Raw genomic sequence first — 43,577 nt, forward strand, 5'->3', positions numbered from 1 at the left:
TCGATACGCCCCAGGACAAACTCGTCTGGGATGTCGGCCACCAATGCTATCCGCACAAGATCCTGACCGGACGGCGGGATCGCATCCGCACTCTGCGCCAGGGCGGCGGCCTTAGCGGCTTCACCAAGCGGAGCGAGAGCGAATACGATCCCTTCGGCGCGGCGCATAGCTCGACCTCGATCAGCGCGGCTCTGGGCTTCGCGATGGCGAACAAGATGCAGGACAAGCCCGGTCGGGGCATCGCGGTGATCGGCGATGGCGCGATGAGCGCGGGCATGGCCTACGAAGCGATGAACAATGCCGAACAGGCGGGCAATCGCCTGGTCGTGATCCTCAACGATAACGACATGTCGATCGCGCCGCCCGTGGGCGGCCTCTCCGCCTATCTGGCGCGCATGGTGTCGAGCAGCGAATATCTCGGCCTGCGTACGATGGCCTCGAAGATCGCCAAAAAGCTCGGCCGCCGCGTCTGGGGCGGGCTCGAAAAGGCCGAGGAATATGCGCGCGGCATGGCAACGGGCGGCACTCTGTTCGAGGAGCTGGGCTTCTATTATGTCGGCCCGATCGACGGGCATAATCTCGAACACCTCATCCCGGTGCTCGAAAACGTGCGCGACAGCGAACAGGGCCCGGTCCTGATCCATGTCGTGACGACCAAGGGCAAAGGCTACGCGCCTGCCGAAAACAGCGCCGACAAATATCACGGCGTGCCCAAATTCGATGTCGTTACGGGCGAAAAGGCGAAATCCAAGGCCGGGCCGCCCGCCTATCAGAACGTATTCGGCGATACGCTGGCCAAGCTCGCCGAAAGCGACGATCGAATCTGCGCCATTACGGCTGCCATGCCTTCGGGAACGGGCGTCGACCGCTTCGCGCAGGCGCATCCGGACCGCGCCTTCGATGTCGGCATTGCCGAACAGCATGGCGTCACCTTCGCCGCAGGGCTCGCCGCGCAGGGCATGCGCCCCTTCGCCGCGATCTATTCGACCTTTCTCCAGCGCGCCTACGACCAGGTGGTGCATGACGTGGCGATCCAGAACCTGCCCGTGCGCTTCGCGATCGACCGCGCAGGGCTGGTCGGCGCGGACGGCAGCACCCATGCCGGATCGTTCGACGTGACCTATCTGGCAACCCTGCCCAACTTCGTGGTGATGGCCGCAGCGGACGAAGCGGAATTAGTCCACATGACCTATACCGCCGCCGAATACGACGAAGGCCCGATCGCCTTCCGCTATCCGCGCGGCAATGGCGTGGGCGTGGAACTGCCGGAAACGCCGCAGAAGCTGAAAATCGGCAAGGGACGGATGATCCGCGAAGGCTCCAAGGTCGCGATCCTGTCTCTCGGCGCGCGCCTCGAAGAAGCGAAGAAAGCCGCCGACCAGCTGGAGGCCAAGGGGCTGTCGACGACAGTCGCCGACCTGCGCTTCGCCAAACCGCTCGACACCGCGCTGATCGAGCGCCTGATGCGCACGCATGAGGTCGTGGTCACGGTCGAGGAAGGCGCCGTCGGCGGTCTGGGCGCGCACGTCCTCACCTTTGCCAGCGACACCGGGCTGACGGACAATGGCCTCAAAGTGCGCACCATGCGTCTGCCGGACATGTTCCAGGACCAGGACGATCCGATGAAGCAGTATGACGAAGCGGGGCTGAATGCGCCGCAGATCGTCGACACGGTGCTGGCCGCCTTGCGGCATAATTCGGCAGGTGTGGAAGAGGCGCGGGCTTGAATCCTTTTGAGGCGAATATTGATTGGCAAGCTCTCGCAATCCTGCTGTCAGGGCTCGCAGCTGTATCAGGCGCCGTATGGATAGCGGACCGGCAAAATCGGCTTCGCCATGATGAAGTTCGAATCGCACTTTTCGACCGCAGACGAGAAACCCTGCGCCTTTTCGATACTTTATCAGGAGAATGGTGGCGGGGCGCTAGACTGCCGGAAGAGAAAGAGGCCGCCCTGCGCGAGTTGGTTCGTGATATAGAATTGCTCTACGGCGAGGTGGTCCAGCAGCAGGCTAAGAGACTTTTCGAAGATACCGTTTTTCAAAACATGTTTGCACAACATGCTAGGCTCTATGGCGATGAGAAAGATGATAAATGGCTTGAAGCAATTGAACGTGGACAAGATCGGCTTGAGGCGATCGCCAATCGATTGCCTGCGCTCCGCGAGTTGCTCGTGAACGCGACACAGGTGGGCAGAACGTTTGACGTGGCAGATATTCAAGCGGATAAATTTAATTGGAAACGCTGGCGGGGGCGGCGATCGGCAACCAAGAAAACCAAGCAAAAAGCAGAGAGTGAAGCGAAATGAATCAATCTCTGCTGACCGTGGAAACAACCAATCACTTCATCACCTTAACTCTCAACCGTCCCGACAGCATGAACCCGCTCGGGGCATCGGGCGATGGCGATGCCTTCGCCGCCACCTGCGACGCGATCAACGGCGATATCGACGTGCGCTGCGTGATCCTCACCGGAGCGGGCAGAGCCTTCAGCGCGGGCGGCGATATCAAGGCGATGAAGGACAAGACCGGCAATTTCGGCGGCACTGCGCCCGAAATCGCGGACGGCTATCGCAACAACATCCACAAGATCCTGCGCGCGCTCTACGGATTGCGCGTGCCGCTGATTGCCGCAGTCAATGGGCCGGCCATCGGGCTGGGATGCGATCTTGCCTGCCTCGCGGACATGCGCATCGCCAGCGATAGGGCGAAATTCGGCGTCACTTTCCTCAAGCTGGGCATCATTCCCGGCGATGGCGGCACCTGGATCCTGCCGCGCATCATCGGCGAGGCGCGGGCGGCGGAGCTGTTCTATACCGGCGATGTGATCGATGCCGATACGGCGCTGGACTGGGGCCTCGTCAGCCGGGTGGTCGAAGCCGATACGCTGATCGACGAAGCGCGTGCGCTGGCCGCGAAAATCGCCGCGATGCCGCCGCACGCCTTGCGACAGGCGAAGAATCTGATGCGACAGGGGCGCGGAACCAGCTACGATACGGCGCTGGAAATGGCCGCGAATGCGCAGGCGCTGATGCACACCACTGCCGACCATGCGGAAGGGGTGGACGCGCTGCTCGAAAAGCGGAGTCCTCGCTTTACCGGCGCCTAGTTCAGCCGATCCAGCGCCAGATACCGGCAGGGATGCCGCCGGCCCCGATATGGACCCAGGTGACGCCGAGCCACCCGGCGATGCCGACCAACCACAGAAGCGGGCTCACTCCGGCAAGGCGAGTCCAGCGCGGCCAATAGCTGGTCCGCTGCTCCCACCCCGCCCAATCCGCGCCCATCAGCGCCTCCTTCTTGCGATCCTGCAGGCGCGCACCGATCAGGGCCAGGCTCAGGATGGCGAGCGCCACGATCACCGTGCGCCAGCTCCACCACAGGACGATGTGCGATATCGCCCACAGGGCGAAACCCCACATCATGGGATGACGGGTGACTGCGAATACGCCTGCGGGATTGCGCGCCGCCGCCTTACGTGCGCCGGGCGCGGGCAGGGCTGGATTGCCTTTTAGCGAGCCGAGAAAGAGCACGAGCGCCGGCAGAGTGAGAACCGTGGCGACGATCCAGCCCACTGTACCGCTGCCGCCCAAATCGGCGCTTGGCGCCTGTTTGAAAGCCAGATACATCCAGGCCATGCATCCCGCCGCGACGAGGCTGTAAACGCCGCGAAACGCGCCTTCGCCCATCATGGCGACCAGCGGCGCGCGCAGGGGGTGCGACAGGGCGAAATGCGTGCCCACCAGCGCGATCGAGGCGGCGGCGAGCGAGGTCAGCGGGTCCATGGTGTTGTCTCCCCAAGGTTTCCGCGACCCGTGATCCGATCTAGTCGCCCGGTATGTCGATCAGCTGGACCTTGAACAACAGCGTCGCGCCGCCGGGGATCGGCCCCTTGCCGGTCGGACCGTAGCCGAGATCGGCGGGCACGGCGATTTCGATCGTGTCGCCCACGCCCATCAGCGGGATCGTCCTCTGCCAGGCGGGGATCAGGCGGCCGAGCGGAAAGGTGGCGGGCTCACCCCGTGCAAAGGAGCTGTCGAACACTTCGCCATCGGTGAAAGTGCCTTCGTAATGCACCGTCACTGTGTCGGCCACGCTGGGATGCGCGCCGCTGCCGTCGCCTTCCGTGCGGCGCCAGCGCAGGCCGCCGTCGAGGAAGCGCCAGCCATCCGCCGCGTCCAGCCCGGCCAGATAGGCCTGCTGGCCGTTCATCCAGGCGATGTCCTGCGACCTGTCCGGCCCCGCATCGGGCGCGGTCTGGGCGAGGGCGGCATAGCCCCCCACCGCCACGAAGGCCGCGGCGAGCGTCAGGATCGTCGATCGCATCTCGCTCACCAGTCGTAACCCTTGGGCAGGTCGCTGGTGTCGAGATCGCGATAGCGATCCTTGAGGCGGCTCTGGTGGTTTTCGAGCGGCTGTTCGACCCCATCGATGAAGACCCGCGTGGGCATCGATCCGACTTCCAGAGGATCGCCGTCCCACATCACCACGTCGCCCATGCCGCCGGGCGTCAGCATCCCGGCACGGCCCGACAATCCGCTGATCTGCGCCGGGACCGATGTGATGGTGGCAAAGGCTTGGCCCCAGCTCAGCCCGTCCGCACCCGGCACGCGCGACAAGGCGACTAGATTGCCCGCATACTGGTTGAGATTGCGGGGGTTCTCCATGGCGGCGGCGTTGATCGCCACGCGCACGCCCGCTTTGACCATGCGGCCGATATTGGACTGGGTGGAGGCCAGCTCCTCGAAATTGGTCGGCAGATCGTCGAGCCCGTCGGCGATTACCGGGACATTGGCCGCCGCGATCTCGCGGGCGACCAGCCAGCCTTCGCTCGCGCCGACCAGCACCATGTCGAGGCGCGGGAAGTCGCGCTTCAGCGCCAGCGTGGCGAGAATGTCCGACGCGCGCTCCACCATGACGTAGAGCTGCTGTTCGCCCCGCACCACCGGCACCAAAGCAGCGGCATCGAAGCGGGTCAGGAGCGAATCGTCGCCGCGCTCGGTCTGGTTGTCGGCGAGGCGCGGATCGATCGGCAGATCGTCACCCGTGCTCTGTTCCGCCGGGCGCGAGGCGACGCCGGGGATCTGCCCGTCTTCGCCGAACTGGTTCGCCTCGCGCAGGGCGTTGCGGAACAGGGCATGCGTGCTCGCCCGGCTGCCGCCTGCAAGCCGCGCGCCGCTTTCGCCCAGCGTCACGACCTGGAAGGCGCGCGCCCGCGTGATCGGGTTCATGTCCGCGCCCAGATCGATGATCGATCCCTGCCCGCCGAAGATCGAGCTCGACGGCATTGTCACGCTCGCCGCGCGAGTCACGCCCGCAGCGCGATGGACCAGGATGTGCTGCGAATTGGGATTGATCGCGGGGGCCACGTCGAGCGCGGCGCTGAAAGGCGAATTGCCCGCGCTGGTATCGTTCGATTCGCTGACCGCGCCGACATCCCACAGGCCGAGCGAGGTCACGCTGGCGACGAGGCCGGGCGTCACCCAGCTCCCCGCGCCGTCGATCGTCTGGACGCCAGCGGGCACGGCCACGCCGGAGCCTGCCGCGACCACCCGTCCGCCGCGCACGACGACGGTGGCGTTTTCGACCGGATCGCTGCCGTCGCCGGTCGCGACAGTGGCATTGGTGATGGCGAAATCCTGCGCGGCGAGAGGGCCGGCGAGAGCGGCGGCAGCGCCTGCGAGAGCGGCGGCAGCGCCTGCGAGAAGGAGCGAGAACCTGTTCATTTCACGTCTCCTTCACCCGGCTGGCCAAGCTCGAAATCGCTCACCGGCCTACGCTTCCTGTCCATCGCGTCGAACAGCAGAGCGCCATCAACCCAGACCTTTTCGGGCCGCGAATAGACCGACAGCGGATCGCCGTTCCACAGCACGACATCGGCCATCTTGCCCGCCTCCAGGCTGCCGGTCATCTCCTCGATGCCCATCGCCTTGGCGGCGTTGTAGGTGAACCAGCCGACCACTTCGGCATCGGGAATGTCGATCCCGGCGCGCCGCCCGGCGGCCTGTGCCTTGGCGGCTTCCTGGTTCAGGCGCTGGATTCCGTTCGCATCGTCGGAGTGGATCACGACGCACGCGCCCGCCTGGCGCAGGAAGGCGGCGTTTTCTAAAATGCCGTCATAGGCTTCCATCTTGAAGCCGTACCAATCGGCCCAGATCGCGCTGCACACATCGTTTTCGCGCAGCAGATCGCCGATCTTATAGGCTTCCACCGCGTGGTGGAAGGCGGTGACCTTGTAGCCCATCTCCTTGGCCATATCCATGACCAGCGCCATTTCGTCGGCGCGGTAGCAGTGGTTGTGGATCAGGATGTCGCCGTCGAGAACGCCCTTCAGCGTCTCCTTGCCCAGATCGCGCTTCTTGCCGTCGTAAGCCTGCGCATCGAGCCACATCTGGCGATTGACTGCGAAATTGCCCATCCGGGTCGAAGGCATCCGGCCGCGGCCGCCATAGACGCGCTTGGGATTTTCGCCGCAGGCCATCTTCATCCCGTAGGGCGCGCCGGGAAATTTCATCCCCTGCACCGTGCGCGAGGACACGTTCTTGAGCGTGACCGAGCGCCCGCCGGTGAGGTTGGCGGAACCGGGCAGGATCTGGAGCGCCGTCACGCCGCCATTGGCGAGCGCGCGGGTGAAGCCGGGATCTTGCGGCCACACCGAATGCTCGGCCCAGACTTCGGGCGTCATCGGGCTGGTCGCCTCGTTCCCGTCGGAATGGGCGTCCACGCTGGGCGTGGGGTAGTCGCCGAGATGCGAGTGGATGTCGATCACGCCGGGGGTGACGAACTTGCCGGTGCCGTCGATCCGGTCGTAGCCTGTCGTCGCGAGCGAGGCATCGCCCACGGCGACGACCTTGCCATCGCGGAAAAGCACGGTGCCGTTGTCGATCCGCTGGCCGCGCCCGTCATAGATCGTCGCGCCGACCAGCGCGGTCGGGCGGCCGGGATAGGGCTTGTAGGTCGAAGCGTAGGGCGCTTCGCCGCTCGCAGTGGTGGGCGCGCGGGTCGATGCCGTCTCGCCATCGGTTCCGGTCGTGCTGCACCCGGCAAGCGCGGCGGCGGCGATCAGCCCCAGCGCGGTGAGCGGCGTCTTCAGATATCTGGCCATGAAACCCCATTCCCCTGAGCCCCTTTTCGGGGTCTGAATCAACAGGGCCGGAGCATCGCGCCCCGGCCCCATATTGGTCAAGTCCGTTCGTCCGATATGCGACGAATGGCGGCAGATCGGATCAGCGGTTCTGCTCGTGAACGCCCGGTGCCTGCGGATTGGTCGACGGGTGCATGCCCGCCTCCTGCGGCTCCAGACCGGCACCCGCCTGGCCTTCGAGATCGTCGCCGACATCGTCGTCGCGGATCGTGTCGAGGTGCAGCAGCTTTTTGACGAACGGGCTGAGGACCATGACGCCGACACCGATGCCGACTGCCCACCAGCCGACGGTCCCGTAGACGTCGAGCACCAATTGCTTGCCCGCCTCTTCGCCGACGCCTTCCGCGCCGGTCGCCGAAGCGATCAGGCCAGCGGCGAAGTTACCCGTCGCGGACGCGAAGAACCACGTGCCCATAACAAGCGACGCGATGTGCGCCGGGCTCAATCGGTTCATCGCCGACAGACCGACTGGGCTGAGGCACAATTCGCCGGTCGTGTGCAGCAGGTAGATGAGGAAGATGAAGATCACGGGCGTCGGCACGTTCACGCCGACACTGTTCGCGCCCCAAACCAGGACCAGGAAGCCGAGACCGACCTGGACGACGGCGAGGCCGAACTTCATGGGCGTGCTGGGCTCCGCCCCCTTCGCGGCGAGCTTCTGCCACAGAATGGCGAACAGCGGGGCCAGCAACACGATGTAGATCGCGTTGACCGACTGGAAGATGGAAGCGCTGACGCCTTGGGTATCGACATGGCGGTCGGTGAACAGGTTGAGGCTGGAGCCCGCCTGTTCGAACAGCGCCCAGAACACGATCGAGGTCAGGATCAGGAACATCGCCGCGAAAATGCGGTCGCGTTCGTGGAAGGTCTTCACCAGCGATTGCTGGATGAGGACGCCGATCAGAACCACAAGCGAAGCGCCAGCGGCGTAGGGCGCGGCAGCGCCACCCTGCGATGCTGCGATCAACGAAACGATCAGACCGACCGCACTCGAGATATAGACGAAGAACGGCACCGTCGGCGCCTGCTTCCACGAGCCATAGGCCATCTGGAAGGTCACGATGGCGAGAACGTAAGCCACCAGCGCGCCGCCGAAGCCGCCGAGAAGGACGCCGACGAGTTCCTGATACTGGATGGCCAGCCAGCAGAGTGCGACCATTCCCAGGCCCGCCGCGTAGATCAGATATTCCTTGCCGCCAGCGATACGTTCCGGGTGCTGCGGTTCACCCTTGCCGAGCAGCAGGGGTTTGCCGATGACGAAGAAGACGAGGCCGATCAACATGCCGAAACCGGCAAGGCCGAAGCCGTATTCCCATCCGACCGTCTGACCGAGATAGCCGCAGATGATTGATGCGGTCGCCGCGCCGACGTTAATGCCCATGTAGAAGATCGTATAAGCCGGGTCGCGGCGAATATCGGTGCGCGAATAGAGCTGGCCGACGAGCACCGAGATATTCGCCTTCAAGAAGCCCGAGCCGACGATGATCAGTGCCAGAGCCAGCCAGAAGACGTTGAGCATCGGGTTGTCCTGGCCCAACGTTCCATCACCTTCAAAGGCCATGAAGAAGTGGCCGAAAGTCAGCAGCACGGCGCCGAACAGCACGGCCTTGCGCTGGCCGACATAGCGGTCGGCCAGATAGCCGCCGACGACCGGGGCGATGTAGACCAGCGCGGTGTAGGCGCCGTAGATCACCGAAGCTTCGCTGTCGGAGAACAGCCAGTGCTGGACGAGGTAGAAAATCAGCAGGGCGCGCATGCCGTAATAGGAGAAGCGCTCCCACATTTCGGCCATGAACAGCAGGAATAGGCCCTTGGGGTGCCCGATGACCTCTTGCTGCGGGCGGGTGACGAGGACCATCCCGCCGATCAGAAACGATACCAGCGCAATCACTGCGATGCGGAAGGCCCACATCTCGTACGCGGAACCGAATGTGAAAAAGGCACCTTCGACCATGAGTATCCCGTATCCCTAATTTTTTCGGAGCGCACTGCGACGTTGCGCGACCGCTCCTCCCCGAAGAAACGCGCAACCTAACGGGTTCGGCGCGCATGTGAAGCCTTAGTTACAGCGGCAACAGATTTCGTATCGGCCTGAGGCACTCCCTTCGGAGTTAGGGATGCCCACGGCGTACAAAATTGCGTAAAGTACGGGAACCTTGCGCGCCACGCTGTATTATGGCACTGATGCAGCAATCGGTCGCCAGCCATTGGGATCCGCGATGAAAAGCCAGTCAAAACCCGTTTATCTCAAACTGCGCGACCTGATCGCCGCCGCGATCCTCGATGGGCGCTATGCCGAAGGCGCGATGCTTCCATCGGTGCGCGCGCTGGCGGCGGAACAGGGGGCCAATCCCCTGACGGTTGCCAAGGCCTATCAGCAATTTCAGACGGATGGGCTGGTAGAAGTGCAGCGCGGTGTGGGCATGTATGTGGTCGAAGGCGCGACCGAGCGGCTCAAGGCATCCGAGCGGCGCCAGTTCGTCGAAGAGGAATGGCCCGCGATCCGCGAACGGATCGATCGGCTTGGCCTGGACGCCGAGGATCTGCTTTCGCCAGCCTGAGACAGCGCGAGCTCTGCCAACGCGTCATCCTAGGCCGCAGGCGATTGCAAATCGCGTATGCAATGCGTATCAGCGCGGGAAACGCCGAGCGGGTCGCTTGCAAAGATCCGGGCGCGGTGTTGCAATGGGTCGCGAAAATTACGGGCATGGGTGGGGCCATCCTGGCACGCCGGGAGCATTAGATGATACGATCCGAATTGCTGAATACGCTTGCCAAGGACAATCCTGGCCTCAAATCCGAAGAGATCGAACAGGTCGTCGATATATTCTTCGATGAGATCGCTCAACGCTTGGCCGAAGGCGGCCGCGTGGAATTGCGCGGTTTCGGCGCATTCTCGACGCGCGAGCGCGCGGCGCGCACCGGGCGCAACCCGCGTACCGGCGAATCGGTGGACGTTCCGGCCAAGCGCGTGCCCTATTTCCGCCCCGGCAAGGAAATGCGCCGCGCCCTCAACGACGAAGAATAGGCGCGCGCCCATACGCGAGATTGCGGCCATCGCGCCCGCGCGCTAGGCGATGACCCATGGCGGGTGTGGCGGAATGGTAGACGCCGGGGACTTAAAATCCCCTGTCCTTTGGGCGTGCGGGTTCGAGTCCCGCCATCCGCACCATACTGAAATTATTAGGCTTTTTTCCGCTCTCGGGCGTTCGCCAGCGAAGCGATTTTCGGGGCCGTGTGTAACTCTGGTGTAATTGCGTCAGAGAAACTGGCGTCCAGGCTGCTAACCGATTCGTCAACGTGGGCGTCCGCGAGCTGGGTGTAGCGCAACACCATCTGCAAGGTTTTGTGGCCGCTCACGCGCTGGATCGTCGGAAGGTCCACGCCTTTCTTGACGAGTTCGGTAATAAGGGTGTGCCGCAGGATGTGGGGGGTTACCCTGTCCGGGTCCAAGCCTGCCCGTTCGACCGTCCGGGCGAATTGCTTGCTCATGGTCGTGCGATGTTCGGATTTCGCATCCGCCCGGCTGGTGGGGAAGAGCCAACCCTTCGGACGGCCTCGTGCCTGCCATTCGTCCCGGAGCCGCGTGGCGAGGCTCGATAGGATAGGCTGCTCGCGCGTCCCGGCCTTCGCCTGCGGGATATGGATGCGGAGACTGTCGAAACCGACCTGTTCCCATTTGATCCGCAAAATCTCGCTGTGCCGCATTCCGCTACCCATGGCGATGGCCACGAAAAGCCATGTAGCGGGATCTTGGTCGCCGATCGCTGCACGCATCAACGCGGCCCGCTCGGTATCGGTCAGCGTCTCGATCTGCTTCCGCGTCTCGCCGAACTTGTCGATCCGGGGCTTGGTCCTGACCCATTTCCATTCCACCGCGCGATTGAGCATGTGGGAGAGCGTCGATAGCTCGCGGTTGATCGTGGCCTTACTGGCGCCCTCGCCGGTTCGCTGCTCGACAAAGGCCGCAATCTGCTCGTCCTCGATACGATCCAGCCGGGCAGACTTGAAGAACGGGGCGAGCTTGTCGCGCACATGGGCCTGTTTGCGGGGGAGGTTCTTGCCGTGCTTCGGATGGCCCTTGATCCGCTTTAGATAGTCCTCGGCGGCTTCCTTGAACAACCGATGGCGCTTGCGGCGCTCGGGTAGGTCTAGCGTTCCCTCGCGGGCCTTGGTGCGAAAGGCTGCAATGGCGTCCTCGGCCTGCTGGCGGGTGGTGCCTTGGCTCTCGCGGCCAATGACGCGATGGATGCGCTGTCCATCGACCATGATGTTGACCGAATAGCGAACATCGCCGCTCGCCTGCCGCCAAGCTGTGATGCCGTGTTCGGTCAGGCGGTCACCGGGCTTTAGGTTTCGGATGGCTGGACGAGTGAGGGTGTCGAAACGGAGGGCCACTAGAAGAGGTCACTTATCGAGAAGTCGTCACCTCTTGCCACCGCCATTTCCGCGGCTCGCCGTTTGGAGCTTCGATAGAGGGTCCGTCCTTCCTCCTCAGCTTGGAGATAGGGTGCGATAGCTTCGGAATGGGCTTCGTTTGCTGATAACTCTCGTTCGTCAGCACCTTCCAATAGCTCGATCAGAGCGAGTGCGTGTCGCTTCGCTTCGGGCGGCAGCTCCAGACGCTCAAGTTGCTCTCGTTCGCGCCACCGTCCTAGCTCCCGGCGGTCCATGTCGGCGACACCCGCTAATCGCCCCAAAATGCCCCCTAGCTGACCTTCTGGTCGGCGGGGTGTCGCGCTAGAATTTCCGAATAACCTGCCTTTCATATAGGACTGTTCCCAAGGCGATATTCCGAAATCGCGAAGGTGTTCCATAAGCTTCAGGGTTTCCTGGCGGGCTGCGTAAAGCGCATCCCACGTCCGGCTTACGAACTCATCGTCGTAGGGGTCGTCAGTTCTCACAAGATGATTGGGCAACCGTCGAAACATCTCCAACACCGCGCCAGCAGTTTTTCGATCCTTGTGCCAACGCTTGCCGGTCATCTGTTCAATCTCTGCGATCTCAGCAGCGAATTTCGCCAGAAGGCGCTCTGTTTCGGAAGAACGTTGGCCCCCGTCCGCCTCGAAGCTGACGATTAAACGCTTTTCGACCTCTTGGGTGATCGAGCGACCATTCTCATCCGCAGCGGCCTTAAGCGCATCGCGAACACTCGGCGCAGTACGAACCGCGATTGCAGCCTTTTTTGTCTCGCCGTCGTGATGCGCGGGCCGTCCACCCTTGTTCTTGCTCAAATCAAAATCCTTCGGGGGTTTCCGCAATACATACGCGACAGCGCTCTTGGCGGTCAAGGCGCTTAGTGGTATTGCATGGACATTGCAGTATGCCGAAGGAACGAAAGGAGATAATGCAATGCAAGTCGTCGCAACGCCTGACGGGAGGGTGAGCCGTGCCGAAGCTGCTCGCTTTCTCGGCTTCCGGCCAAAGACGCTGGCCGAGTGGCATCGCCTCGGGGTTGGCCCGAAGTCGCACCTCGTTGGAGGTCGCCGGTTCTATTCTCTGGAAGACCTGCGGGCCTACGCTGACGGATCAAAGCTCGTCCGGCCTGAGGCGGCTTGATCCAGCATCATTACACCAAAACGAAAGGCCGCCCCGATGGTGTGGGACGGCCTCAATACTGCGTCTGGAAATGGTCGGTTAGCACCATGGACTTAGCGGAGCGAATGCCTTCGCGCAAGCCTGTGGCGACGATTTCCTTTCGCAGCTCTGCGAGAAGGAAACGACATGGAAGAGACTTTTTCGGCGCTCGCGCGCCCTGTAATCGAGCGTCAGCGCAAGCCTAAGCTGGGCGTCCGCAACACCGCCGTGCGGGTCTTGGTGGACTCGCTTCCCTGCGAAACACCTGACCGTCGCGGAGGGGTTTATGCCTTCGCCGAATGGATCATTGCCGGTGCGCGGACCTTCACGGCGGCGAAGCGCCGGGCCGGTCTGTTCTCTCCCAAGCCACTGTCCAAGACTGAGGCTGCGGAAGCGCTGCGCAAGGCACTCGCCCAGGTGGGAGGCGCCCGTGGTTGACCATCCTCTTCGCATTGCCGCCTTGGCGATCCTGAACAGCGGCGTCCGCCTCACTCGTCGCGCCGGTTCCTTCGCAGGGGAATGCGTGGCCGATCCGCGCCCGTTGACGGAAAAACAGGCCCATTGGTTTTCTCAGTTGGCTGAGCAAGCCGGTGTTGAGTGGGAGGGCTCGGAACATGGTTGATCCCAAGCACTATGGTAGGGGCACCGCTGCCGGGCACAAAGGGCACAGCGCGGCGGCTCGCCAGAATAGCGCGGAAGCCGCATCTGAGGTCACGGAGACACTTGCCCGCCGCCATCGGCAAATGATTGCTGCATGGACGCCCTACGGGGTGGCTGGGGCCATCCCGGAGCAAATCTCCAATGACCTAGGGCTTCCCGTCCATGTGATCCGGCCACGCGCCGGGGAGCTGGTAAAGCGCAAGCTGCTGTTCGAGGTCGGCAAGCGGCAAGGCGGGCTCGGCTGTCGGGTGATGGCCTACAGTGTCACCGCTCCAGCCGACGGTGCCGCGTGATGGATCGCGGCACCGTAACGCTGTCGCAGGACGGGGCGGGTGCTTTTGTAATTCGCCTCGATCCGCCCGATCCGAACTATCCCGAAGAACAGCGCTTCGATGATATTCGGGACGCTCGCGGGATGATGGGCGGTCTTCGCCTCGTCCTCGGTCGGCGAAAGGTCGATCTGTTGAAGGCGGGGGGATGATATGGGCCTCTTCGCCGAATGGCAGCCAGCCTATGCGGAAGCTGGGATAGCCACCTTTCCTGTCGATGGGATCGCCAAGCGCCCCGCTGTCGGAAATTATCTGAAAGCCGGGTGCAGGGCGTCCAAGCAATGGGCGCTCAAATTCCCTGCGGTGGATGCCTTGGGATTCGCGTGCGGTTCCCGGAACGGTGTCACCGTCCTCGATGTGGACGAGGCTCGCGAAAGCCTCTTGGGAGATGCCTTCGCCCGGTTCGGTCGATCTCCTGTCGTCATTCGCACGGCCTCGGGCAAGTTTCATGCGTGGTATCGCCACAATGGCGAGAAGCGCAAAATTCGAGCCGATGGGTTCGATGGACCAATCGACATTTTGGGAGGCGGTTTCGCCGTTGCGCCTCCTTCGCGTAGCAGCGCGGGCCAGTATGAATTTCTCGAAGGCTCGCTTGCCGATCTGGCCAATCTCCCGCCAATGCGATTGCCCGATGCGGTGGCGAATGATGACGTCGAGCAAGCGGCGCAGTCGGACACGATAGGGGAGGGGCAGCGGAACAATTCGCTTTGGATCGCGTGCATGAAGGCTGCGCCTTCCTGCCAATCGCTCGATAGCCTGCAACGCTTCGCTCGATCGCTAAACGAAAGCGGAGAATGGTCGCCTTTGCCAGCCGACGAAGTTGGACGGGTGGCAGGGAGTGCTTGGCAATGTCACATCGAAGGCCGCAATGGCTTCGCGGGAGATACGTTCGTGCAGGTGCCGACGCCGACATTCGATAATCTGGCTGCAAGTGCTGATGCGAGCTACCTTTACTGGCTGCTCAAGCGCAATCACTGGGGTCGCGAATTTTGCATCGCCAACGAATGGCGGAAACACCTGCCGGATGGTGAATGGTCCCGTCCGAAGTTCACCGCCGCGCGCCAATTTCTGGTCGATAACGGTTTCGTCGTGATGATCCGCCCTGCCATCAAGGGCGTCGGTCCTGCGCTGTTTCGGTTCGCCGATCAATTTGGCCCCGATGGTGTTCAGGGGGGAGGCAGGGGGAGAGGGGTGTAGTGTTACTTATTGGTGCTCGATTTCGCGCACCCAAAATGGACATCGCGCCTCTACGCCTGAGCAATCCACAATCGGCCGATCTTGACGAGGTCGAACCGATCCCGCTGCTCCCGATAATACGGGAAAAAACGGGAGCGGCATGGCCGAACCGGTGGAGCGGCCCCGCGTAAATACGCGGTAAATACGCGAGGCGCGCCGTTGCACAGACGAGAAAACCCGCCGCCTCCGGGGAAGCGACGGGTCAATAAAAAAGAGGCCGGATATTCAGCTAGGCGGTGTCGAAGATAACCGGCTGGTGCCAGCGTTCGCAATCGTCCTCGAACTCGATTTGCTTGAAGGCATTGAAGCCGGGAAACAGGGCGTTCGGCCCGCTGCTGCCTCGGTCATCGCTGGCGGTGCAATAGTCGCTATCGGCATCCTCGCCGGGATCTGCAATCGGACAGCCGGGGTAGGGCATTGCCCCTTCGCAGCCGGTTTGATGATCGTCCTCGGCGCCGGTGCCGTCCAGTTCATCGCCATCGGGCTCTAGGTCGGGGTCCCCATCCCATGCATCCAGCCGGTCAATAAGTTGCTCGCATAGGTCTGCCAGTGCATCACGTGACAGGCGGCGAACTGCGCTATCGAGCAAGGCGGCGGACGGGAGGCCCGAAGGCCCCCCGATGATCTGCGCGCCCACGATCAAGCAACCTTCGGAAGGAGGCTAGCGGCGTCGGCGGCGAGCTGCTTCGCGATGGCAGAGCTTTCATGCCATTGGTCACCGCCAAGGAAGGTAAGCTGCGTGGCGAGCTTGTAGGCCAGTGCAGCGGCATTAGGCGCCGGAAACAACATCAAGGCCGTGAAGGCGTCACCCTGCGCTGTCGCCAGCGTTTCCATCGTCGCTTCTTGGAGGTTGCACTCTGCGCTTCCGAATGGATGCGGATTGCCGATCGCATGGTGTGCGTCCACGGCGGATTTCGCCCTCTCGTAATTACGGCAAAGGGTATCCCAATCGGTAGGGGCTACAACGGCGCTGACGGCGTCGGACTTGCTCCGGATCGCGGCCTTGACTTGCTCGCGCCCGCCGGTCGTGTCGAGTTGCCAGAGCAAGGATTTCAAGCCGTCATTGGTCGGGACTGGCGTAAGCAAGGAAACTTCGCCCTCTACATCGGTCCAGCCGCCACCAAGGCGCTCGAACTGCACCAACCACGCCGTGGCGCTGAATGTGCGCGAGGGCTTGCCGTCGAGCTTGCGCAGTCCATTCAGGACGGCTGCAATACTGTCCTCGCACGGAATGCTGTCCGGATCGGCCCACACGATTTCCGCCATCGCGCGAACATCGCTCACATTCTGAGGGCTTTGACGAAGAAGGCGGCGCTCAGCCGTGTAAACCGCGTCCATCGCGATTTGTTCGACTTCGCTGCTGGTGGTTTCGACGGGCAGCGCGTCCAGTGCGGCGCGGGCGTGGCCGTAATCGGCTATCGCGCGGTCAAAGGCGCTTTGCGTGCTGGCGGGGGTGGTGGTAGTGTTGGTCATGTCTTGCCCTTTTTACGGAAGGGTTGGAACAGGTGGCCGGTTGAAGTTGCCGCTTCACCGGTCACCGCCTTGGCGGAATGCCTTGGCTGAGCATTATATAACGGACATGGTTAATCGGATCAAGCGTTATATAACGGCATTGCCATTTCTAGCTTGCGGCGTTAGGTAGCGCTCATGGCAAGAACCAACGCAGAGCGGCAGGCCGCTTATCAGAAACGAAAAAGCAAACGCCTCGCGGAGTGCGTCACTCCCGATGATGTGATTGAGGCTGTGCGCCTGATGTACGAGCAATTTCGGGAGGATACGCCGAACGAGGAGCTTCCACCCTTCGATCAGTGGCTACTGGGCTTGAGAGGTCAGAGAGGCGCAAAACTCTGGCAGGGGATGGGGGGCTTCACCTCAATCAAGGTTGCGGAGGACGTAGACAACTTCGCTCCTCAAGACGCGGCCCTACTTCTGAAGGTGGCGGCGGTCGTTCGAGCGATAAATTTTCCGCCTCAGCCTTCATCAAGTAAGTAGCCGGGCGGCGGCGGGGGCACCGTCTGAACGGGACATTCTGCCTCCTCGGCATACTGCCTCACAAGGTCCCCGATACTGTCGTCCGAATTGGCAAGGCTCGCTTCGTCCGCCAGCATGGACAGCCCTGTAATGCGCTCCTCTTCGCTACTGGCGCAAAGGACCATTTCGACCGCCTCGCCGATATTGGGGCTGACCTCACGCTCGGCGGCGCACCCTGCGATAGCCAAGGAGAAGAGGGCGAGCGCTGCGGTTCTGTGCATCGTCACATTATGCGCTTGATCGTCGGAACGGTCCATAGCGACGGCTGGGCCATCGATGATGATACACCAAGAGAACTCCGAACGCTTGGCGTCGGACTTGGCTAATTCAACGTGTTTGGCGCAAGCGGCATAGTCGAGAGGTCCGCGATGGCCTCTAGCAAACCGAACTCCCACGCTGCCCACACAAGCGCACCGATCAGGATCACGGCGGCGATCTTCCCTGTAGCACCTGCCTTGTAGCCGTCGCGCTTCCTCATGCGAATAGCCAGAGGATCGCCCGCATCGCCATGTAGCCTAGCGGCGCGATCACCAGGAACAGCACAATGGTGAACTCCAAGTCGAGCGGCGTCGGTTTGCGCATTCGGGCAGATAGGCAGATTGAGCGCGTGTAGGACAGCGCTAACATTTGATGCACCGCGTGGACGCCGCGCGATCACGCCAACGCCTTGCACCTGATGTTAACCATCTTCCTCTAGTAACTGCTCTGGGAAGATTGGATCAAGTGGCTAATCCCCCACGTGCGACCCAGAGCCCCGTTCGGAAGCGGAACCCCGGACGGGGCTCATTTTCTTACCGCCATCATTTCAACGGGGAATCGTCGTCTAGCTTCGGCAATGAAGGCGCGTCCATTGTCGTGTCATCAACGGACGCGCCCTCGCCGTACCCCGGGGAGTTTCAGCGGGGTGCCGGACGGGCGCTTTAGCATTTGATTTCACTCCGGCCAGGAGCGTTTGGCGATGTGATCCAGAACGGGGCGCAGATGAAGGCGCAGCCGAATCGGGTCGCACGTCGGCTGCGCCTTCGCCGACACCGCCGGGAGCAACCGGTATGTCGGAGAGACCGGCTTACCTTGAAGGCGGAATGCTGTCACGCAATTACCCACTAATTGGCGGCGATATCTGCTTTACGAATGTCGAGATCAAGCCGTACGTGGCTTCGAATATCCGATGAAGCTTTACAACACATTTTCAGGACAGGTGCATGATTGAAAACCTTCGTGAACTGCTCGGCAATTTGTCCCGAGGTTACCGCGCGAAGACGATAAGCGAGCGGGAACTAGAGCACCGACTTCTCGAGAGAATTTCATACGAGCTCGATCAGAAGGAAATGGATCGTGCCATTTGGCTCAAAGCATTTTCCGAAGCTGAGGCTGACGAGAGCAAAGCTAAAGCCTTATACATCCGCCATCGCCTTCGCAGGTTGCAGGACGAAGTTTCGGTCATCCAACTGAAGGACGCAAGTGAAAGGGCCACCACCTATCGGCAGGTGCAGCTCAAAGAACGTGAAGAAAGGGCGCAGGAGCGGAAGCGCAAGGAGTCAGAAAACAGAGAGCAATTTCTGTCAAACCTTTCAAGCATGCTGATGGTATGCTTCATTCTTTTAGCAACCGCAGCTACATCGTTTTTCATTTTCTATCAGATATTTATGTATTTTGGAGTTCAATCGCCCCTTCCTTGACCTTTCGATTGAAGGGCATCTCATAACGCTGGCTTAGTCGGGCTCATAATCAATTCGCCTTAGGTTTGGGCTAACGTCTGCCCTCCAGCCCCGGCCCCATGTGCTTAGGCCGCTGGCCGCACTTCTCGCACCGCAACCGCATCGCGATGCCGTCCAGGCTGTGAGCGGACCAGCCGCGTTCCTCGACCATATCCAGCAACCGCCTCGGATCGATCAGGCGCACCCTCCCGCATTGGCATTCGACCCGAACGCTGAACTTGTGGCGGATGAAGTCGCGCAGCGATCGGAGGTTCTTGCTTCCCATTGGCGAGAACATGCCGGGAACGAATGATTCGGGCAATCGGCGTCTGACACTTGACCAACGCGCCTTTCTGTGATACCGCCAGCCCCGTGATTGGCAATCGTCGGTCGCAACCCATCGTCGTGATGACAGAGGGGCCAAGATGCAAGACGCGCGTTTTTCTTTCCGGGCCGGTGCCCCCCTTGCGGAGGCGCTGGCCCATCGCGTGCAAAAGGCCGGTTGCTCGGTCTCCGAATATCTGCGCTCCATAGTTCGCGATCATGTGGGTCTGTGCGATCCTGCGCCCTCTTTCGACATTGCCGCCACGCCTGCGAAATCGATCCACGAGCTTGCGTCTCGCGGGGATGCGCGAGGCTTTGCGGAGCTGGCGGGTCTTCACCATCAACGCGGTCTCGCCGGTGTTGAGCCTGCGATAATCGCCTACGCCCGCGCGGTTGATTACGCCCGGCTGGCTGCTGCGGCGCGAGGTGATCGGCAAGACTGGCTCGCATTCCTGTATCTTCTCGAACAACACGCCTCGGCTCTGCGCGAAGCTGGCCTAGGCGACCTTGCCGACATGGCCAGTGGGGAGGCCGTCGCGATTGCCGAGTTCATGGCAGACGATGGCGACGACGAGATTGCCGACATGCTCGCCTCCACTGCCGACAACCTCACTCCCAAAGCTCTCACCGTCGCGCGGGAATTGCGCGATCATGCGAAAGGCGCCCTCACATGCTGATGCAAGCCACCCGCCCGCGTGGGCGTTCGATCGCTGCCGTTCTCGGGCTCCAGTCCGACACTGGCGAATTGCCCGCGCGTCCCAATTGGGAAGTAAACCCCCCGCTCGGTGGTGGGGCGGACGCGGTTCGTCCAGGCGGTGCTATCCTCAAGAGTGTCACGGCTAGCGGTTCGCTCGATCCCACCTCGAACGGTAGCATGGCGCGCTTCCAATTGCCGGACGGATCAATTCAGGGCGAGCGTCTTCCTGACAATGCTGTCATGCTGGGCGACCAGCCGGATTATGGGGCTATCCTGACCGGCCTGCTCGGCCCTCGTCCGAAAATGTCCACCGGGCAGAAGATCGCCGCTATCGTCGGTCCTGCCCTGATGGCGGCTTCCGGCAACCAAGCGATGGCGATGCAGGCGATGGGCAACATCGGTTCGGCTGGCCGGGAGTGGGACGTTCGCAACCGCGATGCGCAGATGACCGCGCTCGAATGGAAGCGCGAGGATGACCGGGAAGCGGCGAAGCGGAATGAACCCAAGTTCCTTTCGGGCAATACCGATCAGGTGCGTTACGATCCTGCCACCGGCACCAGCACGCGGATTTACGACGCACCGGAGGATTTCGAGACCTACGCGGCTTCGAAGGGGCTGGAGCCGGGGTCCGATGCCTACTCCGTGGCAGTCGAGGACTATGTTCTTCGCGGGAACGGCCCGACCGCGTTCAAGTATGATCGCGACCTAGAGACCATTCGCAACGCGGCCCGTATCGCGCTGGAGGCGGAGCGCCAGAGCAACCGGCTCGGGCTGGAAGATGCGAGGCAGCGCAATCGTTCGGCGCTGCGGGGGCAACCTTCCTATCGCGATCTCAATCCAGCTTCGAGGGGCGGGCGTCAAACCACGCGCACCGCAACCGATGGCAACGGGAATAAGGTCCAGTGGAACGGTTCGGCGTGGGTTCCGGCGAAGTGAGCGGGGTCAATCCCTACGCTTCGTTGAAGCTGGCCGCGCAAGGCGATGTGAATGCGCAGCGGGAGCTTGCGCGTTTTGGCCTCCAGCGGTTCGCCACGGAAGGCGATTTGCAGAGCCTCTTGGATGGTCTGTGCTTCGCCCGGCTGGCAGCATCGCAGGGTGGGGACGAGGCACGCGGCGAGCTGCTGCAAATGCTTGCGTTGGCGAGTGACAGCATGAGGCCGGATGAAACCGAGTATCGCGCCAGCCTGAATGGCGAGGCCATCGCGCTCGTCTCGACAATGGCGGACGAAGGCAATCCCGATGCCGACCAGTGGCTTCAAAGCATCGTGAGCAAGTCGGCGCCGGAGAACGTCGCCATCGCACAGACAATCAGCCGCATGATGGCCGAAGCCTGACACCTTGGGGGACAATATGACTGCTATGCCCGTTCGCGAAAACTATCCCGGATCGCTTTCCGTCGCGCCTCCTCCTCGGGGAAGGCCCGGCCTGTTCGGTTCTCGCCGCAGCTTGATGGCCGCAATCGATCCGAACGGCACCCCTGCGCCTGAGGGTGTGCCAGCAATGGCTATGGCTGGGGAACCGGCGGCGATGCCAGAGGGTCAGGCAATGCCAGCGCGCGGGCTCGGCAATCACTGGTCGGTGGCCTCGGACGGCTCGACGCTGGGAGCGAACATCGAACGCGCGCCGCAACGCGCTGTGCAACAGGCTGGGCCCCTCGGCGCTTCGATGCGCCAGCCGTTCGATTACGACGCGGCGATGAAGGCGATGGTCGGCGAGTATAAGAAACCGAAGGATTGGCAGATTGCCTTGGCGATCTTGGGCGATGGCCTTGCGGGTGCCGGTGGTGGTCAGGGCTACGCGGTGCAGAACATCGTGAACCGCCGGAACGCTTTCGAGGACCGTCAGCGGGAAGCGGCGGCACAGATCGCAGGTTGGCAGCATGACGCCTACGAGCGCCAGAACGAAGCCGATCTGCGCGCAGCCAACCCCTACACGATCGGTCGTTCGCGGCTGGCCTACGATCCGATGACGGGGGAGACGACGGAGCTTTATCGCGGTCGTCAAGACGGGGAAATCTACGCCGATAGCCTCGGCTTCGAGCGCGGGTCGGAAGAATGGAACGCGGCGCTTGAGGACTATGTTCTTCGGGGTTCGGGGCCTTCCGCGTTCGAACGCGATCTGGCGATGGACGACGCTCGCACTGCCAATGATCGGGGCCTTGAAGCCTATCGCCAGGACAACCGCGTCTCGCTGGAAAACCTGCGCCAGTCGGGTCGGGCGGCGATGGAGGGCACGCGCCAAGCCAATCGCATGACGTTGCGCCAGACGCCTAGCGCTGGCCGTTCGGGCAGGGCTGCTAGTGGAGGGCGCACCGCGACCGACGCGAAGGGCAATCGGATCGAGTGGAATGGCAGCGCGTGGGTTCCGGCTCGGTGAGCATTCCTCCCCCGCCTCCCGGTTTCAAGCTCGATAGTCCTCCGCCGCCCGAACGAGGGCTGTTCGGAACAAAGAAGCGCAAGCCTACGGCGTCGGTGCCGCCTCCGCCGGAAGGGTTCGTTCTCGACGATCCTGTTGCGACCGATGGGGACACGGTTCGCGATGGCGACACGCGCGTGCGAATGCTCGGCGTCGATGCTCCCGAACTCAGCCAACCGGGTTATCTGCGCGATGGCTCGACGGTGCCGATCGGCAGGCAGGCGCAGGAACAGCTTCAGGACACGCTAGGCCGTGGCCCTGTCTCGCTCGGGCCTGTCGCGGGCCAGTCATGGGGTCGAACCGTGGCACCGCTCGATACCGGCGCGGGCGATGCTGGCCTTTCGGTGTTGCGTAGCGGCTATGGCCTCGCTGCGCCCGACTATCTCAAGGGAGACCCCGAACGCCTGAGCGGTTACGTGACGGCTGAGCGGCTGGCGCGCATGAACCGGCAGGGGATGCACGGCACGTTCGCACAGGACCCTGCGGACTATCGCAAAGATCCCGGTTACGTGGTGCCGCGCGAGACTGTGGCGCAATTCTTCGACACGCCCACTCCGGAAACGGGTCTTCCGCCTGAGAAAGAGCGCGAATATCTCGGCCTGCTGAAAACGGGGACGCTCGAGCAAATCAACGGCTTCCTGTCCGCGAACGGCTACGAGACGACGCGGCCCGAAGACCTAGCCGCATGGGTGGCGGAGCGAGACGCGGGCGGGGATGTGACTCCCTCGATTGGCTACGCGGCTGCACCGCCGATTATGATCGACGGCGGGGGCGAAGCGCTGGGCGCTGGCATTCGCAAATATGCCTCTGGCTTCCTTGCTGGTGGTCTGGATGAACTCGGGGCCGTGGTCGATACGCTGGGCGGGACGCCGGGACGGGAAAGCGTCTTCAACAGCGACCGACGCCTTGCGGATATCTGGGCGAACAATCAGCGCCAGAACGCCGCCACGCTGTCCTATGACCAGACGAATTACCCGGTGGCTTCTACGCTTGGCGAATTGTCGGGCGGGCTCACTTCGGGCTTTGTCCTGCCATGGGGCGCGGGGGCTCGCACTGTTCCGCAAATGGCCAAGGTCGGCGCGGCATGGGGCGGGGCCGGTGGTTTCCTCAGCACTGACGGAACGGTCACGGATCGCCTGAAGGGTGCGGCCATCGGTGCCCCCATCGGTGCGATTGCAGAGCCTGCACTAGGCAAGGCGGTCGAGGCCCTTGCTCCGCTGGTGTCGCGTGGCGTCCGTGCCGTAACGGATCGCGGCGGCAATCTGACTGCTCGCGCGGCGGGCGATGCTTCTGCCGATATTCCCCCGCCCCCGGCTGGCTTCACGCTGGACCGGCCTTCGGGTGCTGGGCGTGCCGGTGATAGTGCCGATGGGTTCACCGCTGCCGATCTGGCAGGCCCGGCGGACGACATTCCCCCGCCGCCCGCTGGCTTCGTTCTCGATCCCCCCTCGTCGCAAGCGATGGCCAGCGATCCGATGCCTTCGCTCTCGATGGCGTCACCTCCGCTCGGTTCGCCGCGCCGCCTGCTCGATCCCACCAGCCGGGCGCAGCTCATGTCCTCGGCGGCCAATATCCAGCCGCGCGATATGCTCCCTATGCCGTCGAACTTTGTCGATGGTGTGGAGGAAGCGGCTGGGATTGCTGCGGGGCGCTACGTCGATGCAAAGCCGGTGAGCGAGACGGGCTCTCTCACGCGAAGCTCTGTCCGCAATTGGCGAGGGGAAGACGTTCCGAAGGTCGGGCCGCTCGATCTGGTGGGTTATGTTCGCTCCCTTGGCGGGCTGCGCGATCAGGGCGGAGAGTTGGCGAGCATGGGAATCACCTCGAACGCCGCGCGCCGTGGGCTCGACTTCGTGGGGCAAGAAACGCGGTTCGGCCCCCTGCTCGATCCTGAAGGCATGACGTTCGACGACGCGGCGCTGTCGGCGTGGGAAGCCGGTTATTTTCCGGGTGAAGATCGCCCCGATGTGGCCACCTTCCTTGAAGCCCTTGGCGAAACCTACAACGGCGGGTCCGGCAGGCTCTTTCGGCCCGATGATTTCGCAGAGCTGGACGCCTTCGACAATCTCCGTGCCGAACGTATCGGGCTGGAGGAACAGCTAAGCGATGGCGGGCGGGTCTTTACCGATCGTTCGCAACCTGCCGACGCGATGCCGTTCCCGCCTGTCCAGGCCTACGAGGAATGGCCAGCCGATGCCGTCCAGCGTGCCGGGAACATCAATCTCGACCGGTTGGAAAGCCCGCAGGATATTCGCCGCGCTCTCGCCGTCACAGAGCGGGAGGTAGGCTTCGACGCCGCCAAGCGGGGCCGGATCACCCAAGCGGAGACCGAACGACTTGCGGCCGATCTCAACATGACGCCGGAACAGCTCCTATCCCGTCGCCAAGGGCAAGCTTTCAATGCGGAAGAGGCGCTTGCCGCGCGCCAGATACTCGCCAAATCCGGCAATGAGTTGGTGAACGCGGCTCGGACGATCCAGCGAATGGACGATCCGGGCGAGGAGGCGCTTGCCGAGTTCCGCCGGAAGTGGATGCGCCACGCTGCGATTCAGGAACAGGTCGCGGGCATGACGGCTGAGGCTGGCCGGGCGCTACAGCAATTCAAGCAATCCGCCAGCGCTCGAGCTCTACGCTCCGATGTTCTGAACGCGCTCGTTCGTGCCGGTGGCGGCAAGAAAGGATTGAAGGACGCCGCCGATACGATCCTAGAGGCGATCGAATTGGGGCCGGGCAAGTTCAACGCCTTTGCCGCCAAGGCCGCTAAGCCGAAATGGCGCCAGAAGATCGGGGAGTTGTATATCAATTTCCTCCTCTCCAATCCGCCAACCCATATCGTCAACATGGTCTCAAACAGCGTAACGGCCATGCTTCAGGTCCCTGAGTATGCGACCGGGGCGGCAATCGGGGCCGTGCGTAGCGCCGTAGGGCGCGACAATGCGAAAGAGCGCATTCTTGCGAGCGAAGTGGGGGCGAGGGCAATCGGCCTGCTACAGGGCACGAAAGAGGGTGTCCGCCTGTTCGCCCGCGCGCTCAAGAGTGGGGATGCCGACGACTTCGTTAGCAAGGTTGAGGGCGACGAGTTCAAGGCCATCGAGGGTTTGAAGGGCGAGATTATCCGCGTGCCTACCCGGCTGCTTACGGCTGAGGATCAGCTATTCAAAGGCATTGCCCGGCGCATGGAATTGAACGCACTGGCCACGCGTCAGGCTTCGCGCGAAGGCTTGCGGGGCGATGCTGCTGCGGAGCGTATTGCAGAGCTTGTGAGCGATCCCCCGGACGCGATGCTTGAGCGCGCCATGGAATATGGCCGCTATCTGACTTTCCAAAACAAGCTGGGCGAAATCGGTTCGTCGGTTTCCCGGATCGCCTCGAACAACATCGCGGCGAAGGTGGTTATTCCGTTTGTGCGAACACCGATCAATCTGATGAAGTTCGCAACAGAGCGCTCTATTGCGGCTCCTTTGCTTGGCGAATGGCGCGCCGATTTCCGGGCCGGTGGCGAGCGTCGGGATATGGCGCTTGCTCGCGTCATGCTCGGTTCGGGCTTGGCTGCGGTGATGTATGAAGCGGCGCTGGATGGCCGAATCACAGGCGGACGGCCACCAGATGCGAACAAGGCCAAACTGCTCTATGCGGACGGCTGGCAACCCTACTCGATCAAGATCGGCGACCGCTATGTGAGCTATTCCCGCCTCGATCCTCTCTCGACCACCATCGGTGTTGCGGCGGATATGGCAACGCTTCCGGAAGGCCTGAGCGAGCGCCAGCAAGACGATAAGGCCACCATGCTGACCGCCTCGATCATGTCCAACCTTGCTAGCAAGACTTGGCTTTCCGGAATGTCCGATTTCGTTCAAGCGCTGAGCGATCCGGGCCGCTATGCCGGAAACTGGATCGAGCGAGTGGCCAGTTCGTTCGCTGTGCCGGCTGGTGTGGCGGGCGTGGCGCGTGCGATCGATCCCGTTGCTCGCAAGCGCGAAAGCGTCGGCGAAGCAATACAGGCGCGCGTGCCGGGCATGACGGATGAACTGATGCCTCGCCGCGATGTGTTCGGCGAAGTGGTGGGGACGGACAGCCTCGGACCGGATTTCCTCTCGCCGTTCTGGCAATCGCAGGCGAGGAACGATCCTGTCGTTGCGGAAATGCTGCGTATCGGGAAGTCGGTCAACGCGCCGGGCAAGCAATACAACGAAGACGGCGAAAAGGTCGATTACACGCCTGAGGAATATGATCGCTATTCCGAAATAGCGGGGCGGCTTACCTACAATAGCCTCCTCGGGCTAATCGCGAGCGACCAATATCAGCGGCTCGACGATGGCGGGAAAAGCAAGGCTGCAAAGAAAGCGATCACGGCGGCGCGCAAGGCGGCGCGGGGCGTGCTGGACGACATGACCTATGCGCTCCCGGCTCGCGGTGCGTCGGGCTCGCTGCCATCGTTCAACCAGCCGTCGCCGTCTCGGAGTGGACCCTCCATCTCGGATGACATTCCTCCCCCTCCGCCCGGTTTCACGGTCGAAGGCGAAAGCGCGGGCGTGAACGTCTTCCGGGATCTTCAACAGGCCATCCCCGGCGTCCGGATTACCTCGGGCTATCGCTCTCCGGAATATCAGGCCGATATGAGGCGGCGTGGCTATCGACCGGCGGCGAACAGTCGGCACCTCGACGGCGGGGCGCTCGATCTAGCCCCACCGCCCGGCAAGTCGATGTCTTGGCTCGGGGCGCGGGTGCGCGAAGCCTATCCAGACGCGAAGGTGCTCAACGAAGGCGATCACATCCACGCGGAATTTCCGGGCTACTACGGCGCCCCGGTCCTCGGCGGTGCGCGTTCGGCTGGTCTCACTAATCCGAATGCTGGCATTCCTCCCCCTCCGCCTGGCTTCATATTGGACTGAGCATGGCGAAGAAACCTGCAACAATAGGCCGGAAACAGGATGGCACGTTCAAGCCCGGCCAATCCGGCAACCCCGCTGGCAGGCCCGTAGGCGCCCGGCACGCTACGACTCTGGCGGTAGAGGCGCTGCTAGAGGGGGAGCATGAGAAGTTGACGCGGACAGCCATCGATAAGGCTCTGGAAGGCGACACTACGGCGCTACGTCTCTGCCTTGATCGGATCGCACCGGCCCGGAAGGACAGCCCGGTCACATTCGCCCTGCCAAAGGTGGAAAGCGCTCAGGATGCGGTGGCGGCTTCGTCGGCGCTTCTCTCGGCGGTGGCATCGGGTGAAGTCACCCCGGACGAGGGTGGGCGCGTGATGGCGCTTCTTTCGGCCCATAAGGTTCTGGCGACCGTTTCCGATCTCGAACTTCGCATCATGGAACTGGAGGCCAAGACATGAGGACATTGATTAAGCGAATTGAAGCGCTGGAGGCCCGGAAGGGTGAGAACATCGCGAGCGATCCCGCAATTCGCCAATGGCTTGGGATCGAATTGACAGAGGCGGAACGGGCCGAACTGGCAGCGCGCCCTCCGGTCAAGCCAATGACGGAACAGGAAGCGAGGGAGTTTGATGCATGGTGGCACAACGACAACCGGGGGCCGTATCCGTGCGCGGCCTGAGTGAACGAGTGGCAGCGCTGGAGGCAAGGCAGCGCGGCGGGTCGTCGTGGCTTACGATTATTCAGCGCGCGGGCCAGACCGAAGAACAGGCGACGGCAGCGTATGAGGCAACGCATGGTCCGATTGGCGAGGCCAGCCGCGTTCTTCGGATTGTGATCCGCAAGCCGGGGTGCGTTCATGCATAGGCTGGTGGCGAGAGTGGAGGCGCTGGAGCGCAGGCAACCCGGTTCCAATCGGCGTCCGGTGCTACTCGTCTCTCCGAGCGATGACGCCCAAGCAAAGCTGGCCGAATGGCAAAGCAGACACGGCCCCTGCGATTCGGAACCCCTGTTCGTGTATCTGGTGGGGGTAAAGCCAAGCAGGGCCTAACGTCCCTATTGTCCCTATTGTCCCCGGTATGCCGAGCCCAAACGAGCACCATGGGATCCGTGAAAATGCGGTCAGAAAGTCCGTGTCCGTCCACCCCTGTTTTCCATGCTGGTTTCATGGATCGCGAGAACGACGGTGCTAAGTTATTGAAATTGTGGTGCTGCTGGGGAGGATTGAACTCCCGGCCTCACCCTTACCAAGGGTGCGCTCTACCACTGAGCTACAGCAGCGTCCGGGCCGCCGGGAAATTTACCCGGTGGCGAGGCGCGCGCTATTGGCAGTTGGCCCGCCAAAGTCAAGCCGCGCTTGCGATTTCGAGGCTTAACCGCAAAAGGTTGCGCAATGACGAAGGGCAAGACCACCGGCGGAGACTCCGCGACCCGCGAAGAGCGGCTCGCCGCGAAACTGCGTGAAAACCTCAGGCGGCGCAAATCGCAGGCGCGCGCGATCGGAGACGATACGCGCGAATCGGACCCTTCGCTTTCCAAAACCGAGGGCGAACGCTAACGAGCGGCGCTCACGCGTTCTTCGCAGATACCCAGGACAAGCTGATGACCAAACTGATCCTCGTGCGCCATGGCCAGAGCGAGTGGAATCTCGCCAATCGCTTCACCGGCTGGTGGGATGTCGGCCTGACCGAAAAAGGCGTCGCCGAAGCGAAGGCTGCGGGCGAGCTGCTGCGCGACAAGGGCGTGCTGCCGACGGTCTCTTTCACCTCGCTCCAGACCCGCGCGATCAAGACGCTGAACCTGGCGCTGGAGGCGTGCGACCGGCTGTGGATCCCGGTGACCAAGGACTGGCACCTTAACGAGCGCCATTATGGCGGCCTCACCGGGCTCGACAAACAGGAAACGCGGGAAAAGCATGGCGACGAGCAGGTGCATATCTGGCGCCGCAGCTTCGACGTGCCGCCGCCCGCGATCGACAAGGGCAGCGAATACGATCTGTCGGGCGATCCGCGCTATGCCGGCATCCCGGTGCCCGCGACCGAGAGCCTGAAGCTCACCATCGAGCGCGTCCTGCCCTATTGGGAAAGCGCGATTTTGCCGCAATTGTCGGCGGGCGAGACGGTGATCATTTCCGCTCACGGCAATTCCCTGCGAGCGCTGGTCAAGCACCTGTCGGGCATCTCGGACGAGGAAATCACCGGCCTGGAAATCCCGACTGGCCAGCCGATCGTCTACGAATTCGGCGACGATCTGCGCCCCTCGGGCGAGCGCTATTATCTCAAGGATGCCTGAAATGAGCGCTGCGGGTAAAATCGCTATCGTGATGGGCAGCCAGTCCGACTGGCCGACCATGCGATGCGCCGCCCAAGTTCTGGACGAGCTTGCGGTCGAAACCGATATCCGCATCGTCTCTGCCCATCGCACGCCCGATCGCATGGTCGAGTTTGCGCGCGCGGCGGAAGGCGAGGGGATCGCGGTGATCATCGCGGGCGCAGGCGGCGCCGCGCATCTGCCGGGCATGATCGCGGCGATGACGCATCTGCCCGTGCTGGGCGTGCCGGTGAAATCCAAGGCGTTGAGCGGGCAGGACAGCCTGCTTTCGATCGTCCAGATGCCGGCCGGGGTGCCAGTCGGCACGCTGGCCATCGGCGAGGCGGGCGCGACCAATGCGGGCCTTCTGGCCGCGGCGATCCTGGCCGGGAGCGATGCCGCGCTGGCCGATCGCCTGAAGGCATGGCGCCAGGCACGCAGCGATGCCGTTGCGGAACGGCCCGAAGGGTAATCCGATGCTCAAACCAGGCAGTACGATCGGCATTCTCGGCGGAGGCCAGCTCGGGCGGATGCTCGCGATCGAGGGCGCGCGGCTGGGCTATCGCTGCGTCGGCTTCGCGCCAGAGGGCGACAATGTCGCATCGCCCGTCTGCGACGATTTCTTCACCAACGACTGGAGCGACAGGCCCGCGCTCGCCGCCTTTGCCGCGCAGTGCGATGCGATCACGCTCGAATTCGAGAACGTGCCGCTCGCCGTGGCGGATGCGCTGCCGAAAGATCGCCTGTTCCCGCCGCGCAAGGCGCTGGAAGTCGCGCAGGATCGATTGATCGAGAAACGCTTCGTCGCTGATCTCGGCGGGCGGCCCGCGCCGCATGCGGCAGTCGACAGCCGCGCCGATCTCGACGCCGCGATGGAATCGATCGGCACGCCCGGCATCCTCAAGACGCGCGGCGAAGGCTACGATGGTAAGGGCCAGTGGCGCCTGAAGGACGAGCGCGATGCCGACGGCGTTGGAAATATCTCGCAACCGGCGATCTACGAAGGCTTCGTGAGCTTCGAGGCGGAATTTTCCGTCATCCTTGTGCGCGGCCAGGATGGCGAGATCCGCTTCTGGGATTCTTCACGCAACATCCATCACGACGGCATTCTCAGCGCGTCCGTCCTGCCCGCTGGCGAGGCGGTGGAAGCACAGGTCGAGGAAGCGCGCGCCCTGTCGCGCCAGGTCGCCGATGCGCTCAAATATGCGGGGGTGCTAACGCTCGAATTCTTCGCCACGAAGGAGGGCCCCGTCTTCAACGAAATGGCGCCGCGCGTGCATAATTCGGGCCACTGGACGATCGAGGGCGCGGCCACCAGCCAGTTCGCCAACCATATGCGCGCCGTGGCGGGCCTGCCGCTGGGCGATACCGCGACGATCGCCCCGCAGATCCGGATGGAAAATCTGATCGGCCCTGAAGCGGACACGGCGCACGATCTGTTGAGCAAGCCGGACGCGCATCTGCATCTCTACGGCAAGGCCAAGGCCCGCGAAGGGCGCAAGATGGGCCATGTGACGCGGATCGTCCGCGCGTGAGCGATCCGCAATTCACGCTGGTCTATGCCCGCGCGGCCAATGGCGCGATCGGAAAGAACGGCACCCTGCCCTGGCACCTGCCCGCCGATCTGAAGCGCTTCAAGGCGCTCACCATGGGTAAGCCGATGGTGATGGGGCGCAAGACCTTCGAAAGCCTGCCGGGCCTGTTGCCGGGGCGCCCCCATATCGTCCTCACCCGGCGCGAGCGGTGGGATTGCGAAGGCGCCGACGTGGTTCGCTCGGTCGACGAGGCGGTCGCCCTGCTTGCAGGCGAACCGGCCTCGGTGATCGGGGGCGCGGCGATCTTCGACGTGTTCCTGCCCATCGCCACGCGCGCCGAACTGACCGAGATCCACGCCGATTTCGACGGCGACGTGTTCATGCGCCCCCTCCCTGCAGGCTGGGGCGTGGTGGCGCGCGAGGATCATGGCGAGGATGGCGATCGCCCGGCCTATTCCTTCGTCAGCTACGAACGCGACGAGGATAGCGCGGCATGAGGTGGCTCGACCATCGCGAGACCGTGCCTGCCCCTTTGCGCGGTGCCATCATCGCGCTCGGCAATTTCGACGGGTTTCATCTCGGCCATCAGGCGGTGGCGAAGGAAGCCATCGATTGGGCGCGGCGCGAAGGGCGCCCCGCCATCATCGCCACTTTCGATCCGCATCCCGTGCGCTTCTTCAAGCCCGACGTGCCCCCTTTCCGCCTCACCACGCTGGAGCAGCGGCAGGAGCTTTACCTCGACGCCGGGGCGACCGCGATGCTGGTGTTCCATTTCGACGGCGCACTGGCAGGCACCAGCGCGGAGGATTTCATCACCGAAATCCTGCTCGACAGGCTGGGCGCGCATGGTGTCGTTTCGGGTGAGGATTTCACCTTCGGCCAGGGTGCCAAGGGCGATGTCGCGCTGCTGCAGGGGTTCGGCGCGGAGCGCGGCCTCGCCAGCCGCACCGTCGGCGCCGTGATCGACGATGGGCGCGCGATCTCGTCCAGCCGGGTGCGCGAAGCCTTGCGCCAGGGCGATCCGCAGGAGGCCGCACGGCTCCTCACCCGCCCCTTCGCCGTGCGCGGCGTGGTCCAGCATGGCGACAAAAGAGGCCGTGAAATCGGCTATCCCACCGCCAACCTCGCGCTCGAGAAGTATCTGCGCCCGCATTACGGGATCTATGCCGTGACGGGCCGCATTCTGGGCACGGGGCAGGAGCTGAAAGGCGCGGCCAATGTCGGCATGCGGCCGCAGTTCGAACCGCCCAAGGAATTGCTCGAACCCTATTTCTTCGATTTTTCCGGAGATCTTTATGGGCAGGAGATCGAAGTGGCCTTCCACCATTTCCTGCGCGGCGAAGCGAAGTTCGACACGCTCGATGCGCTGACCGACCAGATGGCCGCGGATTGCGACGAGGCACGGCGCCTGCTCGGCTAGGCGGTTCGTCGAAACACTTCCCTACACGCCCCGTTTCGGTTAGCGGCGCAGGCCTATGTCCGACGCCGATCCCCAGCAATCAGAACAGCGCGATTATCGCGACACCGTCTTCCTGCCGAAGACCGACTTTCCCATGAAAGCGGGCCTTCCCCAGAAGGAGCCGGGCATTCTGGCCCGCTGGCAGGACGAGAACCTCTACGAAAAGCTGCGCGATACCCGCCGGGGCGCGGACAAGTTCATTCTCCATGACGGCCCGCCCTACGCCAATGGCGATATGCATATCGGCCATGCGCTGAACCGCATCCTCAAGGACATGGTGGTGCGCACGCAGGGCATGATGGGCAAGGACGCGCCCTTCGTGCCCGGCTGGGACTGCCACGGCCTGCCCATCGAGTGGAAGGTCGAGGAACAATACCGCAAGAAAAAGCGTGACAAGGACGACGTGCCGCGCGCCGAATTCCGTGCGGAATGCCGCGATTACGCCGCGAAATGGGTCGAGGTTCAGAAGGGCCAGCTCGAACGGCTCGGCCTGATGGCGGATTTCGCCAATCCGTATCTGACGATGCAGTTCGAAAGCGAAGCGACCATCGTCGCCGAGCTGATGAAGTTCGTCGAAGCCGGAAACCTCTATCGCGGCGCGAAGCCGGTGATGTGGAGCCCGGTCGAAAAGACCGCGCTGGCCGAAGCGGAGGTCGAATACGAGGACATCACTTCGACCCAGATCGACGTGGCGTTCGAGATCGTGGAATCGCCGATAGAGGAACTGGTCGGCGCGCACGCCGTGATCTGGACGACGACGCCGTGGACGATCCCGGTGAACCAGGCTTTGGCTTACGGGCCGGAGATTGAGTATCGCCGAGTACAATTCTGGGCATCACACGATAGCGGTCAGTCGTCGGACTTTCTCGATGAATCAGAGCTATGGTTCTGCGGCAATAACGAGAGCTCCCCTTCATTCCTCGTCGCCGACGCTCTAAAAAACGAGGTCGCTGACCGCCTCACGAAGATTGCTCGTGGCAAATTCCCCGACCGTGGCATCACGATCGGGGCGGTGCATCCAGATGATGATCGGGTTATCAAAGGCTCCGACCTCGCTGGAACCAAAGTTCGCCATCCGATGCACAAGCTCGGCGGCTTCTACGAAACGTTGCGCCCCATGCTGCCCGGCGATTTCGTCACCACCGATAGCGGCACCGGCCTCGTCCATATGGCGCCCGATCATGGCGAGGACGATTTCGACCTTTGCAAGACGGTGAGCATCGAACCCGTCTTTGCGGTCATGGACGACGGGCGCTATCGCGACGACTGGCCGTGGCTGGGCGCGAGCGATGTGGATGCGGACGGCAAGGAGCGCCGCCGCGCGGTCATCAATCCCAATTTCAACGCGCCGGACGGGCCGATCTGTTCGGACCTTCGCGACGCGGGCGCTGTGCTTTCCGCCAGCCAGGATTATCAGCACTCCTACCCGCATAGCTGGCGGTCCAAGGCGAAGGTCATCTATCGCTGCACGCCGCAATGGTTCGTGCCGATGGACCGTCCGCTCGAAGGGCTCGCCCCGCGCAAGGTGGACAAGGAGCAGCGCTGGGAAGGCGAAGGCGGCGCGGTCGATCCCGCCGATGAGCAGACCAGCGAGCACACGCTGCGCAGCCTCGCGCTGAACGCCATCGGCGACACGCAATTCGTCCCCGAACGCGGGCGCAATCGCATCCGCTCCATGGTGGAGGGACGCCCGGACTGGGTGCTCAGCCGCCAGCGCGCCTGGGGTGTGCCGATCACCTTATTCGTGCGCGCGGACGGCTCATATCTGCAAGACGCAGACGTCAACGCCCGCGTCGTCGCGGCAGTGGGCAAGGAAGGCGTCGATGCGTGGCGCGAGGAGCGCAAGGCGGAGTTCCTCGGACCCGACCATAATCCCGACGACTACGAGATGGTCACCGACATTCTCGACGTCTGGTTCGATTCGGGCTGCACCCACGCCTTCACGCTCGACGGCACGCGCTGGCCCGACCAGCGCTGGCCCGCCGATCTCTACCTCGAAGGGTCGGACCAGCATCGCGGCTGGTTCCAGTCGAGCCTCTTAGAAAGCTGCGCCACGCGCGGCCGTGCGCCATACGACGCCGTCCTCACCCACGGTTTCACCATGGCGAGCGACGGGCGCAAGATGTCCAAATCGCTCGGCAACACGATCGATCCGCTCAAGGTGATGGAGCAATACGGAGCGGATATCATTCGCCTCTGGGCCCTGTCGGTCGATTACACCGAAGATCACCGCATCGGCGACGAGATCCTGAAGGGCGTCGGCGACCAGTATCGGCGCCTGCGCAACACCTTCCGCTATCTGCTCGGCGCGCTGGCCGGTTACGACGAGAGCGAGGCCGTGGTGCCGGAAGATATGCCGCAGCTCGAACGCTATATTCTGGCGCGGCTCAAGCAGGTGGACGGCGCGCTGCGCGAGGCGGCGACGGGGTACGATTTCGATCGCTATGTCCGCACGCTCGTGGATTTCTGCAACGAGGACCTGTCGGCATTCTATTTCGATATCCGCAAGGACCGGCTCTATTGCGATGCGCCGGACGGGATGGAGCGGCGCGCTTATCGCACCGTGCTCGACACGCTGTTCCACGCGCTGGTTCGCTACGCCGCGCCGGTGCTGGTGTTCACGTCCGAAGAGGTCTGGGGCACGCGCTTTCCCGATGCGGGTTCGATCCATCTCGAGACATGGCGCGACCTGCCGGACTGGCGCGACGAGGGCCTGAGCGAGCGTTTCGGGACGCTGCGCGAGTTGCGCGAGGATGTAATGGAAGCGATCGAGCCGTTGCGGCGCGAAAAGATCGTGCGCTCCGGCCTCGAAGCCGACGTCACCGTTCCCGCCGAACGCGTCCCCGAAGGCTTCTCCGACGCCGATCTCGCCGAAGCGTTCATCACCGCGTCAGTCACGCGCAGCGATAGCGCCGACGTGACTGCCAGCCGATCTTCTGAGGACAAATGCGGGCGCTGCTGGCGCCTGCTGCCGAGCGTGGCCGAAGACGGCGCGCTGTGCGATCGCTGCGAGGCCGTCGTCGCCGAGCTGGACGCCGAAGGAGTTTCGTCGTGACCCCGGCCCGCCGCAATCAGGCGATCGGCATCCTGATCGCCTTCGCCATCTTCGCTGTGGACCAGGCGATCAAATACTGGGTCAAGGGCCCGCTGATGCTGCGCGAGCGCGGCGTGATTGAACTCGTCCCGTTCTTCGACCTCAGATGGACCCAGAATTTCGGCGTATCGCTCGGCATGTTCGAAGCGACCAGCCCGGAAATGCGCTGGGCGCTGGTGGCGGTGACGGCAGGTATCGCGCTGGTCGTGACGGTCTGGATGATCCGCGAGGAGAAGTTCGGCGATATTCTCGGCCTTGCACTGGTGCTGGGCGGGGCGCTCGGCAACATCAAGGATCGCTACGATTACGGATACGTAATCGACTATGCCGACCTTCATTTCGGCGATTTCCGCCCCTTCCTGATCTTCAACGTGGCCGATGCCGCGATTACCATCGGCGTGGTGATTATCCTTGCCCGCGCCTTTTTCGTGCGCGACACTGCCGACCAGATGATGGCCGACAGCGCGCCAGCCGCCCATTCCGATACGCACGCTCGCTCAGCGGAGACCAAGCCATGACCAAGACCTTCACCTTCGCCCTGCTGGGCGCCTCGGCCACCCTGCTGACCGCTTGCGGCGGCGGCGGCTTCCTCGAACGCGAGCGGCCCGACGAATTCGCCGTGCAGCGTCAGGCGCCACTGGTGGTCCCGCCCGACTTCAACCTCGTCCCGCCGACCGCCGGCGCCCCGCGCCCCGCTGAAGGCACCGCGCAGGAACAGGCTTTGGAAGCCCTGTTCGGCGGCCCCGCCCAGCGCAGCGGCGTCGAAACCAGCGCGCTCGACCGCGCCGGTGCCGCCGCGCCGGGCATTCGCACCGCAGTGGGCGATCCCGAGACGAATACCGTCGCCAAAGGCTCGATCACCCGCGACATCATCGCCGCCCCCGAAGGGGAAGGCCGCGGGGCCAGCGCCGTAATTCCCGGCTGACGCCGGGTATTACTTTCTTGTTTGCGCACCCGCCTCCGCGGGTGCGATTTCCTCGCGCCTGACGGCGCTGCGGGCGGGCGGTCGCCCTTGCGGACCCTGCGGGTCCGAGCTCCGCCACCAAGCCGATGAGTTTGAACTGGAACGGGCTGCGACCAGCAGCCCGCAAGGCCACGCGGCCGCCCCGCAGGTGCCCCGTAGCGAAGCGGAGGGAACAGCACCGAGGACGAACCCGCGGAGGCGGGTTCGAAATACGAAGACTTACCCGTCCCCGTCAGACTCGACCGTTTCGCGCGGTGCTTCCTCGCTCACCAGCAGTTTATCGATCCGGCGGCCGTCCATGTCGATCACTTCGAAGCGCCAGCCCTGTTCGGTGAAGACTTCGCCTTCCTCGGGCAGCTTCTTGAGCACGGCCAGCGCGAATCCGGCGGCGGTCGCGAATTCGCGGTCGTCGCCGTAATCGAGGCCGAGCCGGTCGCCCAGCGCATCGGCGGAGAGCGAGCCCGAAATCAGGAGCGATCCGTCCTCGCGCTCCACCACGCCCGGCGATTCGCCGTGTTCCTGATCGCTGGCGAAATCGCCTACCAGCGCCGTCAGCACGTCGACCGGCGTCACGATCCCGTCGAGATGACCGTATTCGTCGTGCACCATCGCCATCGCGACATCGGCATGTTGCAGCACGCGCAGCGCATCGACGGCATCGAGCTGATCGGGCACGACCTCCGCCTTGCGGGCGATGGCGCGTAGATCGACCTGTTCGCCTGCCACCATCAGAGCGAGGATTTCGCGAACCTTGGCGACGCCGATCACCTTGTCGGGAGACCCCTCAGCGATCGGCATCAGCGAATGCGAGCTCTCCTCGATCGCGGCACGAATCGCGGCCGCGTCCGAATCGGCGTCGATCCAGTCGAGCTGGTTGCGCGGCGTCATCACTTCGCGCACCGGCCGCTGGGCGAGGCGGACCACGCCCTGAAGCATCTGGTGCTGTTCGTGCTCGATCACTCCGGTGCGGGTCGCTTCGGCGAAGAGCATGTGCAATTCCTCCGCCGTGACGGAGCTTTGCCCGCCCGGGCGCACGCCCAGCAAACGGATCAGTAGGCCGGACGATGCATCGAGCAGCCAGACCAGCGGCGCGGCAATCTTCGACAACAGCTTCATTGGGCGCGCCATGATGATCGAAATCGGCACGGCGGCCCTTAGCGCGACCTGCTTGGGCACCAATTCCCCGATCACGAGGCTGGCATAGGTGGTCAGCGCGATCACCAGCGCGAAGCCCGCCTGGTCCGCATATTCGGTCGGGAATCCCGCCGCCGCCAGCCGCTCACCCACCGGGCCGCCAAGGCTCGCACCGGAAAAAGCACCGGCGATGATGCCGATCAATGTGATCCCGATCTGGACGGTCGAGAGGAATTTGCCGGGGTCAGCCGCCAGCTCCAGTGCGGTCTGCGCCGCGCCATTGCCCTTCTGTGCGCGGGTCTGCAGCGTGCCGGTGCGCGCGGAAACGATCGCCAGTTCGGACATGGCGAACACGCCGTTGAGCACGATGAGCCCGGCGATGATGACGAGGTCGGTCCAGGGAAAGGGTGTCACCCGATCCGCGCTAGCACAGTTGGGGCTTAAGGCCAGCCCAAGCGATGTCCGTTCCGTGCGGGCAGAATGGAACGCCCGCCCACTTCGAAGGTTGTTGGGCCAGACGCGATGGTGGGCGCGTCCCGAATTATTACGTGATCAGGGGAGGTCCGGAACCGTCCGGCGCCCGCAAAAACAAAGGATAGTATCCATGAAACGATCGAAATTCGTCGTCGCCGCTCTCGCATCGGTCTCGCTGCTGGGCGTGTCGGGCTGCGTTACCGATCCCAATACGGGCGAACAGAAGATTTCGCGCACGGCCGTGGGCGGCGTGCTGGGCGCTGGCGCGGGCGCGCTTCTCGGCGGCGTCATCGGCGGCAAGACCGGACGCATCATCGGCGCGGTCGGCGGCGCTGCTGCGGGCGGCTATGTCGGCTATCGCATGGACGAACAGATCAAGGAACTGCGCGAAGGCACTGCCGGTACCGGCGTGGACGTCACCTCGATCGATGGCGGCGATGCCATTCTCGTCAACCTGCCCGACGGCGTGACCTTCGCTACCGGCAGCGCGACGATCTCGCCCGCCTTCCGCGACCTGCTCGACAATGTCGCCAGCAGCCTGCGTCAGTATCCCAACAGCCTGATCGACGTGTACGGCTATACCGACACCGTGGGCTCGTCCGCTGCGAACCAGCGCCTGTCGGACCAGCGCGCCCAGGCCGTCGCCAATTATCTCACCTCGCAGGGCGTGGCTTCCTCGCGCATCCGCTGGATGGGCTTCGGCGAGACGCAGCTGAAGGTGCAGACCGGCGACAATGTGGCGCAGCCGCTCAACCGTCGGGTCGAAATCAAGATCATTCCCTTCGACGCGCAGGACGTAAACGAAGCGCGTCAGCAGGGCATGTAAGTTCCCCCGCACTTGCGGATAACTGGAAGGGGCCGGTCTTCGGATCGGCCCTTTTTTCGTGTCGGCATGGGTCTCGCGTGGGTGCCGGCGTCGAAGCACCGCCGGGCTAGAGATCCTTGTCGCCGCCGATCTTCGCCGCGCGGCCGGCCAGGCGCTCGATCGCGGCGGTGTGGATCGCGGGCGCGCAGGCGATGACGCCGAAGGCGCGCGGATCGCGCTTGTTGAAATCGAGCGTGTTTCCGAATGCATCGCTGACCGCTGCGCCCGCCTCGCGCGCGATCAGCGTCGCCGCGCCGACATCCCATTCGAAACCCCAGCGCAAGGTCGCGACGAGATCCGCCTCGTCCGAACCGACCATGGCGATGCGCAGCGCGATCGAATTGGGCTTGTCCACCATGGAGAGGTCGCGATCGACCTTGGGCAGCGAATCGGTCGGCACGCGCGCGCCGGCCAAATCTTTTCGCGTCGAGGCCGCAAGCTTCGTGCCGTTACGCCACGCGCCACGACCCGCCACCGCCGTCCAGGTCTCGTCCCTTGCCGGTGCGCTCAAAATGCCGATCAGGGGCCGCCCCGCGCTCACCAGCGCGACCGACACCGCCCAGCCCGTGCGCCCGCGAATGAAATCGCGCGTTCCGTCGATCGGATCGACCAGCCAGATCAGCGAGCGGTCGAGCCGGGAGTGATCGTCCCCGGTCTCTTCCGACAGCCAGCCCGCCGAGGGCAGCAACTGGCCCAGTTCGCGCTTCAGGAATTTGTCGACCGCGAGGTCCGCCTCGCAGACCGGCGCGCCGGGTTCCTTCTCCCACGAATCGAGATCGTGCCCCGCGCCCGGCCACAGATCGTAGGCGATCCGGCCCGCTTCGGCGGTGATCGATTCGAGGCGTTTGGCGTCTATCATCAGGAGTGCAAGGCAGGTGCACCCGGATTGGCCACTTTTCAAGCGCCTCCATACATGCTTAGGCGCGCGGCAAACCACTTTCGAACCCAATCCCCCGTATCTGTGCGCGAAGGACGCTTTAGCCCCATGAACATCCACGAATACCAGGCCAAGGAACTGCTCGCGAAATACGGCATCGCCGTGCCCACCGGCTATGCGGCAATGACGGTCGAAGAAGCGGTCGAAGGCGCGAAGAAGCTGCCGGGCCCGCTCTATGTCGTAAAGGCACAAATCCATGCCGGCGGCCGCGGCAAGGGCAAGTTCAAGGAACTGGTCCCCGACGCCAAGGGCGGCGTGCGCCTGTCGAAGAGCGTCGAGGAAGTCGAAGCGAACGCCAAGGACATGCTCGGCAACACGCTGGTGACGATCCAGACCGGCGACGAGGGCAAGCAGGTCAATCGTCTCTACGTCACCGACGGTGTCGACATCGCGCACGAATATTATCTCTCGATGCTGGTCGATCGCGCCACCGGCCAGGTCGCCATGATCGCATCGACCGAGGGCGGCATGGATATCGAGGACGTCGCCCATGAGACGCCCGAGAAGATCACCACCATCACGATCGACCCGGCGCAGGGCTTCATGCCCCACCACGGCCGCGCGGTAGCCTTTGCGCTGAAGCTTGAAGGCGACAGCAACAAGCAGGCGCAGAAGCTCGCCAAGCAGCTCTACACCGCCTTCATGGAACTCGACATGGAAATGCTCGAGATCAATCCGCTGGTCGAAGACAAGGACGGCAACCTCTCCGTCCTCGACACCAAGATGAGCTTCGACGGCAACGCGCTCTATCGCCACAAGGACGTGGAAGAGATGCGCGACGAGACCGAGGAAGACCCGGCCGAGGTCGAAGCGAGCGAATACGACCTCGCCTACATCAAGCTCGACGGTAACATCGGCTGCATGGTCAACGGTGCAGGCCTCGCCATGGCGACCATGGACATCATCAAGCTGAACGGAGCCTTCCCGGCCAACTTCCTCGATGTCGGCGGCGGCGCGACGACCGAGAAGGTGACCGCGGCGTTCAAGATCATCCTCAAGGACCCGGCGGTCGAAGGCATCCTCGTCAACATCTTCGGCGGCATCATGAAGTGCGACGTCATCGCCAACGGCATCGTCCAGGCGGCGAAGGACGTGAACCTGTCGGTTCCGCTGGTGGTCCGCCTCGAAGGCACCAACGTGCAGCAGGGCAAGGACATCCTCGAAAACAGCGGCCTCCCGATCGTCAGCGCCGACGATTTGGGCGATGCAGCGAAGAAGATCGTCGCCGAGGTCAAGAAGGCGGCCTGACTTCGCTCGAGGGTAAGTCAGCGACAAGCAAAAGGCGGGCTTCTCCACAGGAAGCCCGCCTTTTTCGTGTCCGCTCACGATAGGCCGGTCCCAGCCGGGAACGCCGCCCCCTTCCCGTCCGTATCTTGCGGGAGCGCGCTTTTCTGCGCGAGTGCGACTTGACGTTTACGTAAACGCAAGCTAGAAGCGCGGCAGATTATTCGAGAGGAAGGAAGTCCCATGAAAATCCTCGTCCCCGTCAAGCGGGTGATCGATTACAACGTTAAGCCGCGCGTCAAGGCGGACGGGTCGGGCGTCGACCTCGCCAACGTCAAGATGAGCATGAACCCGTTCGACGAAATCGCGGTGGAAGAAGCCATCCGCATCAAGGAAGCGGGCAAAGCGGAAGAAATCGTCGCTGTCAGCATCGGCCCGGCAAAGGCGCAGGAAACGCTGCGCACCGCCCTTGCAATGGGTGCGGACCGCGCGATCCTGGTCGAGACGGACGACGAAGTCGAACCGCTCGCCGTTGCCAAGATCCTCAAGGCCATCGCCGAAGAAGAACAGCCCGGTCTCGTCATGCTCGGCAAGCAGGCGATCGACGACGATTCGAACCAGACTGGTCAGATGCTCGCCGCGCTGATGGGTCGTCCCCAGGGCACCTTTGCCAACACCGTCGAGGTCGAAGGCGACAGCGTCACGGTGAAGCGCGAAATCGATGGCGGCCTCGAAACGGTCAAGCTGTCGCTCCCCGCGATCGTCACCACCGACCTGCGCCTCAACGAGCCGCGCTACGCTTCGCTGCCCAATATCATGAAGGCGAAGAAGAAGCCGCTCGATACCAAGAGCCCGTCCGATTACGGCGTCGATATCGCACCGCGCCTCAAGACGACCAACGTCTCCGAACCGCCCGTCCGCCAAGCGGGCGAGAAGGTCGAGGATGTCGATGCGCTCGTCGCCAAGATCAAGGCTATGGACCTCGTCTGAACCCCGCGAAACGAGAAGGAATAGGATTATGAAAACCCTCGTTTGGGTCGAACACGACAATTCCAGCATGGCCGACGCCACGCTCGCAGCCGTTACCGCCGCGAGCAAGCTGGGCGAAGTCCACCTGTTGGTCGCAGGCGCGGATTGCCGCGCCGTGGCAGAGCAAGCCGCGAAGATCGCGGGCGTGGGCAAGGTCCATGTCGCCGACGATGCGGCGTACGAGCACGGCCTTCCCGAAAACGTCGCGCCGCTGATCGTCGATCTCATGGGCCACCATGACGCGTTCGTTGCGCCTGCCACCACCACGGGCAAAAACATCGCTCCGCGCGTTGCCGCCCTGCTCGACGTGATGCAGATCTCGGACATTCTCTCGGTGGAAGGCGACAAGACCTTCACGCGCCCGATCTACGCCGGCAACGCTATCGCGACGGTCGAATCCAGCGACGAGAAACTTGTCGTCACCGTGCGCGGCACTGCCTTCGAAAAGGCCGACGCCGAGAGCGGCTCGGCTGAAATCGAAGACGTCTCCGGCCCGACCGGCGATGGCCTGTCGAGCTTCGTCAGCCAGGAAATCGCCGAGAGCGAGCGTCCCGAACTGACCAGCGCGAAGGTGATCGTTTCGGGCGGCCGCGCCTTGAAGGATGCGGAAACGTTCGAGGAATACATCATGCCGCTCGCCGACAAGCTCGGCGCGGGCGTGGGCGCCAGCCGTGCAGCGGTGGATGCCGGATACGTGCCGAACGATTACCAGGTCGGCCAGACCGGCAAGATCGTGGCCCCGGAAGTCTATATCGCGATCGGTATCTCCGGCGCGATCCAGCATCTGGCGGGCATGAAGGATTCCAAGACCATCATCGCCATCAACAAGGACGAAGACGCCCCGATCTTCCAGGTCGCGGATATCGGCCTTGTCGGCGATCTGTACAAAGTCCTGCCGGAGCTCACCGAAAAGCTCTGAAGTCTTTCCAGACTAAACAACCCGGAAGGCCGCCGGAGCGATCCGGCGGCCTTCTTCGTATCTCGGCCCGATCCGGCTCGATTTGTCGTTGCAAATCACTGCCGTAGCAAGGCACCTTGCGCCGAGACACCGGGGGGTTGCAATATGACGATTCGAGCTATTCTTGCGTGCGCTGCGCTTGCCGGGCTGGCGGCGCCTGAAGCCCCCGCTTTCGCAGCGCAGGACGATCGGGGGCCGACAGTCATCGATCCGGCGGGTCCATGGCAATTGGACATGGCAGAGAACAACTGCCGGTTGGCGCGCGCTTTCGGGACCGAAGAAAAGAAGACGCTGTTCTTGCTAGGTTTCGTGGACAAAGGGTATCCAGAGTTTGACTGAGGCGAGCGCGACGAAGCCGAGATAGGATTCCTTGGTTTTGTCGTAGCGGGTCGCAACGCGTCGCCAGTTCTTGAGTTTATTGAACAGTCGCTCGATCAGGTTGCGCCACTTGTATTTCGCGCGATCATGCGCGGCGGGATTACGCCGGCCCGCCTTGGCCGGGATCACCGCCTCGACGCCCGCCGCCTCAATCTCTTCGCGGATCGCATCGGCATCGTATCCCCGATCAGCCAGGAAGGCCTCGATCCGGTCAGTTATCATGCGGAACAGCGGTG

Annotated in this window: 45 protein-coding genes, 2 tRNA genes and 1 pseudogene (1 of these 48 running past the window's edge); 33 read left to right on the top strand and 15 right to left on the bottom strand. The window is 63.3% G+C overall.

Going from position 1 to position 43,577, the window contains the following annotated elements; all coding sequences use genetic code 11:
* The 3 genes in view from dxs to A3736_RS11380 are tightly spaced (each overlapping or abutting the next) and all read left to right on the top strand, a layout consistent with a single transcriptional unit that may run on beyond the window.
* A protein-coding gene (dxs, locus tag A3736_RS11370; RefSeq protein ID WP_067683052.1) for a 1-deoxy-D-xylulose-5-phosphate synthase crosses the window boundary here: on the top strand, window positions 1-1,727 show its 3' portion. The gene continues 196 nt to the left of window position 1, outside the view; 1,727 of the gene's 1,923 nt are visible here — the last part of the coding sequence; the start codon falls outside the window, past its left edge; the stop codon is at window positions 1,725-1,727.
* Complete coding sequence (locus A3736_RS17140; protein ID WP_156502094.1) at window positions 1,724-2,305, top strand: hypothetical protein; 582 nt, start codon at window positions 1,724-1,726, stop codon at window positions 2,303-2,305. Before dxs ends, A3736_RS17140 begins: the two co-directional genes overlap by 4 nt.
* Complete coding sequence (locus A3736_RS11380; RefSeq protein ID WP_067683056.1) at window positions 2,302-3,105, top strand: crotonase/enoyl-CoA hydratase family protein; 804 nt, start codon at window positions 2,302-2,304, stop codon at window positions 3,103-3,105. The genes A3736_RS17140 and A3736_RS11380 overlap by 4 nt, the downstream gene beginning before the upstream one ends.
* Window position 3,106: 1 nt before the next feature.
* Here A3736_RS11380 and A3736_RS11385 read toward each other — a convergent pair whose 3' ends face one another.
* From A3736_RS11385 to A3736_RS11405, 5 genes are all read right to left on the bottom strand, one after another.
* Window positions 3,107-3,781, bottom strand: coding sequence for an NnrU family protein (locus A3736_RS11385; RefSeq protein ID WP_067683058.1), 675 nt, complete (start codon window positions 3,779-3,781; stop codon window positions 3,107-3,109).
* A gap of 40 nt (window positions 3,782-3,821) precedes the next feature.
* Window positions 3,822-4,322: an FKBP-type peptidyl-prolyl cis-trans isomerase gene (locus A3736_RS11390; protein ID WP_067683152.1), complete on the bottom strand. Its 501-nt coding sequence runs from the start codon at window positions 4,320-4,322 to the stop codon at window positions 3,822-3,824.
* Window positions 4,323-4,327: 5 nt separating this feature from the next.
* Window positions 4,328-5,722 carry an amidohydrolase family protein gene (locus A3736_RS11395; RefSeq protein ID WP_067683060.1) on the bottom strand — a complete coding sequence of 465 codons (1,395 nt, stop codon included), beginning with the start codon at window positions 5,720-5,722 and terminating at the stop codon, window positions 4,328-4,330.
* Complete coding sequence (locus tag A3736_RS11400) at window positions 5,719-7,101, bottom strand: amidohydrolase (protein ID WP_067683062.1); 1,383 nt, start codon at window positions 7,099-7,101, stop codon at window positions 5,719-5,721. Before A3736_RS11400 ends, A3736_RS11395 begins: the two co-directional genes overlap by 4 nt.
* 121 nt (window positions 7,102-7,222) lie before the next feature.
* Window positions 7,223-9,094, bottom strand: a complete 1,872-nt coding sequence (locus tag A3736_RS11405; RefSeq protein ID WP_067683064.1) for a peptide MFS transporter — start codon at window positions 9,092-9,094, stop codon at window positions 7,223-7,225.
* Between the two features lie 265 nt (window positions 9,095-9,359).
* Between A3736_RS11405 and A3736_RS11410 the strand changes: the two genes are divergently transcribed.
* The 3 genes from A3736_RS11410 (at window position 9,360) to A3736_RS11420 (ending at window position 10,312) form a co-directional block, all read left to right on the top strand.
* Window positions 9,360-9,701, top strand: coding sequence for a GntR family transcriptional regulator (locus A3736_RS11410; protein ID WP_067683066.1), 342 nt, complete (start codon window positions 9,360-9,362; stop codon window positions 9,699-9,701).
* A 182-nt stretch (window positions 9,702-9,883) separates the two neighbouring features.
* Window positions 9,884-10,168, top strand: coding sequence for an integration host factor subunit beta (locus A3736_RS11415; protein ID WP_067683068.1), 285 nt, complete (start codon window positions 9,884-9,886; stop codon window positions 10,166-10,168).
* Between the two features lie 59 nt (window positions 10,169-10,227).
* Window positions 10,228-10,312, top strand: a tRNA-Leu gene (locus A3736_RS11420).
* 11 nt (window positions 10,313-10,323) lie between these two features.
* Here the strand turns inward: A3736_RS11420 and A3736_RS11425 are convergent.
* Together A3736_RS11425 and A3736_RS11430 are read right to left on the bottom strand one after the other, a co-directional pair.
* Window positions 10,324-11,538, bottom strand: a complete 1,215-nt coding sequence (locus A3736_RS11425; protein WP_067683069.1) for a site-specific integrase — start codon at window positions 11,536-11,538, stop codon at window positions 10,324-10,326.
* Entirely contained in the window at window positions 11,538-12,374 is an 837-nt protein-coding gene (locus tag A3736_RS11430; RefSeq protein ID WP_156502095.1) for a hypothetical protein, read from the bottom strand. Before A3736_RS11430 ends, A3736_RS11425 begins: the two co-directional genes overlap by 1 nt.
* Window positions 12,375-12,864: 490 nt before the next feature.
* Here A3736_RS11430 and A3736_RS11440 point away from each other — a divergent pair, with 490 nt between their 5' ends.
* From A3736_RS11440 to A3736_RS18030, 6 genes and pseudogenes are all read left to right on the top strand, one after another.
* Window positions 12,865-13,155, top strand: a complete 291-nt coding sequence (locus tag A3736_RS11440; RefSeq protein ID WP_067683075.1) for a hypothetical protein — start codon at window positions 12,865-12,867, stop codon at window positions 13,153-13,155.
* Complete coding sequence (locus tag A3736_RS17145; protein WP_197465587.1) at window positions 13,148-13,339, top strand: hypothetical protein; 192 nt, start codon at window positions 13,148-13,150, stop codon at window positions 13,337-13,339. Before A3736_RS11440 ends, A3736_RS17145 begins: the two co-directional genes overlap by 8 nt.
* The gene (locus A3736_RS17675; RefSeq protein WP_067683077.1) at window positions 13,332-13,670 is read left to right on the top strand and encodes a hypothetical protein; all 339 of its coding nucleotides are present in this window, start codon (window positions 13,332-13,334) and stop codon (window positions 13,668-13,670) included. The genes A3736_RS17145 and A3736_RS17675 overlap by 8 nt, the downstream gene beginning before the upstream one ends.
* Window positions 13,670-13,858: a hypothetical protein gene (locus tag A3736_RS11450; RefSeq protein WP_067683079.1), complete on the top strand. Its 189-nt coding sequence runs from the start codon at window positions 13,670-13,672 to the stop codon at window positions 13,856-13,858. Before A3736_RS17675 ends, A3736_RS11450 begins: the two co-directional genes overlap by 1 nt.
* Before the next feature lies 1 nt (window position 13,859).
* Window positions 13,860-14,312 (top strand): annotated as a pseudogene (locus A3736_RS18285) (bifunctional DNA primase/polymerase); the annotation flags it as partial.
* Between the two features lie 114 nt (window positions 14,313-14,426).
* Entirely contained in the window at window positions 14,427-14,903 is a 477-nt protein-coding gene (locus A3736_RS18030) for a hypothetical protein (RefSeq protein ID WP_233999360.1), read from the top strand.
* Between the two features lie 268 nt (window positions 14,904-15,171).
* Here A3736_RS18030 and A3736_RS11460 read toward each other — a convergent pair whose 3' ends face one another.
* Together A3736_RS11460 and A3736_RS11465 are read right to left on the bottom strand one after the other, a co-directional pair.
* Window positions 15,172-15,579, bottom strand: coding sequence for a hypothetical protein (locus tag A3736_RS11460; protein ID WP_156502098.1), 408 nt, complete (start codon window positions 15,577-15,579; stop codon window positions 15,172-15,174).
* A 2-nt stretch (window positions 15,580-15,581) separates the two neighbouring features.
* Entirely contained in the window at window positions 15,582-16,415 is an 834-nt protein-coding gene (locus tag A3736_RS11465; protein ID WP_067683087.1) for a hypothetical protein, read from the bottom strand.
* 174 nt (window positions 16,416-16,589) lie between these two features.
* Here A3736_RS11465 and A3736_RS11470 point away from each other — a divergent pair, with 174 nt between their 5' ends.
* Window positions 16,590-16,934, top strand: a complete 345-nt coding sequence (locus A3736_RS11470; protein WP_067683088.1) for a hypothetical protein — start codon at window positions 16,590-16,592, stop codon at window positions 16,932-16,934.
* On the opposite strand, the gene A3736_RS11475 is transcribed toward A3736_RS11470, so the two are convergent.
* Complete coding sequence (locus tag A3736_RS11475) at window positions 16,913-17,230, bottom strand: hypothetical protein (RefSeq protein ID WP_197465588.1); 318 nt, start codon at window positions 17,228-17,230, stop codon at window positions 16,913-16,915. The genes A3736_RS11470 and A3736_RS11475 overlap by 22 nt on opposite strands.
* A 945-nt stretch (window positions 17,231-18,175) precedes the next feature.
* Here A3736_RS11475 and A3736_RS11480 point away from each other — a divergent pair.
* The gene (locus A3736_RS11480; RefSeq protein WP_067683092.1) at window positions 18,176-18,652 is read left to right on the top strand and encodes a hypothetical protein; all 477 of its coding nucleotides are present in this window, start codon (window positions 18,176-18,178) and stop codon (window positions 18,650-18,652) included.
* A 70-nt stretch (window positions 18,653-18,722) separates the two neighbouring features.
* Here A3736_RS11480 and A3736_RS18035 read toward each other — a convergent pair whose 3' ends face one another.
* Window positions 18,723-18,992, bottom strand: coding sequence for a hypothetical protein (locus tag A3736_RS18035; protein ID WP_233999361.1), 270 nt, complete (start codon window positions 18,990-18,992; stop codon window positions 18,723-18,725).
* A gap of 166 nt (window positions 18,993-19,158) precedes the next feature.
* On the opposite strand from A3736_RS18035, the gene A3736_RS11490 reads away from it, so the two are divergent.
* From A3736_RS11490 to A3736_RS11515, 6 genes are all read left to right on the top strand, one after another.
* Entirely contained in the window at window positions 19,159-19,671 is a 513-nt protein-coding gene (locus tag A3736_RS11490; protein ID WP_156502100.1) for a hypothetical protein, read from the top strand.
* Window positions 19,665-20,627, top strand: coding sequence for a hypothetical protein (locus A3736_RS11495; RefSeq protein WP_067683098.1), 963 nt, complete (start codon window positions 19,665-19,667; stop codon window positions 20,625-20,627). Before A3736_RS11490 ends, A3736_RS11495 begins: the two co-directional genes overlap by 7 nt.
* A 23-nt stretch (window positions 20,628-20,650) precedes the next feature.
* Complete coding sequence (locus A3736_RS11500; protein ID WP_156502102.1) at window positions 20,651-21,025, top strand: hypothetical protein; 375 nt, start codon at window positions 20,651-20,653, stop codon at window positions 21,023-21,025.
* Window positions 21,026-21,191: 166 nt separating this feature from the next.
* Window positions 21,192-22,067 carry a hypothetical protein gene (locus A3736_RS11505; protein ID WP_156502103.1) on the top strand — a complete coding sequence of 292 codons (876 nt, stop codon included), beginning with the start codon at window positions 21,192-21,194 and terminating at the stop codon, window positions 22,065-22,067.
* Window positions 22,064-26,998: a hypothetical protein gene (locus A3736_RS11510; protein WP_156502104.1), complete on the top strand. Its 4,935-nt coding sequence runs from the start codon at window positions 22,064-22,066 to the stop codon at window positions 26,996-26,998. The genes A3736_RS11505 and A3736_RS11510 overlap by 4 nt, the downstream gene beginning before the upstream one ends.
* Before the next feature lie 2 nt (window positions 26,999-27,000).
* Window positions 27,001-27,441 carry a DUF5681 domain-containing protein gene (locus A3736_RS11515; RefSeq protein ID WP_067683109.1) on the top strand — a complete coding sequence of 147 codons (441 nt, stop codon included), beginning with the start codon at window positions 27,001-27,003 and terminating at the stop codon, window positions 27,439-27,441.
* A gap of 745 nt (window positions 27,442-28,186) precedes the next feature.
* Here A3736_RS11515 and A3736_RS11525 read toward each other — a convergent pair.
* Window positions 28,187-28,261, bottom strand: a tRNA-Thr gene (locus A3736_RS11525).
* A 112-nt stretch (window positions 28,262-28,373) separates the two neighbouring features.
* Between A3736_RS11525 and A3736_RS17680 the strand changes: the two genes are divergently transcribed.
* Genes A3736_RS17680 through A3736_RS11565 form a run of 9 tightly spaced genes read left to right on the top strand, consistent with a single transcriptional unit; the run spans window position 28,374 to window position 36,303 of the window.
* The gene (locus tag A3736_RS17680) at window positions 28,374-28,538 is read left to right on the top strand and encodes a hypothetical protein (protein WP_197465589.1); all 165 of its coding nucleotides are present in this window, start codon (window positions 28,374-28,376) and stop codon (window positions 28,536-28,538) included.
* A 44-nt stretch (window positions 28,539-28,582) separates the two neighbouring features.
* A complete protein-coding gene (gene gpmA, locus A3736_RS11530; protein WP_067683113.1) occupies window positions 28,583-29,272 on the top strand; it encodes a 2,3-diphosphoglycerate-dependent phosphoglycerate mutase in 690 nt (229 codons plus the stop codon).
* A 1-nt stretch (window position 29,273) separates the two neighbouring features.
* Window positions 29,274-29,762, top strand: a complete 489-nt coding sequence (gene purE, locus A3736_RS11535; protein WP_067683114.1) for a 5-(carboxyamino)imidazole ribonucleotide mutase — start codon at window positions 29,274-29,276, stop codon at window positions 29,760-29,762.
* A gap of 4 nt (window positions 29,763-29,766) precedes the next feature.
* Entirely contained in the window at window positions 29,767-30,825 is a 1,059-nt protein-coding gene (locus A3736_RS11540; protein WP_067683115.1) for a 5-(carboxyamino)imidazole ribonucleotide synthase, read from the top strand.
* A complete protein-coding gene (locus A3736_RS11545; RefSeq protein WP_067683117.1) occupies window positions 30,822-31,322 on the top strand; it encodes a dihydrofolate reductase in 501 nt (166 codons plus the stop codon). Before A3736_RS11540 ends, A3736_RS11545 begins: the two co-directional genes overlap by 4 nt.
* A complete protein-coding gene (locus tag A3736_RS11550; RefSeq protein ID WP_067683119.1) occupies window positions 31,319-32,245 on the top strand; it encodes a bifunctional riboflavin kinase/FAD synthetase in 927 nt (308 codons plus the stop codon). Before A3736_RS11545 ends, A3736_RS11550 begins: the two co-directional genes overlap by 4 nt.
* Before the next feature lie 55 nt (window positions 32,246-32,300).
* Window positions 32,301-35,339 (top strand): isoleucine--tRNA ligase, encoded by a 3,039-nt coding sequence (locus tag A3736_RS11555; protein WP_067683121.1) that lies wholly within the window; start codon window positions 32,301-32,303, stop codon window positions 35,337-35,339.
* Window positions 35,336-35,896: a signal peptidase II gene (gene lspA / locus A3736_RS11560; RefSeq protein ID WP_067683124.1), complete on the top strand. Its 561-nt coding sequence runs from the start codon at window positions 35,336-35,338 to the stop codon at window positions 35,894-35,896. Before A3736_RS11555 ends, lspA begins: the two co-directional genes overlap by 4 nt.
* Window positions 35,893-36,303 carry a DUF3035 domain-containing protein gene (locus A3736_RS11565; RefSeq protein WP_067683125.1) on the top strand — a complete coding sequence of 137 codons (411 nt, stop codon included), beginning with the start codon at window positions 35,893-35,895 and terminating at the stop codon, window positions 36,301-36,303. Before lspA ends, A3736_RS11565 begins: the two co-directional genes overlap by 4 nt.
* Window positions 36,304-36,561: 258 nt before the next feature.
* Here the strand turns inward: A3736_RS11565 and A3736_RS11570 are convergent, their stop codons facing one another.
* Window positions 36,562-37,890, bottom strand: coding sequence for a hemolysin family protein (locus A3736_RS11570; protein WP_067683128.1), 1,329 nt, complete (start codon window positions 37,888-37,890; stop codon window positions 36,562-36,564).
* Between the two features lie 190 nt (window positions 37,891-38,080).
* On the opposite strand from A3736_RS11570, the gene A3736_RS11575 reads away from it, so the two are divergent.
* Window positions 38,081-38,776, top strand: a complete 696-nt coding sequence (locus tag A3736_RS11575; protein ID WP_067683130.1) for an OmpA family protein — start codon at window positions 38,081-38,083, stop codon at window positions 38,774-38,776.
* A gap of 106 nt (window positions 38,777-38,882) precedes the next feature.
* On the opposite strand, the gene A3736_RS11580 is transcribed toward A3736_RS11575, so the two are convergent.
* On the bottom strand, window positions 38,883-39,674 hold the full coding sequence (locus A3736_RS11580; protein ID WP_067683131.1) for a 3'(2'),5'-bisphosphate nucleotidase CysQ: 792 nt from the start codon (window positions 39,672-39,674) through the stop codon (window positions 38,883-38,885).
* Window positions 39,675-39,800: 126 nt separating this feature from the next.
* On the opposite strand from A3736_RS11580, the gene sucC reads away from it, so the two are divergent.
* The 3 genes from sucC to A3736_RS11595 all read left to right on the top strand — a co-directional run bounded on the left by sucC (window position 39,801) and on the right by A3736_RS11595 (window position 42,924).
* Window positions 39,801-41,000 (top strand): ADP-forming succinate--CoA ligase subunit beta, encoded by a 1,200-nt coding sequence (gene sucC, locus A3736_RS11585; RefSeq protein WP_067683133.1) that lies wholly within the window; start codon window positions 39,801-39,803, stop codon window positions 40,998-41,000.
* Window positions 41,001-41,219: 219 nt separating this feature from the next.
* The gene (locus A3736_RS11590) at window positions 41,220-41,966 is read left to right on the top strand and encodes an electron transfer flavoprotein subunit beta/FixA family protein (protein WP_067683135.1); all 747 of its coding nucleotides are present in this window, start codon (window positions 41,220-41,222) and stop codon (window positions 41,964-41,966) included.
* A gap of 28 nt (window positions 41,967-41,994) precedes the next feature.
* The gene (locus A3736_RS11595; protein ID WP_067683137.1) at window positions 41,995-42,924 is read left to right on the top strand and encodes an electron transfer flavoprotein subunit alpha/FixB family protein; all 930 of its coding nucleotides are present in this window, start codon (window positions 41,995-41,997) and stop codon (window positions 42,922-42,924) included.
* Between the two features lie 339 nt (window positions 42,925-43,263).
* On the opposite strand, the gene A3736_RS11600 is transcribed toward A3736_RS11595, so the two are convergent.
* A partial coding sequence (locus A3736_RS11600; protein WP_082851459.1) for a transposase occupies window positions 43,264-43,577 on the bottom strand: 314 nt, incomplete at its 5' end.

Source organism: Erythrobacter sp. HI0063 (assembly GCF_001635685.1).
In the GTDB taxonomy this organism is placed as follows: Bacteria; Pseudomonadota; Alphaproteobacteria; order Sphingomonadales; family Sphingomonadaceae; genus Qipengyuania.

Coding starts and splice junctions, on each gene's coding strand:
- A3736_RS11550 (WP_067683119.1), top strand. CDS start 31,319: ATGAGGTGGCTCGACCATCGCGAGACCGTGCCTGCCCCTTTGCGCGGT.
- purE (WP_067683114.1), top strand. CDS start 29,274: ATGAGCGCTGCGGGTAAAATCGCTATCGTGATGGGCAGCCAGTCCGAC.
- gpmA (WP_067683113.1), top strand. CDS start 28,583: ATGACCAAACTGATCCTCGTGCGCCATGGCCAGAGCGAGTGGAATCTC.
- A3736_RS11380 (WP_067683056.1), top strand. CDS start 2,302: ATGAATCAATCTCTGCTGACCGTGGAAACAACCAATCACTTCATCACC.
- A3736_RS11410 (WP_067683066.1), top strand. CDS start 9,360: ATGAAAAGCCAGTCAAAACCCGTTTATCTCAAACTGCGCGACCTGATC.
- A3736_RS11405 (WP_067683064.1), bottom strand. CDS start 9,094: ATGGTCGAAGGTGCCTTTTTCACATTCGGTTCCGCGTACGAGATGTGG.
- A3736_RS11475 (WP_197465588.1), bottom strand. CDS start 17,230: ATGGACCGTTCCGACGATCAAGCGCATAATGTGACGATGCACAGAACC.
- A3736_RS11595 (WP_067683137.1), top strand. CDS start 41,995: ATGAAAACCCTCGTTTGGGTCGAACACGACAATTCCAGCATGGCCGAC.
- A3736_RS17675 (WP_067683077.1), top strand. CDS start 13,332: ATGGTTGATCCCAAGCACTATGGTAGGGGCACCGCTGCCGGGCACAAA.
- A3736_RS11515 (WP_067683109.1), top strand. CDS start 27,001: ATGGCGAAGAAACCTGCAACAATAGGCCGGAAACAGGATGGCACGTTC.
- A3736_RS11565 (WP_067683125.1), top strand. CDS start 35,893: ATGACCAAGACCTTCACCTTCGCCCTGCTGGGCGCCTCGGCCACCCTG.
- A3736_RS11450 (WP_067683079.1), top strand. CDS start 13,670: ATGGATCGCGGCACCGTAACGCTGTCGCAGGACGGGGCGGGTGCTTTT.
- A3736_RS11390 (WP_067683152.1), bottom strand. CDS start 4,322: ATGCGATCGACGATCCTGACGCTCGCCGCGGCCTTCGTGGCGGTGGGG.
- A3736_RS18030 (WP_233999360.1), top strand. CDS start 14,427: ATGAAGGCTGCGCCTTCCTGCCAATCGCTCGATAGCCTGCAACGCTTC.
- A3736_RS11440 (WP_067683075.1), top strand. CDS start 12,865: ATGGAAGAGACTTTTTCGGCGCTCGCGCGCCCTGTAATCGAGCGTCAG.
- A3736_RS11400 (WP_067683062.1), bottom strand. CDS start 7,101: ATGGCCAGATATCTGAAGACGCCGCTCACCGCGCTGGGGCTGATCGCC.
- A3736_RS11580 (WP_067683131.1), bottom strand. CDS start 39,674: ATGATAGACGCCAAACGCCTCGAATCGATCACCGCCGAAGCGGGCCGG.
- A3736_RS11495 (WP_067683098.1), top strand. CDS start 19,665: ATGCTGATGCAAGCCACCCGCCCGCGTGGGCGTTCGATCGCTGCCGTT.
- A3736_RS11465 (WP_067683087.1), bottom strand. CDS start 16,415: ATGACCAACACTACCACCACCCCCGCCAGCACGCAAAGCGCCTTTGAC.
- A3736_RS11575 (WP_067683130.1), top strand. CDS start 38,081: ATGAAACGATCGAAATTCGTCGTCGCCGCTCTCGCATCGGTCTCGCTG.
- A3736_RS11540 (WP_067683115.1), top strand. CDS start 29,767: ATGCTCAAACCAGGCAGTACGATCGGCATTCTCGGCGGAGGCCAGCTC.
- A3736_RS11505 (WP_156502103.1), top strand. CDS start 21,192: ATGGCTATGGCTGGGGAACCGGCGGCGATGCCAGAGGGTCAGGCAATG.
- sucC (WP_067683133.1), top strand. CDS start 39,801: ATGAACATCCACGAATACCAGGCCAAGGAACTGCTCGCGAAATACGGC.
- A3736_RS11470 (WP_067683088.1), top strand. CDS start 16,590: ATGGCAAGAACCAACGCAGAGCGGCAGGCCGCTTATCAGAAACGAAAA.
- A3736_RS11480 (WP_067683092.1), top strand. CDS start 18,176: ATGATTGAAAACCTTCGTGAACTGCTCGGCAATTTGTCCCGAGGTTAC.
- A3736_RS11385 (WP_067683058.1), bottom strand. CDS start 3,781: ATGGACCCGCTGACCTCGCTCGCCGCCGCCTCGATCGCGCTGGTGGGC.
- A3736_RS11415 (WP_067683068.1), top strand. CDS start 9,884: ATGATACGATCCGAATTGCTGAATACGCTTGCCAAGGACAATCCTGGC.
- A3736_RS17680 (WP_197465589.1), top strand. CDS start 28,374: ATGACGAAGGGCAAGACCACCGGCGGAGACTCCGCGACCCGCGAAGAG.
- A3736_RS11590 (WP_067683135.1), top strand. CDS start 41,220: ATGAAAATCCTCGTCCCCGTCAAGCGGGTGATCGATTACAACGTTAAG.
- A3736_RS11555 (WP_067683121.1), top strand. CDS start 32,301: ATGTCCGACGCCGATCCCCAGCAATCAGAACAGCGCGATTATCGCGAC.
- A3736_RS11395 (WP_067683060.1), bottom strand. CDS start 5,722: ATGAACAGGTTCTCGCTCCTTCTCGCAGGCGCTGCCGCCGCTCTCGCA.